Here is a 57,671-nt window from a genome sequence, read left to right as displayed (position 1 = left end):
GCCCTTGGCGCTCAGCCCGAGCGCTCCTGCCGCGGGCAGCGCGATGCCGGCCAGCACGACGCCGGACAGGACACTGATACCCAGGAACTTGGCGGCCTGCTGGGCGGTGCTGATGCCCCCGCCGCGGGTGCCGCCCGATCGCTTGTGACCCATGAGGTGCAGCTTACGTTGCGATTCCTAAGACGTGGGCATGCTTGTTCGCCTAGTCTGTAACAGACAGGCGCCAAAGATGCGCACGCGTCTGTCTTCCAACCTCACTCTTGTGGGTGATGAGAACTGCCCGAAATCCTGTCATATGCCAGCCATATGGCGTGGTTCTCGGGGAACCAGGCGGGCGATCTAGCCGTTTATGCACGGTTCGTCCGTTTTGCCGTCGACTCACTCCCCAGGGTGATCTACCGCTGACCCATAGTCCGTTCGGGCCATTCAAGATTGGGCCTGAAAGGGCTGTTGCGTCGTGCCCACCTTCCGTAACGTCCTCAACTGGCAACGGTGAATATGCCGCTTGCCGCCGTGGGGGAGCCTCGAATCGGGAGAGGACGGCGCCAGCATGAGCAGCTGGGTTACGGACTGGAGTACGCAGGCCGCGTGCCGCACGACGGATCCGGACGAGCTTTTCGTCCAGGGAGCGGCCCAGAACAGGGCCAAGGCGGTGTGCACGGGGTGCCCGGTACGCACGGAGTGCCTGGCCGACGCCTTGGACAACCGGGTGGAGTTCGGTGTCTGGGGCGGGATGACCGAGCGCGAGCGCAGGGCACTGCTGCGCCGGCGCCCCACGGTCACCTCGTGGCGCAGGCTGCTGGAGACCGCGCGTACGGAGTACGAGCAGAGCACCGGCGTGCACCTGGGCGACGACGACTACGACGGTGAGTACGACGACTACGCGGCCGTCGGCTGACCCTGCGCGAGGCGTTCGCCGATCTCGCGCAAGCCCTCCAGGTCGTGCACGTCGCCCGGCAGGGCGGCCACGTCGACCATGGGTACTTCGGGGTGCACGGAGACGAAGCGGTCGCGGGTGCGTCGTTCACGCGCGACCAGCTGCATCCGCTCGGCGTGCAGGCGCAGCAGTCCGGCGGCGAGACGGTCGGCGCTCCACGGATCCGCGTCCGGATCGGTGGGGTCGGAAGTGCTGTGGTCCGTGCTGAGGGTCCCTTCGGTGCCGTCGGCCGTACGGAGTCCAGCCTTCCCGCCGGGCTGATCCACAATGCCGCCGTTTTGAAGATTTTCTGCGGATTCGTCAAACTCCCTGGTCAGCCGGGGAGTTGACGAATGTCCCGGGTCGGAGGGATCCGCCTCGGCGGTCATGGCGCCGCTGTCGGCCGCATGGACGGCTGCTTCATCGGACTCGGCCGCTTCGTCGGCGCTGTCGCCGAGTGCCTCCGCCGCGGCCAGCGCCCGCTCGGCCGTGAGCTGCGCCGCACCGCTGCCGTGCACCCGGTTCAGCACCAGGCCGGCCAGCGGCATGTCCTCCGCGGCCAGCCGCTCCACGAAGTACGACGCCTCGCGCAGCGCGTCCCGCTCCGGCGCCGCGACTACCAGGAACGCGGTGCCGCTGGCCTGGAGCAGCTTGTAGGTCGCGTCCGCCCGGGAGCGGAAGCCGCCGAACATCGAGTCCATGGCCGCCACGAACGTCTGGACGTCCTTGAGCAGATGGGCGCCCATGACCTTGCTGAGCACGCCGGTCATCATCGACATCCCGACGTTCAGGAACTTCACCCCGGCCCTGCCGCCGACCTTCGCCGGGGCCATGAGCAGCCGGATGAAGCGGCCGTCCAGGAAGGACCCGAGCCGTTTGGGCGCGTCCAGGAAGTCCAGCGCGGACCGGCTCGGGGGCGTGTCGACCACGATCAGGTCCCAGGCCTCCAGTGCCCGCAGCTGGCCCAGCTTCTCCATCGCCATGTACTCCTGCGTGCCGGCGAAGCCCGCGGAGAGCGACTGGTAGAAGGGGTTGTCGATGATCGCGCGGGCCCGTTCCGGGTCGCTGTGCTGCACCACGACCTCGTCGAAGGTCCGCTTCATGTCGAGCATCATCGCGTGCAGTTCACCACCCGCGGACTCGTCGATGCCCGCGACCTTGCGAGGGGTGTTGTCCAGCTCCGTGAGCCCCATCGACTGGGCCAGCCGGCGCGCCGGGTCGATGGTCAGCACGACCGCCTTGCGGCCCCGCTCGGCCGCGCGCACGCCCAGGGCGGCGGCGGTGGTGGTCTTGCCGACCCCGCCGGAACCGCAGCACACGACGATCCGGGTCCTCGCATCGTCCAGCAGCGCGTCGATGTCCAATACCGGACTGTCCAGACTCATGCGACCCCCAGCCCCTGTTTCCGCAGATTTTCTGCCAATCTGTACAACCCGCCGAGATCGACGCCGTCGGCCAGCTGTCCCAGTTCGTAGCTGGGCAGGCCGAGCCCGGCCAGTTCCTCGCGCTGGGCGCGCTCCAGCGCGACCCGTTCGGCGTGCTCGTGCGCCTGCGCCAGCAGCGGGTCGACCAGCCGCTCCGCCAGCCCGCCGCGGCGGGCGCCCCCGAGACCGGCCTGGGACAGCGCCTTGGCGAGCGCGGTGCGCCGTCCGGTGCTCGCGGCGGCGACGGCGTCGGCGTCCATCACCACGGGGCGCACCATGTTGATGATCACGGCGCCGGTGGGCAGACCGGCCGCGTGCAGCTCCGCCACACCGTCCACGGTCTCCTGCACCGGCATCTCCTCCAGGAGGGTGACCAGGTGCACCGCGGTGTCGGGGGACTTCATGACCCGCATCACGGCCTGCGCCTGATTGTGTATCGGACCGAACCGGGCCAGCCCCGCGACCTCGTCGTTGACGTTCAGGAAGCGGGTGATCCGGCCGGTCGGCGGCGCGTCGAGGACGACCGCGTCGTACGTCCGCCAGCCCGCGCGGTCCTTGCGGCGCACGGCCTCGACCACCTTGCCGGTGAGCAGCACGTCCCGCACGCCCGGGGCGACGGTGGTCGCGAAGTCGATGGCGCCGAGCTTCTTCAGGGCCCGGCCGGCGCGGCCGAGCTTGTAGAACATGTCGAGGTAGTCCAGGAGCGCCTGTTCGGCGTCGATGGCCAGCGCGTGCACCTCGCCGCCGCCCGGGGCGACGGCGATCTTCCGCTCCTCGTACGGCAGTGCGTCCGTCTCGAAGAGCTGCGCGATGCCCTGGCGCCCCTCCACCTCGGCCAGCAGGGTGCGCCGTCCCTCGGCGGCCAGTGCCAGCGCCAGCGCGGCGGCGACGGTCGTCTTACCCGTCCCGCCCTTGCCCGTCACGATGTGGAGCCTCACGTCTTCGAGCCTAACCAGTGGAGGGCGGGGCTACTCGGGGGCTGGGCTGTGCGAGGCATTACAGTCCCCTCATGACCAAGTGGGAATACGCGACCGTGCCGCTGCTGGTGCACGCGACGAAGCAGATTCTGGACACCTGGGGCGAGGACGGCTGGGAGCTCGTCCAGGTCGTTCCCGGCCCCAACAACCCCGAGCAGTTGGTGGCGTACCTCAAGCGGGAGAAGGGCGCGTGAGCGCCGTCGAGCAGCGGCTCGTCGACCTCGGGCTGACGCTGCCCGAGGTGGCGGCGCCCCTGGCGGCGTACGTGCCCGCGGTGCTGTCCGGGTCGTACGTCTTCACGGCGGGCCAGCTCCCGCTGGTCGACGGCAAGCTGACGACCTGCGGCAAGGTCGGCGCCGAGGTCACCCCCGAGCAGGCCAGGGAACTCGCGCGCACCTGCGCGCTCAACGCCCTGGCGGCGGTCAAGTCCGTGGCCGGCGACCTCGACCGGGTGAAGCGGGTCGTCAAGGTCGTCGGTTTCGTCGCCTCCGCCCCCGACTTCACCGGGCAGCCCGGGGTCGTCAACGGTGCGAGCGAGCTGCTGGGCCAGGTGCTCGGCGACGCCGGCGTCCACGCGCGCAGCGCGGTCGGCGTGGCGGTGCTCCCGCTGGACGCCCCCGTCGAGGTGGAGATCCAGGTCGAGCTGGAGCCCGCGGGCTGACGGCTCGCGGCCACCTGCCGGCGGTCCAGGGGGAGCGACCCCCTGGACCCGGGGCGCCCCGGCGGGGGCGCCCTATCGAACATCCCCGCGTGAGCGCATAGCATCCGCCCCATGACCACCACGAACGGCCAGTGGTTCCCGCCGAGCTGGCCCGAGCGGATCCGGGCGCTCACCGAGGGCAGGCTGGAGCCCGTCGAACCCCGCCGGGCGGCCACCGTGCTGCTGCTGCGCGACACCGCGCGCGGCCCCGCGGTCCACATGCTGCGCAGGCGCGCCTCCATGGCGTTCGCCGCCGGCGCGTACGCGTACCCCGGGGGCGGTGTGGACCGGCGCGACGAACGCCCGGTCGCGTGGGCGGGACCGGCGCCGGAGCAGTGGGCGGGACGCCTGGGCGAGGGCCTGGGGCCGGCCGAGGCGCAGGCGATCGTGTGCGCCGCGGTGCGCGAGACGTTCGAGGAGTCGGGCGTGCTGCTGGCCGGCCCGGACGAGGGCTCGGTCGTCGACGACACCACCGGCGAGGAGTGGGAGGCGGACCGCCGCGCCCTGGTCTCCCGCGAGCTGTCCTTCGCGGACTTCCTGGCCCGCCGCTCCCTGGTGCTCCGCTCCGATCTGCTCGGCCCGTGGGCGCGCTGGATCACCCCGGAGTTCGAGGAGCGCCGCTACGACACCTGGTTCTTCCTCACCGCGCTGCCGCCCGGTCAGCGGACCCGCGACGTGTCGGGGGAGGCCGACCGCACGGCATGGCTGCGGCCCGAGGAGGCCGTCGCCGGCTACGACCGGGGCGAGATGGTCATGCTGCCGCCGACGATCGCGACCCTGCGCGGGCTGCTGCCGTACGACTCCGCCGAGGCGGCCCTCGCGGCGGCGGGGGAGGGCCGCCGGGACCTGGCACCGGTGCTGGCGCGGGCCGAACTCGTGGGCGGCGAGATCGTACTGAGCTGGCCCGGCCACGAGGAGTTCACCAAGCGCATGGGAGCGGGCGAATGACCTCGGCGCTGCCTCCGGGCAACCCCCGCGGCGCGGTCGGCGGCCGGGCCACCGAGCGGGCGCTGTGCGTGCTGGCCCCGAACCCCTCGCCGATGACCCTGGACGGCACCAACACCTGGATCGTCGCCGAGCCGGACTCCGACCTCGCCGTCGTCATCGACCCGGGCCCGCTCGACGAGGGGCACCTGAACGCGGTCGTCTCCACGGCCCACTCCCTCGGCAAGCGGATCGGCCTGACCCTGCTCACCCACGGCCACCCGGACCACGCCGAGGGCGCGGCCCGCTTCGCCGAGCTGACCGGCACGGCCGTGCGCGCCCTGGACCCGGCGCTGCGCCTGGGGGACGAGGGCCTGGGCGCGGGGGACGTCGTCACCACCGGCGGCCTGGAACTGCGCGTCGTGCCCACCCCCGGGCACACCGCGGACTCGCTGTCCTTCCACCTGCCGGCCGACCGGGCGGTGCTCACCGGCGACACCGTCCTCGGCCGCGGCACGACCGTCGTCGCCCACCCCGACGGCCGCCTCGGCGACTACCTCGACTCGCTGCGCCGGCTCCAGGCACTGGCCATGGACGGCGGTGTCACCACCGTCCTGCCCGGCCACGGGCCGGTGCTGGCCGACGCGCGCGGCGCGGTCGAGTTCTACCTCGCCCACCGCGCCCACCGCCTCGCCCAGGTCGAGACGGCCGTCGAAGGGGGGCGCACCACCCCGTCCGAGGTCGTCGCGCACGTGTACGCGGACGTGGACCGGGCGCTGTGGCCCGCGGCCGAGCTGTCGGTGCGCGCGCAGATGGACTACCTGCTGGAGCACGGGCTGATCTGACGCCGGTTGCCGCCGCTGCCCCCGCCGGCCCCGGTCAGCGCCAGTCGTACGCCTTGACCGGCGCGGTGGCCGCGGTGCTCGACGTGCTGACCCACAGCAGCCGCCTGCCGTGCACATGCAGCGTGTACGGCTCGTCCGACCCGGTGCGGCGGATGGAGCGGCGGGCCACCTCGCGCCCGGTCGCCGCGTCGAGCACGTAGGCCCGGGAGGAGAAACTCTCGTCGTAGTGGCGCACCATGACCACATGGCCCCGGTGGGGCGCGAGAGCGACGATGCCCCAGTGGTCCGAGGTCCACAGGTGGCGGCCCGTGGACAGGGAGAAGCCGGCGGGCCTGACGAGGGTCTCCTCCGGCGAGGGCTCGACGAACGCCAGCAGCGTGTCGCCGACGGCCGTGAACCGCCGGCGGCCGTCGGCGACGGTCCACGGGGCCGTCCTGATCGTGCCGTGGCCGCCGGTCATCGGGATCTCGACGGCGGTGCCGCCGCCCTCGTCCAGACGCAGGAGACGGTGCGGGCCTCGGCGGCCCTCGCCCTCGACGGCCAGCAGCAGCGGATCCGCGCCGAGCAGGCCGACGGCGCCGACCGGGCCGTCGACGGGGAGCGGCTTCTTCCACAGCACCGCGCCGTCGGCCAGTGCGACCGTCAGGACGGTCGTGATGCCCGAGTTCTCCGTCACCACGACGAGCCGCCCCCCTGCGGCCGCGATCCGCACCCCGTGGTCCTCCTCGTGCGGCACCGACCACATGTGCCGGCCCGTACGGGCGTCGCGGGCGACGACCTTCTCGCCCGTGGTGACCAGCGCGCACTCCCCCGACAGGGCGACGGTGCCGACGCGGAGCCCCGGGTCGTGGTGAGAGAGCCCGGAGAGGTTCAGCCGGGCCGACCACAGCCCCTTGCCGGAGGCGGTGTCCAGGGCGGTGACGCCGGCCTTCTCCGGACCTTCGGACGTGTCCGGCCAGTGGGCCAGGAGCACGACACCGCCGGTCGCCTCGTCGGCCACGGCGGACAGCACGTCGCGGCCGGGCACCTCCCAGGCCCAGCGCTGCTCGCCGGTCTCCGCGTCGAAGGCCCGCACCCGGTCGAAGGCGGCCCTGAGGACCAGTCCGCTGCCGCTGTCCAGCAGGCTTGCCAGCGCGCCGGCGTCGGCTCGGCCGTCGTGCGCCGCCTGCCACACCGGTTTCAGCGCGCGCAGTCGCTTCGCGGGCTTCCAGACGGTCTGCGGCGCCCTGTCCTCGTCCATGTGTCTCCCCACCCCGGCAGGCACAGCGGAACCCACCCCGGGGAAGCGTAAGGGGCGCCCACCATGGGTGGGCGCCCCTTACGGATGTACGGGTGTACGCGTCAGCGGGAGCGCTTGGCCAGCCGCTCGACGTCCAGCAGGATGACCGCGCGGGCCTCCAGGCGCAGCCAGCCGCGGCCCGCGAAGTCGGCGAGTGCCTTGTTCACGGTCTCCCGGGAGGCGCCGACCAGTTGGGCCAGCTCTTCCTGCGTCAGGTCGTGGACGACGTGGATGCCCTCCTCGGACTGCACGCCGAAGCGGCGCGACAGGTCCAGCAGCGCCTTGGCCACGCGGCCGGGCACGTCGGAGAAGACCAGGTCCGACATCACGTCGTTGGTGCGGCGCAGGCGGCGCGCGACGGCGCGCAGCAGGGCGGTGGAGACCTCGGGGCGGGCGTTGAGCCAGGGCTGCAGGTCGCCGTGGCCGAGGCCCAGCAGCTTGACCTCGGTCAGCGCCGTGGCGGTGGCGGTGCGCGGGCCGGGGTCGAAGAGCGACAGCTCGCCGATCAGCTCGCCGGGGCCCACGACGGCGAGCATGTTCTCGCGGCCGTCGGGGGAGGTGCGGTGCAGCTTCACCTTGCCCTCGGTGACGACGTACAGCCGGTCGCCGGGTTCACCCTCATGGAACAGCGAGTCGCCGCGCGCGAGCGTGACCTCCGCCATCGAGGCGCGCAGTTCAGCGGCCTGCTCATCGTCGAGCGCCGCGAAAAGCGGTGCGCGCCGCAGAACGTCGTCCACGTGCTCTCTCCTTGTCGACATCGCTGGGTCGGTCCCCATCATGCCCGACAGTAAAACAGTGCGATCAATCACAAGTCTGTCTTATGTGCTCGCGGGAGAGCGCCCCGGGGGTCCTTTCGGGGGCCGGATCGCGGCAGTCCGGGGCGATTGTCGGTGCCGAGGCTTAGGCTGGCCGGGTGTCTGATACGCCGAGCGTGCGCAGGAAACAGCAGGGTGGAGGGGCCGGGAGGGTGAAGCCGGGCGTCGATTCAGCTCTGAGTGAACAGGCGCCCGTGAAGCCCGCCGGCGGCCGCGCGCGGGGTGCCCGCAAGCCCGAGTCGCGCCTGGGGATGGTGCGCCGGGCCCGCCGCATCAACCGCGAGCTCGCCGAGCTGTATCCCTACGCCCACCCCGAGCTCGACTTCGAGAACCCGTTCCAGCTCCTGGTGGCCACGGTGCTCTCGGCGCAGACCACCGACCTGAGGGTCAACCAGACCACCCCGCGGCTCTTCGGGACGTACCCGACGCCGGAGGACCTGGCGGCGGCCGACCCGGAGGAACTGGAGCAGCTGATCCGGCCCACCGGGTTCTTCCGTGCCAAGGCACGCTCGCTGCTCGGCCTGTCCGCGGCCCTGCGGGACCGCTTCGGCGGCGAGGTCCCCGGCCGGCTGGAGGACCTGGTCACCCTGCCCGGTGTCGGCCGCAAGACGGCCAACGTCGTCCTGGGCAACGCCTTCGGCGTCCCCGGCCTCACCGTCGACACCCACTTCGGCCGGCTCGCCCGCCGCTTCGGCTGGACCGCCTCCGAGGACCCGGAGAAGGTCGAGCAGGACGTCATGGCGATCTTCCCGAAGAGCGAGTGGACGATGGTGTCCCACCGGCTGATCTTCCACGGCCGCCGGATGTGCCACGCCCGCCGCCCGGCCTGCGGGGCCTGCCCGATCGCCCCGCTGTGCCCGTCGTACGGGGAGGGCGAGACCGACCCGGAGAAGGCGAAGAAGCTGCTGAAGTACGAGATGGGCGGTGCCCCGGGCCAGCGGCTGAAGCCGCCCCCCGGTTTCCCGGGCAAGGCGGCGCCCCCGCTGGAGGTGGAGTGACCGGAGCACGGCACAGCGTGAACGGCAGGGACGGGGTCGAGGACACCAGCGGCGTCAGCGGCGTCAACGGCGTAGAGGTGCGGCGCGACGGCCTGCCCGAGTGGCTGCAGCCGGTGGCCCGCGCGGCCGACGCGGTGCGGCCGGAGCAACTGAGCCGCTTCCTGCCGCCGGCCACCGGTGGCCGGGCCTCCGCCGTCCTCGTGCTCTTCGGCGAGGGGGCCGCGGGGGGACGCCCCGAACTGCTCCTGATGGAACGCGCCGCCTCCCTGCGCTCGCACGCCGGGCAGCCGTCCTTCCCCGGCGGTGCGCTCGACCCCGAGGACGGCGACCCGGAGGGCGCGGGACCGCTGCGGGCCGCGCTGCGCGAGGCGTGGGAGGAGACCGGCCTCGACCCGTCCGGAGTGCAGCTGTTCGGCGTGCTGCCGCGCCTGTACATCCCGGTGAGCGGCTTCGTGGTGACACCGGTTCTGGGCTGGTGGCACACCCCCAGCCCGGTGGGCGCGGTCGACCTGGCGGAGACCGCGCGGGTGTTCGCGGTGCCGGTCGACGAGCTGACCGACCCCGGCAACCGCGTCACGGTCAGGCACCCCAGCGGGTACCGCGGTCCGGCGTTCCAGGTCGGGGGCGCCCTGGTGTGGGGCTTCACGGCGGGCCTGATCGACCGGATTCTCCACTTCGCGGGCTGGGAGCGGCCTTGGGATCGGGCAAAGACGGTCCCGCTGGGTTGAGTGGCCATGAGACGGTGTGCGGGTGAATGTGCTGGACATCGTGCTGTTGCTGGCCGCCGTGTGGTTCGCGATCGTGGGCTACCGCCAGGGATTCATCGTCGGCGTGATGTCGGTGATCGGCTTCCTCGGCGGTGGACTGGTCGCGATCTACGTGCTGCCCGCGATCTGGAACGAGGTCACCGACAATTCCGCCCCGGGCACGGTCGCGGTGGTCGCCGCGGTGGTCCTGGTCATCGTGTGCGCCTCGGTCGGCCAGGCGTTCACCACACACCTGGGCAACAAGGTCCGCACCCACGTCAGCTGGTCCCCGGCGCGCGCCGTCGACGCCGTCGGCGGGGCCCTGGTCAACGTCCTGGCCATGCTGCTGGTCGCCTGGCTCATCGGCTCCGCCCTGGCCACGACCACCACGCTGCCGACCCTGGGCCGCGAGGTCCGCTCGTCCAAGGTGCTGCTGGGAGTGGCGCGGATCGTGCCGCAGGAGGCCAACACCTGGTTCGCCGACTTCAGTTCCGCCCTCGCGCAGAACGGACTCCCCCAGGTCTTCTCGCCGTTCGGCACCGAACCGATCACCGACGTTCCCGCGCCGGATCCCGCCCTCGCCGGGAGCCGGGTCGTCGGCGAGGCCCGGCGCAGCATCGTGAAGGTCGTGGGCACGGCGCCCAGCTGCGGCAAGGTACTGGAGGGCACCGGCTTCGTCTTCGCGCCGCACCGGGTGATGACCAACGCCCATGTCGTCGGCGGCGTCGACAACCCCACCGTGCAGATCGGCGGCGAGGGCCGGGTGTACGACGGAAAGGTCGTGCTCTACGACTGGCAGCGCGACATCGCCGTCATCGACGTCCCCGGGCTGGCGGCGCCTCCGCTCACCTTCACCGGCGGCGACGCCAAGTCCCGCGACGGCGCGATCGTGGCCGGCTTCCCGGAGAACGGCGGCTTCGACGTCCGGGCCGCCCGGGTGCGCGGCCGTATCTCGGCGACCGGCCCGGACATCTACCACCGCGGCACGGTCCACCGCGATGTCTACTCGCTGTTCACCCTCGTCCGGCAGGGCAACTCCGGTGGACCGCTGCTGACTCCCGACGGGCGGGTGTACGGCGTCGTGTTCGCCAAGTCGCTGGACGACGCGGACACCGGCTACGCCCTGACGGCCGACGAGGTCCGTGCCGACGTCCAGGCCGGACGTACGGCGGACCGGCAGGTCGACACGCAGGCGTGTGCCCTGTGAGAGTCCGTGCGGGCGGGGTGCGTCCGCCGGCGGCGGGGGAGTTCGTCAGTCGCTGCGGGTGTGCCGCAGGCGGGCGCCGACCCACCGGGCCCGTCGCCTGAGGATGTGGGGGATGCCGAGCCCCGAGTGGCCCGGCCGGTGGTCCGGGGCCGTGGTCCCGGTGATGATGCGCGCTCCGTTGGCGCGGCGATCGCGTGACACGTCACGGTAGTCGTGCGTCCAGCCCATACCGAGCTGTCTGCCCGGGGTCCAAGGTCCGTAATCGCCCGTGGGTCCATCAATTGGCCTATGCGCCCGGCATTTGGCTGATGGTCATATGGGATTAACGGTCGTGGATCAACGGTGCCGGATCAACGGCGCAGGATCAACGCTGCGGGATCAACGATCGGGCTCGGGGTCCTTGAGCCAGTTGATGAGCTCCGCGGAGAACGCCGCCGGGTCCTCCTCGTGCGGGAAGTGCCCGAGGCCGTCGAACAGCCGCCAGCGGTAGGGCGCCTCGACGTACTCGCCGCTGCCGGCGGCGTGCCGCGCGCGCATCGCCGGGTCGAGCGAGCCGTGCAGATGCAGTGTGGGCACCCGTACCGGGCGCTTCATCCGGCGGTTGAACTGGAAGCCGTCCACCCGGGCCAGCGAGCGCACCATCCAGCGGTAGGGCTCGATCGAGCAGTGCGCCGTGGACGGGATGCTCATCGCGCGCCGGTAGACCTCGACGACCTCGTCGTCCGGCACCCGCGGCCCGGACCAGTCCCTCAGCAACTGCCCCACGAGCGCGGCGTCGTCCGCGACCAGCCGGCGCTCGGGGATCCACGGCCGCTGGAAGCCCCACACGTACGCCCCCGCCGCGCTGTGCCGCAGGTCCGACAGCATCGCCGTGCGCCAGCGCCGCGGATGGGGCATCGAGCTGACGGCCAGTCGGCGCACCAGCTTGGGCCGCATCGCCGCCGCCGTCCATGCCAGGTAACCGCCGAGGTCGTGGCCGACCAGCGCGGCGTCCGGCTCGCCGAGCGAGCGGATCACGCCGGTCACGTCGAGTGCCAGGTTCGCCGGGTCGTAGCCGCGCGGGGTGCGGTCGCTGCCGCCCACTCCGCGCAGGTCCATCGCGACCGCGCGGAAACCCGCGTCGGCCAGGGCGGTCAACTGGTCCCGCCAGGTCCACCAGAACTGCGGGAAGCCGTGCAGGAGCAGCACCAGCGGTCCGTCGCCGGCCTCGGCGATGTGGAAGCGCGCTCCGTTCGCCGCGACATCCCGGTGGGTCCAGGGCCCGTCGATCCGTACCACCGAGGAACTGTCAGCGACCGTCATGCCCTGAGCGTGTCATACCTTGACCGCCGGCGTGTCCTCCGTTTCCGAAGGCCGCGGGTGCGGCTTGACGTTCTGGAGCACGGCCGCGGTCTCCTTGGCGGAGGCGATGCTGCGTTCCGGCTTCTTGATCTTCTTGAACTTCTGCATCGCCAGCAGGCCCAGCAGCCCGGCCAGCACCAGGAAGGCGCCGCCGACGATCAGGAACGACCAGGCGAGGCCCAGGCCCAGGTTGTGGATGCCGTAGGCGGCCGCGAAGCTCAGCACGGGCAGCGCGAACAGCGCGAGGACGCCGGCGGCCCCGACGGCGCCGCCGCCGATGCCGGCGCGCTTGGCGTCCTGCCGGAGTTCGGCCTTGGCGAGGGCGATCTCCTCGTGGATCAGCTCCGAGAGATCCGCCGTGGCCGCGGCGAAGAGCTGGCCGAGACTGCGGCCGCCGTTCGCGGTCACCGTCACCGCCACGGGCTTGTCCACGTCCGCTGGGCTCATCGCGTCCTCCGTCGTTCGTCGCTTTGTCGTGAAGTCATAACGGGCAACTGGGTTACACGGCTACCCCCTGATCATGCCCGACTCATCCTCGTCCGTGCCGCCGGAGCGCGCCACTTCCGCGAGCCTGCGGTGCTCGGCCGCCTTCGCCTCGTGGATCGCCGCCATGCGCAGATGGAACTCCGGGTTGCCCCATTCGTAGATGTCGGGGATGCCGTCCAGGTCGGTGTCGCGCTCCTCGTCCTCGCACATGCGGCGGTACTTGTTGTCGCGCAGCTTCAGCAGGACGGCGGCGGACGCGGCCGCTGTGCACGAGCCCACCAGGACCGCCGCCTTGACCTCCGGCATCAGCACCTCGTTGCCCGCGAAGGCCAGCTCGCCGATGAGCAGCGAGACCGTGAAGCCGATCCCGGCGAGCGCGGCCACGGCCAGCACGTCGGCCCATGCGAGGTCGGGATTGAGCTCGGCTCTCGTGAAACGCGCCGCCAGCCAGGTGCCGCCGAAGACGCCCACGGTCTTGCCGACGACCAGGCCGAGCACCACTCCCAGCGTCTCCGGACGGGTGAAGACCTGCCCGAGCGCTCCCCCGGTGACCGGCACCCCGGCCGAGAAGAGCGCGAACAGCGGCACCGCGAGCCCGGCCGACACCGGCCGCACCAGGTGCTCGATCCGCTCTCCCGGCGACACCTTCTCGCCCTCGCGGTGGTGGCAGCGCAGCATCAGGCCCATCGCCACGCCCGCGACGGTGGCGTGCACCCCACTGGCGTGCATCAGCCCCCAGTTGACCAGGGCCAGCGGTACGTAGACGTACCAGCCGCGGACCTCCTTGCGCAGCAGCAGCCAGAACAGGACAAGGCCGGCGAAGGCCAGGCCCAGCGCCGCGAAGTCGATGCCGCTGGTGAAGAAGACCGCGATGATCAGGATCGCGAGGAGGTCGTCCACGACGGCGAGCGTGAGCAGGAAGGCGCGCAGCGCCGAGGGCAGCGAGGTGCCGAGCACCGCCAGCACGGCGAGCGCGAAGGCGATGTCCGTCGCCGTCGGCACCGCCCAGCCCTGCAGCGAGCCCCCGCCCGCCGTGTTGACCACGGCGTACACGGCCGCGGGCACCGCCATCCCGCAGACGGCGGCGATCACGGGCAGCGCCGCGGCGGAAGGGGTCCGCAGCTCACCCACGACCAGTTCGCGCTTGAGCTCGATGCCCGCGACGAAGAAGAAGACCGCCAGCAGCCCGTCCGCCGCCCAGTGGGATACCGACAGGTCCAGGTGCAGCGCGGCGGGGCCGAAGTGGTGGCCGACGGTTGCGGTGTACGAGGCGCTCACCGGGCTGTTCGCCCAGACCAGTGCCGCCACGGCGGCCAGGAGCAGCAGCATGCCGCCGACGGTCTCCGCGCGCAGCGCGTCGGCGACGTAGTTCCGCTCCAGGAGCGGCACACGCCCCAGGAAGACGGAGCGGCGGCGGGTGGACGCGTTCACGGGTGGACCTCCGGTCGGGTGCGGCAACGGCTGTTCACCTCGCCGACCAGACTTCCCGGCACGCCCTGTTCTCTGTCGCGGTTCCAACGCCCTCCACCGTAACGGGCGGGGCGGCCGGGTCGTTCGGGCCCTTTTCACCTTACGGACACAGCGGCGGGGGCGCAGGACGCGCCCGGACGGACGAAAGGCCCCCGAAGGGGCCCGTCGTCCGTGCCGCGGGGTGTGCTCAGTCCTCGCCGGGGGCGGAGGGGAGCTTGGCCTGGATGAGGTCCATGACCGTGGAGTCCGTCAGCGTCGTCACGTCCCCGAGCCGGCGGTTCTCGGCGACGTCCCGCAGCAGACGGCGCATGATCTTGCCGGAGCGGGTCTTCGGCAGCTCCGCCACCGTGAGGATCCGCTTCGGCTTGGCGATGGGGCCGAGCGTCCTGGCCACGTGGTCGCGCAGCTGGGCGATCAGCTCGTCGCCGTCGTCGCCCAGGGCGGCGCCGCGCAGGATCACGAACGCGACGATCGCCTGGCCGGTGGTGTCGTCGGCGGCGCCGACGACGGCGGCCTCGGCGACCTTCGGGTGCGAGACGAGCGCCGACTCGACCTCGGTGGTGGAGATGTTGTGGCCGGACACCAGCATCACGTCGTCGACCCGGCCCAGCAGCCAGATGTCGCCGTCGTCGTCCTTCTTGGCGCCGTCGCCGGCGAAGTAGCGGCCCTCGAAGCGGGACCAGTAGGTGTCCAGGTAGCGCTGGTCGTCACCCCAGATGGTGCGGAGCATCGACGGCCACGGCTCGGTCAGGACGAGGTAGCCGCCGGAGCCGTTGGGCACCTCGTTGGCCTCGTCGTCCACGACGGTGGCGGAGATGCCGGGCAGGGCGCGCTGCGCGGAGCCGGGCTTGGTCTCGGTCACGCCGGGGAGCGGGGAGATCATCATGGCGCCGGTCTCGGTCTGCCACCAGGTGTCCACGATCGGGCAGCGGCCGCCGCCGATGTGCTCGCGGTACCAGATCCACGCCTCGGGGTTGATCGGCTCGCCGACGCTGCCCAGCACCCGCAGCGACGACAGGTCGAACTTGGCGGGGATGTCGTCGCCCCACTTCATGAAGGTGCGGATCGCGGTGGGCGCCGTGTAGAGGATCGACACCCCGTACTTCTGGACGATCTCCCAGAAGCGGCCCTGGTGCGGCGTGTCGGGGGTGCCCTCGTACAGCACCTGGGTGGCGCCGTTGGCCAGCGGCCCGTACACGATGTACGAGTGGCCGGTCACCCAGCCGACGTCGGCCGTGCACCAGTAGACGTCGGTCTCCGGCTTGAGGTCGAACACCGCGTGGTGGGTGTAGGCGGCCTGGGTCAGGTAGCCGCCGGAGGTGTGCAGGATGCCCTTCGGCTTCCCGGTCGTGCCGGAGGTGTAGAGGATGAACAGTGGGTGCTCGGCCTCGAAGGCCTCCGGGGTGTGCTCGGTGCTCTGCGCTTCCAGGGCCTCGTGCCACCACACGTCGCGGCCCTCGTTCCAGGCCACCTCCTGGCTGGTGCGGCGCACGACCAGCACCTTGCTCACGCTCTCGGTGCGGTCGACGGCGTCGTCCACGGCGGGCTTGAGCGCCGAGGGCTTGCCGCGGCGGTAACCGCCGTCGGCGGTGATGACCAGCTTCGCGTCCGCGTCCTGGATACGGGCGGCCAGGGCGTCGGCCGAGAAGCCGCCGAAGACCACCGAGTGCGCGGCGCCGATGCGGGCGCACGCCAGCATCGCCACGACGGTCTCGGGGATCATCGGCATGTAGACCGCCACCCGGTCGCCGGACCGGACGCCGAGCTCGGTGAGGGCGTTGGCCGCCCGGCTGACCTCGTCCTTCAGTTCGGCGTAGGTGACGGCCCGGGTGTCGCCGGGCTCGCCCTCGAAGTGGAGGGCGACGCGGTCGCCGTTGCCGGCCTCCACGTGCCGGTCGACGCAGTTGTACGCCACGTTCAGCGTGCCGTCGGCGAACCACTTGGCGAACGGCGGGTTCGACCAGTCCAGCGTCTCGGTCGGCTCCTTCGCCCAGGCCAGCCGGCGGGCCTGCGCCGCCCAGAAGCCGAGCCGGTCCTCGCCCGCCTGCCGGTAGGCCTCCGCGGTGACATTGGCGCCGGCCGCCAGGCCGGCGGGCGGAGCGAACCGGCGCTCCTCCTTCAAAAGGTTGGCCAGGCTCTCGTTGCTCACGCCGTGCTCCTTCGCAGGGGTCCTCGTGTGTCCCAGGCCATAGCTCACCAGCACAGGGGCGGGATGACAAGGGTTCGCGGCGAATATTGGTTTAGACCTGTCATCGCGACGGCTCGACGGCCGGCACGGTCCGCGCGCACCCCGGCCCGCCGGCGGGCGGCCGGCGGGCCGGGGGACAGTGGGTGCGGCGGGGTCAGCGGACCGGGGCCGGTTCCTCCGGCCGTACGGCGGCGAACGTGCCGGTCCCGGCGTCGAGGACGTACGCCTGGGCCTCCGCGACGTGGAAGTACATCCCGTGCAGCTGCAGCGACCCCTCGGCCACCCTGCGGGCGACGCAGGCGTGCGCCATCAGGTGGTCGAGCTGCTGGACGACATTGACCAGAGAGAGCCGTTCGAGGTCGTCCGTCACCGGGCGGTCGGCGACCGCGACCTCGCCGCGCCCCAGCCGGCCGATCCGTTCCATCCGGGCCAGGCTCGGCCGTCCGTGCCGCAGCCAGCGCGCCAGCGGGGTCTGCGCGCCCGGATCCCGGCCCGCCCCGCCGAGCAGCGCCTGCATCGCGCCGCAGCCGGAGTGGCCGCACACGGTGATGCTGCCGACCTTCAGCACCTCCACCGCGTACTCGATGGCCGCGCCGACCGAGTCGCACGAGGCGTCGTCACCGGGCGGCGGCATGAGGTTGCCCACGTTGCGCACGGTGAACAGGTCGCCGGGGCCACTGGAGGTGATCATGCTGGTGACCAGGCGGGAGTCGGCACAGGTGAGGAAGAGCTGGGTGGGCCGCTGCCCCTCCCGGGCGAGCCGCGCCAGCTCCTCCCTGACCAGCGGGGCCGTGTTGCGCTGGAAGGCGCTGAGCCCGCCGACCAGCTGCCCGGCCCCTCCCGTCCCGGCGCCCGGCTTGGTGCAGTGGTGGTTGCGCCACGGGGTCCACGGGCGGCACGCGTGCGTCGTCGCCGGGACCGTGATCGGCGCGCCGGTGCGGCCGGTCAGCGTCGCCCAGCCGCCGCGTGCCCGGTGCGCCTCGCACCAGTGGTGCAGGCTCTCGTACGCGGCGTGGTCCATGAAGGAGCCGTCCAGCGTGACCACCGCGTTTGCCCCGTCCGGCACCTCCGCCAGCGCCCGGGTCAGCCGGGGCACCGCCAGGAACGTCAACTGACCCCGTACGTGGACCCGGTGGATACCGGACTCCTCCAGGACCGTGATCCGGGTGTGGGTCAGCCGCCGCAGCGACAGGAAGACCGCCACCACGATGCCGGTCGTGACGCCCGCGAGGACGCCGAAGGCGACGACCGCGACCAGCGTGGCCGCGTACGCCGGGAACTCCCGGTGCCGCTGCACATGCCTGATGTGCGCGAAGCTCACCATCTTCACGCCGACCACCATCACCAGCGCGGCGAGCGCGGCCAGCGGGATCAGCTCCAGCACCCCGGCCAGCAGACCGGCGCACACCAGGACCCACACGCCGTGCAGCACCGTGGCCCGGCGGGTGCGCGCGCCCGCGGCGACGTTCGCCGAGCCGCGGATCGCCCCGCCGGCGATCGGCAGCCCGCCGAGCAGTCCGGAGACGACGTTCGAGGCGCCCTGACCGAGCAGTTCGCGGTTCAGGTCGGCGCGGCCGCCGGTGCCGTCGCCCGGTTCGCCGCGGCCCGTGCGCAGCTTGTCGATCGCCACGGCGGACAGCAGCGACTCCATGCTGGCCACCAGCGTGACCGTCAGGACGGCGGCGGCGATGCCGGCGACGGGCCCGTGCGGGAGGCCCGGCAGTGCCACCGCGTGCAGCGCGGGGAGCTCCACCCGCGGCAGCGCGATCGGCACGCCGACCGCCGTCGCCGCCGCGATGGCGGCCAGCGGCGCCGGAAGGGCCGAACGCAGCGCCCGTCCCGGCCTGCCCGGCAGCCGTGGCCACAGGACGAGGACGGCCACGGTCACCGCCCCGACGAGCAGCGCCCCGAGGTGCGGCGCGGCCAACTGCCGTGGAAGCGCGGCCAGATTGGCCAGGGCCGAGCTGTCCGGTTGCCCGCCGAGGGCGACATGGAGCTGGGCGATGGCGATGGCGGCGCCGATGCCGGCCAGCATCCCGTGCACGATCGCGGGGCTGACGGCGAGTGCCGCGCGGGCCACGCGCACCGCCCCGAGAGCGAGTTGGCAGACGCCGGCGAGCACGGTGATGGCGCAGGTGGTGCGCCAGCCGTAGCGGTGGACGAGGTCGGCGGTGACCACGACCAGGCTGGTGGCGGCGCCACTGACCTGGAGCGGGGCGCCGCCGAGCAGGCCGGCGACGATGCCGCCCACCGCCGCCGCGACCAGTCCGGCCTGGAGCGGGGCGCCGGTGGCCAGGGCGATGCCCAGCGACAGCGGGACGGCGATCAGGAAGACGGCGACCGAGGCGGACAGATCGTGCCGCCACGCGGCGGGACCGCCGTCACGGCCCCCCGGCGGCTGGGGGTGCGGCCCGAAGGCTCGCGGTGGTTCCTTCCCGGAGCCCTGCGGGCGGCGGGGACGGCCGGGCGGCTGGGCTTTCGGCTGGTGTGTGGGGTGCATGTTCCCGTCTCCTCCGGGGCGGCGCGGCTGCGTGCGGCATGCGCGTACGCGGTCGTGGTCACGGCTGTGCGGCGGGTGCTGCGCACTGTGGTGCGCGGTGGTCCTGCTGCCGAACCCCGGGGTAACGGTGTCGACGGAATGTGACGGTCTCGTTACTACCAAGAGTCGGTAAATGGAGAGTAATCCACACAAAAGGGCTTTGGATGAAGATTCGCCCGCATGGGTGAGCGATTACCTCGTGAGGGTGAGCCGTTCGTCCAGGACGAAGGCCGGGTCGACCTGCGCGGCCAGGTCGGTGCCGGTGCGCTCGTTGCCCCAGCTCTCGGCGTTCTTCAGGTGGAAGTGCACCATCTGGCGGGTGTAGCGCTCCCAGTTCCGCGACGCGTACGCGGCGTCCGCGGCCTCGTGCATGACCCTCAACGCGCGGCGGTTGGGCTCCTCCAGCGCCGCGAAGTACGGCGGACGGCCCTTCTCCATGGCGCGCACCCAGTCGGAGTGGCCCACCGTCACCAGCAGGTCGTCGCCGGTCTCCGCCCGCAGGAACTCCAGGTCGTCCGGCCCCTGCACCTTGTTGCCGACGACCCGCAGCGCGACGCCGAAGTCGCGGGCGTACTCCTTGTACTGGCGGTAGACGGCGACGCCCTTGCGGGTCGGTTCGGCCACCAGGAAGGTCATGTCGAAGCGGGTGAACATCCCGGAGGCGAAGGAGTCGCTGCCGGCCGTCATGTCGACGACCACGTACTCGTCGCGGCCGTCCACCAGGTGGTTGAGGAACAGCTCCACCGCGCCGACCTTGGAGTGGTAGCAGGCCACGCCGAGGTCGGACTCGCTGAACGGGCCGGTGACCATCAGGCGCGCCTCGCCGCCTTCCAGGGACAGCGGGCGGGCGCAGGCGCCGTAGACCGGGTTGTCCTCGGTGACCCGCAGGAGACGCGAGCCGTGCCCCGGCGGCGTGGTCTTGATCATCGTCTGCGCGGAGGCGATCCGCGGATTGGCGCCGCGCAGGTACTCCTTGATCTCCGGCAGGTGCGCGCCCATCGCGGGGAAGGCGGCGGCCTCCTCCTCGTCGAGCCCGAGCGCCGGGCCGAGGTGCTGGTTGATGTCCGCGTCGACGGCGACCACGGGGACGCCGGCGGCGGAGAGGTGGCGGATGAAGAGGGAGGACAGGGTCGTCTTGCCACTGCCGCCCTTTCCGACGAAAGCGATCTTCATGTTCGATAAGCGTAGTGGCGGCCCTGCCGCGTTCCCGTGCGTTTCCCGTGTGTCACGCCGGGAGTTCACCCGTCGGTGGACGTGGCGGTTCCATGGAGGGGCCCCTCCGGGGACGCTCCGCGCATCCTTCGCATCCGCCGGGAGGCCTCCTGGCGATCTCCCGGCGGTCTCTCGGCGGTCTCTCGGCGGCCTCTGGGCGCCTCTCCCGGCGCGGGTGACGAACCCCACTCGCGCGCCGGTGCGCCGACCGGGGTGCGTAGGGTCGTACTCATGGGTACGACAGCTGATCCGCTCGCCGTTCTCGGCTCGCTCCCCGGAGTCGCCGATTCCGTGGCCCTCGTGCGCAAGGCCGTGGACCAGGCCTACGGGCACCGGGTGATGCGCCGCCGCTCCGACGAGGTGGCCTCCGAGGCCGCACTGCGCGGGGCCCGCGGCTCGGCCGCGCTCGCCGGTGCCGACTGGGCGCTGGAAGAGGTCCGCCGGCGCAGCGACTTCTCGATCGACGGCGAATCGCGCACCGTCGGCGCCGCGCTGCGGCTGACCGCCGAGTCCGGCCAACTGCTCGGCGTCTGGCGGCAGTCGCCGCTGCAGGCGCTGGCCCGGCTGCACCTCGTCGCGGCCGGAGGCGCCGTCCCGGACGAGACCGTCGGCAGGCCGCGGCTGGCCGGGGAACCGGTCGACGAGCCCCTGCTGCAGGCGGCGGAATTCCCGTTGCCCGATTCCTCCGAGGTCGTGGCCCGGCTCGACGGCCTCGCCGAACTGCTGCTCGCGGGCAGCGAGGCGCCCGCGCTCGTCGTCGCGGCCGTCGTGCACGGCGAGCTGCTCTGCCTGCGCCCCTTCGGCACCTGCAACGGGCCGCTGGCGCGCGCCGCACAGCGCGTCGTGCTGGTCGGCAGCGGTCTCGACCCCAAGTCGATCTGCCCCGCCGAGGTCGGCCACGCCGAGCTGGGCCGCGCCGAGTACCTCAAGGCGCTGCGCGGCTACCTCTCCGGCACCCCCGACGGCATGGCCGCGTGGATCGCGCACTGCGGCCAGGCGCTGGGGCTGGGTGTCCGGGAGAGCGTGGCCGTCTGCGAGGCGCTGCAGCGCGGCGCGGCCTGACCGGGACGCCGAGAACGAAGTTGCGGCGGCACCCTGAGGTGCCGCCGCTGGCATGATCGTCGAGTTACCAAGCGTGCACGATGTCTGCCCATCAGGTCGGGGTCTTTGCCCGTCACCTGGTGCGGCCGGCCCGGTCAGCGGGTCTGCGTCGCGTGGGTACCCGGTGGTCATGCTCGGTCCGTGGGGCCTGATACGACGGGGTTCCTCTCGGATGTCCGTGGTCACGCGGGCCTTACGACCTTTTTACTGCACCCGCGGAGGAACCGGAAGTCCTCACCGCACTTCTTTGCATACCGGGACGACCGGGGTGATCCATGCCAAATGGGCAGGTGGTGGGGGTGGGGCCGCGGGGCTCGGTGGTGCGCGGGCGCGGGCGGTGCCCGCATGTCGGCGTGGCTGCTCGGTGGCGTGCCGACGGGCGGGGGTCAGGCCGTACGGCGGCGCCGGGTGGCGTACCAGACCAGGCCGGCGGTCGCCGCGGCCGCGCCCACCGCGGCGAGCGCCAGGGCGGGGCCGGTCGGGATCGCCAGCGACGGCACCCTCTGGTGCAGGCGCACCGGGCGGCTGAAGGTGAGGACCGGCCACTCGCGCGACACCGCCTCGCGGCGCAGACCGCGGTCGGGGTTGACGGCGTAGGGGTGCCCCACCGTCTCCAGCATGGGGATGTCGGTGACGGAGTCGCTGTAGGCGAAGGACCGCTCCAGGTCGTAACCCTCGGACTCGGCCAGCCGGGCGATCGCCTCCGCCTTGGCCGGGCCGTAGACGTAGTGGTCGATCCGGCCGGTGTAGCGGCCGTCCTCCACCGTCATCCGGGTCGCGACCACGTGGTCGGCGCCCAGCATCTCGCCGATCGGTTCGACGACCTCGGCGCCCGAGGCGCTGACGATGACGACGTCGCGGCCGGCGAGGTGGTGCTCCTCGATGAGGGAGGCCGCCTCGTCGTAGATGATCGGGTCGATGAGGTCGTGGAGGGTTTCGGCCACGATCTCCCGGACCTGCTGCACATTCCAGCCACGGCAGAGGTCGGAGAGGTACTTTCGCATCCCCTCCATCTGGTCGTGGTCCGCGCCGCCGAGCAGATACACGAACTGGGCGTACGCGGTCCGCAGCACGGCGCGCCGGTTGATGAGGCCGCCTTGATAGAAGGGCCTGCTGAACGCCAAGGTGCTCGACTTGGCGATCACCGTCTTGTCGAGGTCGAAGAACGCGGCGGTACGCGGCGACAGGTGGTTTTCCACGAGGACGAGCATAGGGACCCACCATTCGGCGTAAGCTCGAGCGCGTGGGTTTGCCTGAGAAGGCCTTCGGGTACACCATGGAAGTCACGGATCGTTCGCGACCGTGCTAACCCGGTCTGGCTCCTCCCCCCCCGAGTCGGACCGTGGGGACGACCCCCGCTCTCCCCCCCGGCGGGGGTCGTCGCATGTCCGGGGACACTTTCAGCGCTGAGGCCCGGGTGGCCCCGCTCCGTTTTCCGCACTCCACCGCCGTCGGCGGGCGGATCCCTTCATGCTGCGTGATCGTCACTTTGCGTGACGCATTGTCATCGCTGCGAATCCGGTGCGCCGTCCAGGGGAAGTGGCCGAACTCACCCGCACGGGTGGCGGAGATATCCACAACCCCTGAGTTATCCACCGATTCCGATCAAGATCAACAACTTTCGCCAACTCGCGCGACTCTGGCCGTAAATGGTGCGCCGGAGATGTGCTCGGCGCTTATGCCCGGTGCCGTTGAGGCGGGCCGGAACGAGCGAGGAGTGCGGGTAGGTCATGGTCGATTCAATCAAAGCTGGGACAAAGGGAACGCGGGACGATAATCGGGCGAACGGAAGGCTGTCAGCAAGGCCACCCGGAGCGCCTCCGGGCCCGGCGCCCGGAACGCGACGGGGGGCGAGGGCGGGCGGCGCGCCTCCCGGTGAGCCGGGGCACGGCAGCCCTCGGCCGCCCACCGGGCCGGGCGACGGCACAGGGCCGCTGATCGTCACCGAGGACGGCGAGCTGCTGGACGACCTGCTGCGGCTGTGCGCGGCGGCAGGCGCCGAGCCCGAGGTGGTCTTCGGCGCGCCGCCGGGGCCGCGGAGCTGGGAGCGTGCTGCGCTGGTGCTGGTGGGTACCGCCGACACCCGGCGGCTGTCGGGCACGGTCCGGCGTCGCGGTGTGCTCCTGGTGGGACGCGATCTCGACGACCCCGATGTCTGGCGGCGCGCGGTGGACGTGGGCGCCGACCACGTCGCCTTCCTGCCCGACGCCGAGTCCTGGCTGACCGACCGGATCGCCGACGCGGCGGAGGGCGTCGGCGACCCGGCCCTCACGATCGGGGTCGTCGGCGGCAGCGGAGGCGCCGGAGCCAGCACGCTGGCGTGCGCGATGGCCGTCACGGCGGCGCGCACCGGGCGGCGCGCGGTGCTCGTCGACGCCGACCCGCTCGGCGGCGGTCTGGACGTGCTGCTCGGTGCGGAGAGGGTGGCCGGTCTGCGCTGGCCGGACCTCGCCGAGTCCCGGGGCCGGGTCAACAGCGGCGCTCTGGAGGAGGCACTGCCGCGGGCGCACGCCCTGAGTGTGCTGAGCTGGGACCGCGGGGACACGGTGGTCGTTCCGCCGCAGGCGATGCGGTCGGTCATGGGCGCCGCCCGGCGGCGTGGCGGAGTGGTCGTGGTGGATCTGCCGCGGCGCATGGACGAGGCCGTGACCGAGGCGCTGGCGCAGACGGACGTGGGCCTGCTGGTCGTGCCCGCGGAGCTGCGGGCCGTGGCGGCGGCGGGCCGGGTCGCCTCCCGGACGGGCATGGTGCTGCGGGACCTGAGGGTCGTCGTCCGCGGACCGTTCTCCTCCGGGCTGACCGACGAGGCCGTCGCCGACCTGGTGGGCCTGCCCCTGGCGGGTGAGCTGCCGGCCGAGCCCGGGCTGCCCGCGTCCCTGGACGGGGGCGAACCGCCCGGGGGCGGCGTGCGCGGACCGCTCGCCCGTTTCTGCACCGCGTTCCTCGCGGCCGCCCTGCCGAGCGGCGGGAGCGTGACCGCGTGAGCGCCGGGATGATGGCCCCCGGACTGCTGGACGCCGTGCGGCTGCGGCTCGCCGCCGCCGGGGACGAACCGACCCCGGCAGGCGTGGCCGCCGCCCTGCGGGCGCAGGGCCGGTTGCTCGGGGACACCGAAGTCCTCGACGTGGTGGCCGCGTTGCGCTCGGAGATGGTCGGGGCCGGTCCGCTGGAGTCACTGCTTGCCGAGCCCGATGTCACCGATGTGCTGGTCAACGGACCGGACGAGGTCTGGGTCGACCGCGGCGCGGGACTGGAGCGCACGGGCGTGCGTTTCGCGGACGCGCTCGCGGTGCGCCGGCTGGCGCAGCGCCTCGCCACCGCCGCGGGGCGCCGGCTGGACGACGCCCGCCCCTGGGTGGACGCCCGGCTGCCGGACGGCACCCGGCTGCACGCCGTACTGCCGCCGGTGGTGGTCGGTGCTCCCTGTCTGTCGCTGCGCGTCGTGCGCACCCGCGCCTTCGCCCTGGAGGAACTCGTGGCCGCGGGCAGCATGGACCGCGGCACGGCGGGACTGCTGCGGGCGGTGCTCGACGCCCGCCTGTCCTTCCTCGTCTCCGGGGGCACCGGTTCGGGCAAGACGACTCTGCTGAGCTGCCTGCTCGGCCTGGTCGACCCGGCTGAACGCGTCGTCCTCGCCGAGGACTCGGCCGAGCTGCGGCCACGGCATCCGCACGTCGTACGGCTGGAGACGAGGCCCGCCAACCAGGAGGGCGCCGGGCTGGTCACGCTGCGGGACCTGGTTCGGCAGGCCCTGCGGATGCGGCCGGACCGGCTGGTCGTGGGTGAGGTGCGCGGGCCCGAAGTGCTCGATCTGCTCAGCGCGTTGAACACCGGGCACGAAGGAGGCTGCGGCACAGTCCACGCCAACGCCGCCTGCGACGTCCCGGCGCGGCTGGAGGCGCTGGGCGCCGTGGCCGGACTGGACCGGGCCGCGCTGCACAGCCAGTTGGCCGCCGCCTTGTCGGTGGTCGTGCATCTGGTCCGGGACCGCTCGGGGCGGCGCAGGGTCGCCGAGGTCCATGTGCTGGAGCGCGGCGCGGACGGCATCGTCGGCACCGTTCCCGCCCTCCGGGACGGCGAACGAGGCCCCGGCTGGGCGCGGTTGGCGACGCTGTGCGAGCGGGGTGCGGCATGAACGCCGTGGTGTTCGGCGCCGTGCTGTGCGCGGGCGTGGCGGCGTGGGTGCTCTGCGCGCGGGACGAGGCGGTGCGCCGGGCGCGAACGCTCCTGGTGGGCCCCTGGGGGCCGCCGGGGCCGGGGTGCGGGGTTCCGGGGCTGCGGAGGCTGGACGTGCGCGTCCAGGCCCTTCTGGAGCCGTTCCGGGTCCGTTTCGGATGGCGGCTCGGGCGTGAACTGCTGTGCCTACCAGCGGGGTTGGTGCTCTCGGTGGCCGCCCACTCGGCGGTGCCCGCGGTGCTGGCGGCCGGCGCGGTGCCTCTCGTGGGGCGGTGGTTGCGCGGGCGGGAGTCGCGGGCGTTGGCGGAGGAGCGGGCGCTGGCCGCAGGGGCGTTGTGCTCGGCCGTCGCCGGCGATCTGCGGGCCGGGCTGGCGCCGCAGGGCGCGCTGGCCGGGGCGCTGCTGCGGGAGGGCTGGCCGGGCAGGCCCGCCCTCGCCGACGCCGCGTTGCCGTTGCTGGCCGCCGCGCGCTTCGGTGGTGATGTGCCGGCGGCACTGCGGACGGCCGCCCGTCTCGACGGCGCACAGGGGCTGGCCGGGGTGGCCGCGTGCTGGCAGGTCGCGGTGGACGGCGGCGCGGGCCTCGCGGACGGCTTGGACCGGATTGCCGCGGCCCTGCGCTCGGAGCGCGACCAACGGGAGGATCTGCGAACCCAGTTGGCCGCGCCCCGCTCCACGGTGCTGATGCTCGCGCTGCTGCCGTTGTTCGGGCTGGTGCTGGGCGCCGGGCTGGGCGCGGACCCGGTGGGAACGCTGCTGCGCACCCCGTTCGGGCTGGGCTGCCTCGCCGCGGGCGGATTGCTGGAGTGGGCCGGGCTGGCCTGGACCGCGCGGATCGTGCGGACGGCGGAGGCGTCATGAACGGCGAGCTCGTCCACAGGCTGGGGATCGTCGGGGCGCTCGTGGCCGCCGCCCTGTGCACGGCGGGGGCACTGGCCGCGTCCCGCCGCGAGAGAGCGGCCCGGCGCCGGGGCCGGCAGCTCCTGGGCGCCCCTGCCCGCCATGCCCGCACCCGGGCACGGCCGCGGCTGAGCGCCGTGCGTGCGTGGGGGCCGGTCGCCGGTGTCGCCTTGGGCTCCTTCGCACTGGTCGGCGGCCTGCCCGGCTGCCTTGCCGGGCTCGCCGCGGCGTACGGGATGCGGCGTTGGCAGCGCCGGCCGCGTGCCGGCGGCGACGCGGACCCGCGCCGTGCGGACCGGCAGCTTCCGCTGGCCGCCGATCTGCTCGCCGCCTGCGTGGCGGCCGGGGCCGGTCCACGCGAGGCCGCCGAGGCGGTCGGGCCGTCCCTGGGCGGACCCCTCGGCGAGGCCTTGACCCGGGCCGCCGCCGAACTCCGGCTGGGCGGCGACCCGGCCGAGTGCTGGGCCCGGCTGGACCGGCTCGGCTGCCGGGAACTGGCGCGCTGCATGGAGCGTGCCGCGACGACGGGCGTGCCTCCGGTCGAGGAGATCTCGCGGCTCGCCGCCGGCTGCCGCGCCGCGCACGCCCGCTCGGGGCTCGCCCGGGCACGGCGCGCCGGAGTGCTGATCACAGCCCCGCTGGGGCTGTGCTTCCTGCCGGCCTTCCTCCTCGTGGGGGTCGCGCCGGTGGTCATGGGACTGGCGGGGGCGATCCTCGCCGACGCAACGATCTGAGGGGGAGTCATGCGACTTCTGAGGAAGCTGGCAGGCCGGTGCAGGACCGGCGAGAGCGGGATGACGACAGCCGAGTACGCGGTCGGCACCCTGGCCGCGTGCGGCTTCGCCGCCGTGCTCTACAAGGTGGTCACCTCCGGCGCGGTGAGCTCCGCGCTCGGCGGCCTGATCAAGCGGGCCCTCGATGTGGCGTTCTAGGCGGCCCCGGGACGGCGGTTATGTCACCGCCGAGGCCGCCGTCGTCATCCCGTCGCTGGTGCTCCTGACGGCGATGCTGCTGTGGGGGCTCGCGGCCGCCGCCGCGCAGATCCGGTGCGTGGACGCCGCGCGGGCCGGGGCCCGCGCGGCGGCCCGCGACGAACCGGAGGGCGCCGTGCTGGCGGCCGTCCGCTCCGCGGCACCCGCCGGGGCCGGCGTCGCGGTCCGGCGAGTCGACGGCCTGGTCCGGGTGACCGTCGAGGCCCGTTCGCTCTCCCTGACCCTCCACGGCGAGGCGGTCGCCGCCGTGGAGGGTCAGGGAGAGCAGGAAGGCCAGGAGGGGCAGCAGGAGACCGCCCCGCGGCCGGGGGAGGCGTCGTGAGTCCCCGGGGCGACCGGGGCTCGGCCACGGTGTGGGCGGCGCTGCTGGGCGCCGTCCTGGTCCTCGCGGCCTGCGCGGTGCTCGCCGTCGGGGCCGCGATCACCACCCGGCACCGTGCCGGGGCCGCCGCGGACCTCGCCGCCCTCGCCGCGGCCGACCACGCCCTGCACGGCGGCGAGGCGGCCTGCGCGCTGGCCGGGAAGGTGGCCGCGGCGCAGCACGCCCGGCTGGTGCGCTGCGCGGTGACCGGCGAGATCGCCGACGTCACGGCGGCCGTGGGGCCCGCCGAGGTCCGTTCCCGGGCCGGGCCTCAGGACCCGGCGGGCGGCTCTTCGCCGGCGTCGCGGCCGTCGTCGGGGGCGGTGGCCAGGAGCACGTCCAGGACGCGCACCGCGGCCGCCTTGTCCAGGGGCTCGTTGCCGTTGCCGCATTTGGGTGACTGCACGCACGAGGGGCAGCCGAACTCGCACTCGCAGGACGCGATCGCCTCACGGGTCGCGGTCAGCCAGGTCCGGGCGGTGTGGAAGGCGCGTTCGGCGAAGCCCGCGCCGCCGGGGTGGCCGTCGTAGACGAAGACGGTGGGCAGCCCGGTGTCCGGGTGCAGCGGTACGGAGACACCCCCGATGTCCCAGCGGTCGCAGGTGGCGAAGAGCGGCAGCAGACCGATCGAGGCGTGCTCGGCGGCGTGCAGGGCGCCGGGCAGCTCCTCGGGGTGGACGGCGGCCGCGTCCAGCTGATCGTCGGTGAGGGTCCACCACACGGCGCGGGTGCGCAGCGTCCGGGGCGGCAGGTCGAGCTTGCTCTCGCCCATGACCTCGCCGGTGATCAGCCGGCGGCGGAGGAAGGAGACCACCTGATGGGTGACCTCGACGGAGCCGAAGTGGAGGCGGGCCTCGCCCCACTCCTCCACCAGGTCCTCGTCGAGCACGGAGATCGAGGTGGTGTCACGGGCCATCGTCGAATAGGGCGGGTCGGCCTGCTGCACCAGCGCGACCGACTCCTCCAGGTCCAGTTCGCGGACCAGGTAGGTGCGGCCCTGGTGCAGGTGCACCGCGCCCTGGTGGACGGTGGTGTGCGCAGCGCCCGCGTCGACCGTGCCCAGCAGGCGCCCGGTGCCGTCCTCGACGACCTGGACGGGCTTGCCGCCCTCGCCCCGGATGTCGGTGAGGTCCACGGCCCGCTCCCGGCGCGTCCAGTACCACCCGCCGGCCCGGCGCCGCAGCAGCCCGCGGCGCTCCAGCTGGGGCAGCAGCACGGCCGCCTCGGGGCCGAAGAGTTCCAGGTCGGCCTCGGTCAGCGGGAGCTCCGCGGCGGCGGCGCACAGGTGCGGGGCCAGGACGTAGGGGTTGTCCGGGTCGAGCACGGTCGATTCCACCGGACGGCGGAAGAGGGCGTCCGGGTGGTGGACCAGATACGTGTCCAGGGGGTCGTCACGGGCGATCAGCACCGCCAGGGCGCCCTGGCCGGCGCGCCCCGCCCGGCCCGCCTGCTGCCACAGGGACGCCCGCGTACCGGGGTACCCGGCCAGGAGCACGGCGTCGAGCCCGGAGACGTCCACACCCAGCTCCAGGGCCGAGGTGGACGCCAGTCCGAGCAGCCGTCCGGAGTGCAGCTCGCGTTCCAGGGCGCGCCGCTCGTGCGGCAGATAGCCGCCGCGGTAGGCCGCGACACGCCGGGGCAGGGCGCGGTCGATCTCGGCGAGCCGTTCCTGGGCGATCACGGCGATCAGCTCGGCGGCGCGCCGGGAGCGGACGAAGGCCACCGTGCGCGTGCCGTCCAGCACGAGGTCGGTCAGCAGGTCGGCGGCCTCGGCGGTCGCCGTGCGCCGCACCGGCGCGCCGTGCTCGCCGCTCAGTTCGGTGAGCGGCGGCTCCCACAGCGCGAAGGCCAGTTCGCCGCGCGGTGACGCGTCCTCGGTGACCTCGGCCACCGGGACGCCGGTCAGCCGGGTGGCGGTCGCACCGGGGTCGGCGGCGGTCGCCGATGCCAGGAGGAAGACCGGATCCGCCCCGTAGCGGGCGCAGACACGCCGGAGCCGGCGTATGACCTGGGCGACGTGCGAACCGAAGACGCCGCGGTAGGTGTGGCACTCGTCGATCACCACGTAGCGCAGCTGCTTGAGGAAGGAGGCCCAGCGGGAGTGGCCCGGGAGTATCCCCAGATGGAGCATGTCGGGGTTGGTCAGTACGTAGGTCGCGTACTGGCGGACCCACTCGCGTTCCTCGAAGGGCGTGTCGCCGTCGTAGACGGCCGCCCGGACGGCCTTGCCCAGCGGGGCCGCCAGATCGGCCACGGCGCGCCGCTGATCGGCCGCGAGGGCCTTGGTGGGGGCCAGGTAGAGCGCGGTGGCCCCGCGACCGTTCGGCGCCTCGGAGCCGTCCAGGAGGGCGCTGAGGACCGGCACGAGGTACGCCAGCGACTTCCCGGAGGCGGTCCCGGTGGACACCACGGCCGACCTGCCCGCGAGGGCGTGCGCGGCGACCTGGGCCTGGTGCTCCCAGGGCCGGGCGATGCCGGCCAGACGCACGGCGTCGATCACTTCCCCGCGGATCTGATCAGGCCAATCGGCATGGCGACCGACCCGCGGGGGCAAGTGCTCCGTATGGGTGATGCGCGCGGCTCTGCCCACCCCCGAGGCCAACCGCTCCAGGAGGGCGTGGGGGGAGGTCCGGCCGTGCGCCGACTGCGGAAGATGATCCTGAGCCATCGGCACTCAGTGTGTCACTGGCATGACGGACAATCGCCGTAAGGCGTCGTGCATGCCCGCTGGTAAGTGATTGAATGCCATCGCGGCTGCCGATCCATGGGGGGCGACCGCTCGATGCAAGGTGCTGGAGGATCCGTGGACCTGTCCCTGTCGACTCGAACCGTCGGCGACCGTACGGTCGTCGAGGTCGGCGGCGAGATTGATGTGTACACCGCACCCAAGCTGCGCGAGCAGCTGGTGGAACTCGTGAACGACGGTAGCTACCACCTGGTCGTGGACATGGAAGGCGTGGACTTCCTGGACTCGACCGGACTCGGTGTACTCGTCGGCGGGCTCAAGCGGGTTCGCGCGCATGAAGGCTCGCTGCGCCTGGTGTGCAACCAGGAGCGCATTCTCAAGATTTTCCGTATCACCGGTCTGACCAAGGTGTTTCCCATCCACACCTCGGTCGACGAGGCCGTCGCGGCCACCGATTGACGGCCGACGCCGGACCGCGGGGCACCGGGCGACGCCGACGCCCGGGCCCCAGTGTTGCTTGCCCACAGGCACGAGGGGGAGGCCATGCCCACCGTTGAACTGCTCTTCAGCGCACTGCCGGAGCACGTCCGCACCGCACGACTGGTGGCGGCTGCGGTGGCCCGCAGGGCAGGGGTGGACGAGGCCGTCCTCGACGAGGTCCGGCTCGCCGTCGGTGAGGCGTGCAGCCGGGCCGTCGGCCTGCACCGCAGCAGCGGTGAGGACCGGCCCGTGCACGTGCGGCTGACCGAGGAGGAGAAGAAGTTCACCATCGAGGTCGGTGACAACGGTCCCGATCCCTCGGCCACCGGTAAGGACGCCTCCGGCGCCTCCGTTCCCGCGGCCCGCACCGACGGGCCCGCCGAACACCCGGCGCCGCATCCGGACGCCGCCGATTCCTCCGAGACGTCGGAGGCCGACGACGAGAGCCAGATGGGTCTCGCCGTCATCAGCGGCCTCGTCGACGACGTCGAGGTCGTCTCCGGCGAGTACGGCGACGTCATTCGGATGAGCTGGCCGCTCAATCCCGTCGCGCTCTAGCGTCCCTGCCGCGGGCCGCCCCGACGCGGGCCCCGCGGCATTCCGGCACCGCCGTACATGTGTTCCGAACGGGCGTTCCGTGTCGCATCCGGAAACGCCGGCCCATGACTGCCCGAACGTCTCCGCCGCAGGTCAGTGCGGCGAGCTCGGCACGGCCCCGGTTCACTCTTCCTGTTGATCCACTTACACGCGGACTGTTCACCTTTTCCGGTGATATCTGCAGGTGGAGTGCTTTGCTATTCCCTGATGGCGGCGAAATTCGGTTCCTGCGCCCTGTTTTGATCTAGTTGCGCTCCCTACAATCCGTCCATCTTTGCTCAGCTCACAAGCCTGAGCGTCGCGGCTGCGAAGTCGCCCGAGCCGCGCGCCCACGTGCCAAACGTCAAGGAGGACGAATGGCGGGGCCACTTACCCCTCACCTGCAGGACATCGCTCAACCACTGGCCGCAACGCCCGTACTGACCGACGGCAACCGCAATCTGGTGCTCGTCATCGCGGTGGTCGCCCTGGCCGCACTGGGCCTCGCCGTGGTGCTGGTCCGTCAAGTGCTCAGTGCCGACGAGGGCACCGACAGCATGAAGAAGATCGCCGCAGCCGTGCAGGAGGGGGCCAACGCCTATCTCGCACGGCAGTTCCGCACCCTGGGCGTCTTCGCGGTCGCCGCGTTCTTCCTGCTGATGCTGCTGCCCGCGGACAACCTGTCGCAGCGCATCGGACGCAGTGTGTTCTTCCTGGTGGGCGCCGTGTTCTCGGCGATCACCGGCTACATCGGCATGTGGCTCGCGGTACGCAGCAACGTCCGTGTGGCGGCGGCCGCCCGCGCCGCCACCCCGGCGGAGGGTGAGCCCGCGGCTGATCTGACGACGGTCTCCCACCGCGCCATGAAGATCGCCTTCCGCACCGGTGGTGTCGTCGGCATGTTCACGGTGGGCCTCGGCCTGCTGGGCGCCTCCGCCGTCGTGCTGCTCTACAAGGCCGACGCCCCCAAGGTGCTGGAGGGCTTCGGCTTCGGCGCCGCGCTGCTCGCGATGTTCATGCGGGTCGGCGGCGGCATCTTCACCAAGGCCGCGGACGTCGGCGCCGACCTGGTCGGCAAGGTGGAGCAGGGCATCCCCGAGGACGACCCCCGCAACGCCGCGACCATCGCGGACAACGTCGGCGACAACGTCGGCGACTGCGCCGGCATGGCCGCCGACCTGTTCGAGTCGTACGCCGTCACCCTGGTGGCCGCGCTCATCCTCGGCAAGGTCGCCTTCGGTGACTCGGGCCTGGCCTTCCCGCTGCTGATCCCGGCGATCGGTGTGCTCACCGCCATGATCGGCATCTTCGCGGTGGCCCCCCGCCGCAAGGACCGCAGCGGCATGACCGCCATCAACCGCGGCTTCTTCGTGTCCGCCGTCATCTCGCTGGTGATGGTGGCCGTGGCGGCGTTCGCGTACCTGCCCTCGACGTACGCGGACCTGAAGAACGTGCCCGGCGACATCGCCTCGCACTCCGGTGACCCGCGCATCCTCGCGCTGGTCGCGGTCGCCATCGGCATCGTGCTGGCCGCGCTCATCCAGCAGCTGACGGGCTACTTCACCGAGACCAGCCGGCGGCCCGTGCGCGACATCGTCAAGACCTCGCTCACCGGCCCGGCCACCGTCGTCCTGTCCGGCATCTCGGTCGGTCTCGAGTCGGCGGTCTACTCCGCCGTGCTCATCGGCCTGTCGGTGTACGGCGCCTTCCTGCTGGGCGGCGCCTCGGTGTGGCTGGCGCTGTTCGCGGTGGCGCTGGCCGGTACCGGCCTGCTGACCACTGTCGGCGTCATCGTGGCGATGGACACCTTCGGTCCGGTCTCGGACAACGCCCAGGGCATCGCCGAGATGTCCGGTGACGTCCACGGCGCGGGCGCTCAGGTCCTCACCGACCTCGACGCGGTGGGCAACACCACCAAGGCCATCACCAAGGGAATCGCGATCGCGACCGCCGTCCTCGCGGCGACCGCGCTCTTCGGTTCCTTCAAGGAGGCCGTGGACACCGCCGTCCGGGACGCCAACATCTCCGCCGGCGACCTGCGGTGGCTGGACCTGGACATCTCCCAGCCGAACAACCTGGTCGGGCTGCTGCTCGGCGCGGCCGTCGTCTTCCTCTTCTCCGGACTGGCCATCAACGCCGTGTCCCGGTCGGCGGGTTCGGTGGTGTTCGAGGTGCGCCGACAGTTCCGGGAGCGGCCCGGGATTATGGACTACACCGAGCAGCCCGAGTACGGGCGCGTGGTCGACATCTGCACCAAGGACGCGCTGCGCGAGCTGGCCACGCCGGGTCTGCTCGCGGTGCTCGCCCCGGTCGCGGTCGGCTTCTGCTTCGGCGTGGGCTCGCTCGGCGCGTACCTGGCCGGTGCGATCGCGGCCGGCACCTTGATGGCGGTGTTCCTCGCCAACTCCGGTGGTGCCTGGGACAACGCCAAGAAGATGGTCGAGGACGGCCACTACGGCGGCAAGGGCAGCGAGGCCCATGCCGCGACCGTCATCGGCGACACCGTCGGCGACCCCTTCAAGGACACCGCGGGCCCGGCAATCAACCCGCTGCTCAAGGTCATGAACCTGGTGGCGCTGCTGATCGCCCCGGCCGTCGTCAAGTTCTCCTACGGCGACGACGCCAACCTCGGCGTGCGCATCGGCGTCGCCGCGGTGTCGCTGCTGGTCATCGTCGGCGCCGTCTACATGTCCAAGCGCCGCGGTATCGCGGTCGGGGACGACGACGGCGACGACAAAGGCGGAGATTCCGGGGCCGACAAGCGATCAGCCGACCCGTCGGCAACGGCGGTCGTCTGACGCCGGGTGAGCTGAATCCGGCACGAACCGTGCGGGCGCGGCGGGCGTCATCCACAAGGATGGCGCCCGCCGCCCGCGTTTGCGTCAGATCCCTCACCCTCTTTTTGGTTCATATGGGGTATTGATCTCCATATCGTGCGGAGCGGATATGGCCGCCGGGCACCGGCCGTGTAGGTTCCGGGGCCGTGAAGAAGAAACTCGCGACCGCACTGCCCGCTACGGCTCTGATCCTGGCGACGGGGACGCTGACGGGCTGCGGGGACAACGGCAACGAAGAGCTCGACAGCTGGGCGAAGACGGTCTGCACCCAGGCCGCCGCCCAGGTGAAGCAGATCAACGGCGCGAACACGAAGATCAGCAACACCCCGAGCAACGGCAAGCCGATCGAGGTCAGGCGGGCCGACTCCAGCGCGTTCCAGCAGATCTCGGACGCCTACCGGCAGCTCGCCCAGATCGTGGACAAGGCGGGGGACCCGCCGGTCGACAACGGCGCCCAGCTCAAGAAGGACGCGGTGAACGACCTCGACTCGCTGTCCACCTCGTACGCGAACCTGCGCCGGCAGATCGACAAGATCCCGGTGAACGACCAGGCGAAGTTCGCCGATGGCCTCAAGGGCGTCTCCGACAACCTCGCGAAGGTCAGCAAGAGCGGCGAGCAGGCCCTCGACACGCTCCGCAAGGGCGAGGTCGGCCAGGCCATGGCGAAGCAGCCCGGCTGCCAGGAGTCCGGCGCCGCCCCGGCGAAGTCCTGAGCGCGCGAGGGCGGGTGACGGACCCGCCGGGGGTGACAATGGCTCCGTGAGTACGCAGCCGACCCCGCCGCCCCTGCCCGCCCCCGACAGCGCCGACCGCCTCAGGGATGCCCTGCGCGCCGCCGCGTTCACGGCCGACGGCTGCCTGGACCTGCTCGGCGCGACCGCCTACGCGGCCCTGTCGCGGGCCGAGACCGTGCCCGCCCTGCGCGCCACGCGCGGCGGCAGCCCGCTGGAGAGCCTGGTGCGGCTCTTCCTGCTGCAGCAGCCGGTTCCGTACGGCCGGCTGCGCGACGTGCTCCCGGTCGACGCCGCCGTCGCCGGCGGCTGGCTGGTGCGGGACGGCGACGAGCTGCGCGCCACGGTGGACGTGCGTCCGTACGGGGGCGACGACGGCGAGGACTGGTGGATCGTCTCCGACCTCGGCTGCGCCGTGGGCGGATCGCGCGGTGTGCGCGGCATCGGGACGGCCCCCGGCGTGGACCGGGCGGACCTGGTGCTCGGGGTCGGTGGTGCCTCCACCACCCTGGCCGGGATCACCGTGCGCACGCCCGTGGCGAGCGCCCTGGACCTCGGCACCGGTTCCGGCATCCAGGCGCTGCACGCCTCCCGGCACGCCACCCGGGTCACCGCGACGGACCTCAACCCGCGCGCCCTGCACTTCACCCGGCTCACGCTCGCCCTGTCCGGGGCCCCCGAGCCCGACGTGCGGCAGGGCAGCCTCTTCGAGCCGGTCGGCGATCAGCGCTTCGACCTGATCGTGTCCAACCCGCCGTTCGTCATCTCGCCCGGCGGCCGCTTCACCTACCGCGACGGCGGCATGGCCGGCGACGACCTGTGCCGCACGCTCGTCCAGCAGGCCGGTGACCACCTCACCGAGGGCGGCCGGCTCCAACTGCTCGCCAACTGGGAGCACACCGAGGGCGAGGACTGGCGGGACCGGGTCGCCTCCTGGGTGCCGCGGGACTGCGACGCGTGGATCGTGCAGCGCGAGGTGCAGGACACCGCCCAGTACGCCGAGTTGTGGCTGCGCGACGGCGGCGACCACCTGGCCGGCTCGGAGGAGTACACGGCCCGCTACGACGCATGGCTGGACGCCTTCGAGCAGCGCAAGACCAAGGGGGTCGGCTTCGGCTGGATCACTGTGCGCAGGACCGGCTCCGACCGGCCCGTGGTGGTCGCGGAGGAGTGGCCGCATCCCGTGGAGCAGCCGCTCGGCCCGCACATCGACGCCTGGTTCGGCCGTCAGGACTTCCTGCGGGACCACGACGACGCGGCCCTGCTGGACGCCCGTTTCCGGCTCGCGGACGAGGTGGTGCAGGAGCAGGTGGGTATGCCCGGCGCCGAGGACCCCGAGCACGTCGTGCTCCGCTCGCAGCGCGGCATGCGCCGGGCGACCCGGGTCGACACCGTGGGCGCGGGCTTCGCGGGCGTATGCGACGGTACGCTCTCGGCCGGCCGGATCCTGGACGCCATCGCCCAGTTGCTCGGCGAGGACCCGGTGGTGCTGCGGGACCGCACGCCGGAGGCGATCCGGCTGCTGGTGGAGCAGGGCTTCATCGAGCCGGTGTGACAACGCGAACGGCCCGCGTCCGCTGCGGAGAGGCGGACGCGGGCCGGACGGCGGCGGGTGATCAGCCGCGCAGGACGCGGCCCTTGGCGTCCGTGCGGTCGTTGCTGGTGAAGAAGAGGATCGCGTCGATCAGGGCCCAGATGCCGCAGCCGCCGAGGGTGACGAGCTGGCCGATGGCCATGCCCGTGTGGCCGGTGTAGAAGCGGCCGATGCCCAGACCGCCCAGGAACAGCTGCAGCAGACCGGCGGTCACCTTGGACTTGTCGGACAGCGGCCGACCAGCCGGGTCGTAACCGAACGGGGCGTCAGGGGTGGGCGTTGCCATGGATCGTGCTCCTTGTGCCGTGGGGACGTACCGGCAGGAGCGCACACACCATCAGATCCGGCCCCCCGCCGTGGATGGCCCACATCTAAGCATCGAATACGTACATCTGTCCCACTGGTTAACAGACGTCACAAAGATGTGATCATGGCGTTGTCAAACCGCGTTCCGTGCGATTCCCCAGGCCAGGGCCGTGGCGAGCACCGCCACCTGGCCGTACTTGTGAAGTCTGGGGTGGTACGCCCGCCCCCGCAGACCCTCGAACACCCAGCGTCCGTAGAGATAGAGGCCGACGGGGCTCGCCAGGAGCAGCAGGCGGTTGTCGTGGAAGGCCGCCGTGAGGTCCCCGTGCATCAGGTCGTAGAGCATGCGCGTCGCCCCGCAGGCCGGACAGAGCAGTCCGGTCGCCCAGTTGAGGGGGCAGCGGGGCAGCCAGTGACCGTGTTCGTGCGGATCGGTTCCCCACAGGTAGGCGGCGCCGACCGCGCCGGCCACCAGGGACGCCAGTGGAGCCGCGGCCGGTCGCCCGGCCACGGCTCTGAGGCGGTGGAACGTGAGGGAGGTCATCGTCGTCCTCAGCTGCGCAGGAGGCGGCCCTGGGAGTCGGTGCGGTCGTTGCTCGTCAGGAAGAGGATGCCGTCGATCAACGACCAGATGCCGAACCCGCCGCAGGTGAGGAGCTGGGCTATGCCTATGCCGACGTCGCCCACGTAGAAGCGGCCGATGCCCAGACCGCCCAGCAGCAACTGCAGCACACCCGCGACGATCTTGGACTTGTCCGACAGCGGGCGGCCGTACGGGTCGTAGCCGTAGGGCGCGTTGGGGTCGCCGGTGTAGCCGCCCTGCGGGGGGTAGCCGTAGCCGCCCTGCGGGTAGGCCCCCTGCTGCGGGTAGCCGTAACCGGGCTGCTGGCCGTAGGACCCGCCGCCGGCCGGCGGCTGCTGCGGATAGCCGTAACCCTCCTGCTTGGGCGGGCCGTACGGGTTGTTCGGGTCGGACATCTTCGGGCTCCCCCTACGAGAAGACGGTCTGTGATTCCGCCATCTTGTCAGGCGCGTCAAGAAAGCCGGGGCGGGATGCGGGCGGCTGCGGGCGGCTGCGGGCCGCACGGGGAGTGCGCGGCAGCGGACCGGGAGCGAAAGGATCCGGCCAGTTCGCCCGCCGCGGTGTTCACCGGGGATTGGCCCTGCGGACCCCGTGCCGTGCGATTCTCCGGACGACGGTGGGCGTCCGGCCGCCGGGCGGACGCAGGGGGTGTGAGGAGTCATGGACATGGAAACCGTGCCGGGGACCTTCGCCGGAACGGTGTTCGCGCTCTTCGGCGGCGCCCTTCTGCTGTGGACGGTCACCCGTGCCGTGCGCAGCGAGCCGGTGACGCCGGGAGGCGGGACGCTGGGGACGGCCGTGGCCGGTTTTTTCGGGATCGTTTCGCTGCTCGTCGGGGTCTGGCTGTTCCTGACCCTCCGAGCTGGACAAAACGGGCATGACTGGCAGTCCGTGCGGCAGACAGGACGCTTGTCGGGTTACCGTTCGAGTGGCGTTGCGGACTTTTCCCGTTTGACACGGGACCGGGATGTACGGTCACACTCCGCAGCGAGACCACCTTCGACCCGGAGAGAAGAGCGAAGTTGTCCCCGACCCGCGACACCGCAGAGGGCGGCGGCCGCCGACTCGTCATCGTCGAGTCGCCTGCCAAGGCGAAGACGATCAAGGGCTACCTCGGCCCTGGCTATGTCGTCGAGGCCAGCGTCGGGCACATCCGCGACCTCCCGAACGGGGCCGCCGAAGTGCCGGCGGAGTACAAGGGCCAGCCGTGGGCGCGGCTCGGCGTCAACGTCGACAGCGAGTTCCAGCCGATCTACGTTGTCAACGCCGACAAGAAGGCCCAGGTCAAGAAGCTCAAGGACCTGCTGAAGGAGTCCGACGAACTCCTGCTCGCCACCGATGAGGACCGCGAGGGCGAGGCCATCGCGTGGCATCTGCAGGAAGTCCTCAAGCCAAAGGTCCCGGTCCGCCGGATGGTCTTCCACGAGATCACCAAGGACGCCATCCAGGAAGCCGTCCGCAACCCGCGCGAGCTGAACCAGACCCTCGTGGACGCCCAGGAGACCCGCCGCATCCTCGACCGCCTCTACGGCTACGAGGTCTCGCCGGTCCTGTGGAAGAAGGTCATGCCGCGCCTGTCGGCCGGCCGCGTCCAGTCCGTCGCCACCCGGCTCGTCGTGCAGCGCGAGCGCGAGCGCATCGCCTTCCGCTCCGCCGAGTACTGGGACCTGTCGGCCACCTTCGCGACCGGCCGGACCGGTGACGCCACCGACCCCGGCAGCTTCGGCGCCAAGCTCAGCGCCGTCGACGGCAAGCGCGTCGCCCAGGGCCGGGACTTCGGCTCGACCGGGCAGCTCAGGGAGGGCTCGGGCGTCCTCCACCTGGACGAGGCCGCCGCCCGCGCGCTCGCCGCCGCCCTGGAGGGCGCCGCCTTCTCGGTCCGTTCGGTCGAGTCCAAGCCCTACCGCCGCTCGCCGTACGCGCCCTTCCGCACCACGACCCTGCAGCAGGAGGCCAGCCGCAAGCTCGGCTTCGGCGCCAAGGCCACCATGCAGGTCGCCCAGAAGCTGTACGAGAACGGCTTCATCACCTACATGCGTACGGACTCCACCACGCTGTCGGAGACCGCGATCACCGCCGCCCGCGCCCAGGTCACCCAGCTCTACGGCGCCGACTACCTGCCGGACAAGCCCCGCGTCTACGCGGGCAAGGTCAAGAACGCCCAGGAGGCGCACGAGGCGATCCGCCCCTCGGGTGATCGTTTCCGCACCCCGGCCGAGACCGGCCTGACCGGCGACCAGTACCGCCTGTACGAGCTGATCTGGATGCGCACCGTCGCCTCCCAGATGAAGGACGCGGTCGGCCAGTCCGTGACCGTCAAGGTCGGCGGCCGTGCCGGCGACGGCCGCGACGCCGAGTTCTCCGCGTCCGGCAAGATCATCACCTTCCACGGCTTCATGAAGGCCTACGTCGAAGGCGCCGACGACCCGAACGCGGAGCTCGACAGCAGCGAGCGCCGGCTGCCCGCGGTCACCGAGGGTGACGCGCTCACCGCCCGGGACATCACCGCCGACGGCCATGCGACCAAGCCCCCGGCCCGCTACACCGAGGCTTCGCTGGTCAAGGAGCTGGAAGAGCGCGAGATCGGCCGTCCGTCGACCTACGCCTCGATCATCGGCACCATCCTCGACCGCGGCTATGTGTTCAAGAAGGGCACGGCCCTGGTGCCGTCCTTCCTCTCCTTCGCCGTCGTCGGCCTCCTGGAGAAGCACTTCGGCCGGCTCGTCGACTACGACTTCACCGCCCGGATGGAGGACGACCTCGACCGCATCGCCCGCGGTGAGGCCCAGGCCGTGCCGTGGCTGCGCCGCTTCTACTTCGGCGAGGGCGACACCCCCGAGGCGGTCGGCGGCGCCGCGGACGCCGGCAACGGCGACGGGGACCACCTCGGCGGCCTGAAGGAACTCGTCGAGGACCTCGGCGCCATCGACGCCCGCGAGGTCTCCTCCTTCCCCGTCGGCAACGGCATCGTGCTGCGCGTCGGCCGCTACGGCCCGTACGTGGAGAAGCCCAGCGAGGTCGAGGGCGAGACCGGGCAGCGCGCCGACGTCCCCGACGACATGCCGCCGGACGAGCTGACCGTCGAACTCGCCGAGGAACTGCTGGCCAAGCCCAGCGGCGACTTCGAGCTGGGTGCGGACCCGGAGACCGGCCGCCAGATCGTCGCCAAGGACGGCCGCTACGGCCCGTACGTCACCGAGATCCTTCCCGAGGGCACCCCGAAGACCGGCAAGAACGCGGTCAAGCCGCGCACCGCCTCCCTCTTCAAGTCGATGTCCCTCGACACGGTGACGCTGCAGGACGCGCTCAAGCTGATGTCGCTGCCGCGCGTCGTCGGCGCCGACCCCGAGGGCGTCGAGATCACCGCGCAGAACGGCCGCTACGGCCCGTACCTGAAGAAGGGCACCGACTCGCGCTCCCTGGAGACCGAGGACCAGCTCTTCACGATCACCCTCGACGAAGCCCTCGCGATCTACGCCCAGCCCAAGGCACGCGGCCGCGCCGCCGCCAAGCCCCCGCTGAAGGAACTGGGCACCGACCCGGTCAGCGAGCGTCCCGTCGTCGTCAAGGACGGCCGCTTCGGCCCGTACGTCACCGACGGCGAGACCAACGCCACGCTGCGCCGTGACGACGACGTCGAGACGATCACGCCCGAGCGCGGCTACGAACTGCTCGCCGAGAAGCGGGCCAAGGCCCCTGCCAAGAAGACGGCGAAGAAGGCCCCCGCGAAGAAGGCCACCGCGGCGAAGAAGACGACGACGGCGAAGAAGACCGCCGCCGCGAAGACCACGACGGCCGCGAAGAAGACCGTGGCCAAGAAGACCGCCGCCAAGAAGACGACGGCCGCGGCGAAGAAAACGGCGGAATAGCCCCACGGGAACCGGCGGCGGCGGAATCCGGCCCGCCGCCGGTTGTCACGGCCTCTCAACGGTCGTGACGGGCGCCCGTCACGACCGCGGCCGCTGCCGATAGGCTGGCGGGATGACGCGATCCGAGCTGCCAACGGACACGTTCGCCGACGACCTCGCGGCCGACTCGCGCGAACGCGCGGTCGGAGCGCTGCTGAAGATCCCACCGCTGCGCAAGCTGTGGGGCGCCCAGCTGACCGGTGCCGTCGCCGACCGTCTCGCCCTGCTGGTGCTGGTGGTGCTGACCGTGCAGGCCTGCGTCGCCGCCCAGACCTTCGGCGACGGGTACCGCGGAGCGGCCTTCGCCGTGGCCGCGGTCTTCGGCGCCCGGCTGCTGGCCACGCTGCTGTTCGGCGCGGTCCTGCTGGGCCCGCTGGGCGGACTCACCGGGCCGCAGGGGCCGCTCGACCGGCGCTGGACCATGATCGGATCCGACGTCCTGCGCGTCGCCCTCCTCATCGTGGCCCCGCTGTGGATCACCTGGGTGCCCGGCAAGGCCGGCGCGTGGCTGCTCGTCACCGTCTTCGTCGCCGGTGTGGCCGAACGCCTGTGGACGGTCGCCAAGGACGGCGCCGCTCCGGCCCTGCTGCCCGCCCCGGCGCCGGGTGCAGGAACGGTACGGCCGCTGCCCGACCACCTCGACGCGCTGCGCCGCCTCGACCTGCGGACCGGTTTCGTCGCCTTCCCGCTGGCCGCCGCGGGCCTCGTCGTCGTCACCCTGGTCGGCAATCTCCTCGCGGTCGGCGTCGACTGGTTCTCCCTGCACCAGGTCGCCCTCGCCTCGTACGTCGCCGCCGGGCTGTTCGCCGCGTCCCTCGCCGTCGTGTACTTCCTGGAGCTGCCCGGCGGCCGGACCGCCCCGCTCCACTCCCCGCTGCAGGGGCTGCGGCTCGCGGACCGCGGGCGCACCGGTGCCGTCCCGGTGCTCGTCCTCGGCACCGCCACCGTCGCAGGGGCCGTCGCGGCCGCCGTCGGCCTCGCCGTCCTGCACGCCTCCGACCTCGGCGGCGGGCCGGTCGGCTACGGCCTGCTGGTGCTCGCCCTCACCGCGGGTCCCGTGATCGGCATCCGCGTCGCGCCGCGCATCCTGCCCGGTCTGTCCCGGCGCCGCCTGCTGGCGATCGCCGTCGCCGTCACGGGCCTCGCGCTGCTGCTGGCCGGCATCGTCCCGGACCCGACGACCGTGCTGCTGCTGGCCCTGCTCGCCGGCCTCGCGGCCGGTGTCGTCGCCAACACCGGCCACACCCTGATCGACCAGGAGACCGAGGAGTCCCGCCGGGCCCGGGCCACCGACCACCTCCACGCCGTCACCCGGCTCCTCATGGCGGTCGGCGTCATCGGAGCGCCTCTGCTCGCCGCCGGCATCGGCCCGCACCGCGTCGAAGGCGGCCACTTCACGTTCGACCACGGCGGCGCCGCGTACACCCTCATGCTCGTCGGTGCGCTGCTGCTGCCCGTCGCCGCCCTCGTCCTCGGCAAGGCCGACGACCGGCAGGGCGTCCCGCTGCGCCGTGACCTCCGCGAGGCGCTGCGCGGCGGCGACCCGGCCCAGGCCCCCGCGCCCACCGGCTTCTTCATCGCCGTCGAGGGCGGCGACGGCGCGGGCAAGTCGACCCAGGTAGAGGCGCTCGCCGACTGGATCCGGGCCAAGGGCCACGAGGTCGTCGTCACCCGCGAGCCGGGCGCCACGGCCGTCGGCAAGCGCCTGCGGTCGATCCTGCTGGACGTCTCCAGCGCCGGCCTCTCGCACCGCGCCGAGGCCCTGCTCTACGCCGCCGACCGGGCCGAGCACGTCGACACCGTCGTGCGCCCCGCCCTGGAGCGCGGCGCCGTGGTCGTCTCCGACCGCTACATCGACTCCTCCGTCGCCTACCAGGGCGCCGGACGCGACCTCGCGCCGACCGAGATCGCCCGCATCTCGCGCTGGGCGACCGACGGCCTGGTCCCGCACCTCACCGTGCTGCTCGACGTCTCCCCGGAGGCCGCCCGCGAGCGCTTCACCGAGGCACCCGACCGGCTGGAGTCCGAGCCCGCGGAGTTCCACGAGCGGGTGCGCGCCGGATTCCTCACGCTCGCCGCCGCCGACCCGGCCCGCTACCTGGTGATCGACGCCGCACAGGAGCCCGACGCCGTCACCACGGTGATACGCCACCGGCTCGACCAGGTCCTGCCCCTGTCGGAGAAGGAGATCGAGGCCCGCGAGAAGGCACGCATCGCCGCCGAGGAGGAGGCCCGTCGCCTCGCCGAGGAGGAGGCCGCCCGCAAGGCCGAAGAGGAGCGGCTCGAGCGCGAACGCCAGGCCCAGCTGGAGAAGCTCCGCCAGGAAGAGGAGGAGCGCCGCCGCCTCGACGAGGAGACCGCCCGCCGCGAGGCCGAGGAGGCCGCCGCGGAAGCGGCGCGCCGCCGCGCGGAGGAGGCCCGGCGCCTCGCCGAGGAGGAGCGGGTGCGCCGCGAGGCCGAGGAGCGCGCCCTCCACGAGGAGCAGGAACGCCGTCGCCGCCAGGCCGACGAGGAGGCCCGGCTCCGCGCCGAGGCGGAGGAACGACGCCTCGAGCGCCAGCGCAAGGCCGAGGAGGCGCTGCTCCGGGCCGAGGAGGCGCGGCTCGCGGCCGAGGCGGAGGCCGAGGACGCGACGGTCACGGTCGAGACGCCCAAGCCGGCGGCGCCGGCCGCGGACGACGAGACCGCGGTGCTGCCCGCGGTGCCGGCTGCGCCGGCGGCCGAGGAGGAGACGGCGGTGCTGCGGCCCGTCCCCGCCGACCCGGACGTCGCGGAGACCGCGGTCCTGCGGCCCGTCCGCGCGGACGACGAAACGGCGGTCATCCCGCCCGTTCGCCCGGACGAGCGTTTTCCCTCCGATTTCTTCCGCAAGGAGGAACCCGAGTCGGGGAACGAGCGGACGCGTGAGCTGCCCTCCGTCCCCGAGGCGGAGGCGAAGCCGAGGCGGCCGAGGCCGTCGTGGGCGGAGGAGACGCCGCTGGACGATCTGCCCACGTTGGCGGACGAGCTGCTGGGTCCGCGGGACCCCGAGGACCCCCGTCCCTGAGGGACCCCGGACCGGGGAGGCTTTTCCCGCGCCCGCCCTCCCCCAGCCTTCGGCCGGGGGTGCCCCCAGCCCGGCGCGGTAAGTGCGGTCCTGCGCTGCGTGGGTGTGGGGGTCGGTGCCGCGCCGGGGTGCGCCCCCCGCTGCCGCTGGGAGGTGCCCCCACCTCGGCGCTCGCCGGTTACCCCAACATCGTCCGGCATCGGCCCGCGCAGTCGCCGCTCGTCGCTCCCGCAGCTACCGCTGGGGGAGGACCCCGCCACACCCCCTCCCGGGCCGGTGGGGGTGCTGTAGGCGGTGACGGCTGGCCCCGCGGACCGCGCTGCGCCAACGGGTGGCCCCGGGCACGGTGCCGCTTCCACCCCCCACCGGGGATCAGGCGCATGACGAAACGGAGGGGGCGGGGGAGGTGGGGGCACCCCCGGCCGGAGGCTGGGGGAGGGTGGGTGTTCTGGATTGTGGAGCATATTTGGGTGCATGACCCGGGGTGATCAACGGCAGGTACCGGAGGCACCGAAATGTGCTGTCCAGAATGGCCGGCCCCGGAGGCCCCGCACCCGGCCCACCCCGCACGCGCGTCGGGGCGCCCTGACTTCACAGGGCTGGGGGCACCCCCGGCCGAAGGTTGGGGGAGGGCGGGAGGGCGGGGAAAAAACCTCACCCGGGAACGGCGGAGCCAAACGTCAGGAGAATGGCCTCGTGCGGTACCTGATACTCGGCCCCACAGACGCGCGCAGCGCAACCGGCGCCCCCGTGCCCTTGGGCACCGGCAAGCGCCTGCGCGCCCTCCTTGCCGCCCTGGCGCTGCACGCGCCGCACCCCGTCTCGCCGGAGGCGCTGATCGCGGAGGTGTGGGGCGGAGAGGGCGACGACCCTCCCCAGGACGCCGCAGGCGCCCTGCAGGCGCTGGTGTCGCGGCTGCGCCGCGCCCTCGGGGACGGCAGGGAGGCCGTCGCGTCGGGTCCGGGCGGTTACCGCCTGGTGATCGCGTCCCCGGACGACGTGGACCTCAACGTGTTCGAGCGCCTGGCCCGCGAGGGGGCCGCCGCTCTGGACGCCGGTGACGCCGAACGCGCCGCGGACATCCTCGGCCGGGCGCTCGCGCTGTGGCGCGGCCCCGCGCTGGCGGACCTGCCGGACCGGAGCGCGGCCGCCGCCCGGCTGGGGGCGCTGCGGCTGACCGCGACGTACCACCGCATCGAGGCGTACCTGGCACTGGGCCGGGCGGTGGAGGTGCTGCCGCAGGTGCGGGGCCTGGTGGCCGAGCACCCGCTGCACGAGCCGTTCCGGGCGCAGTGGATCCGCGCGCTGCGCGCGACGGGCCGTTCGGCGGACGCGCTGGGGGCGTACGAGGAGTCCCGGCGCACGCTCGCCGACCGGCTGGGCACCGATCCGGGCCCCGAACTGCGCGCGCTGCACGCTGAGTTGCTGTCCGCAGCCGGACCCGCAGCCGGACCCGCAGCCGGACCCGGACCCGGACCCGGACCCGGACCGGGACCCGTACCGGACCCGGCGCGGGCGCCCCGTACGGGGAACCTGCGGGCCCGGCTGACCAGTTTCGTGGGCCGGGAGACGGAACTGGTCGCGCTCCGCAGGAGCCTGGCGGACGGCCGGCGGCGCCTGGTGACCCTGACGGGGCCGGGCGGCTCGGGCAAGACCCGGCTGTCGCAGGAGGCCGCCCAGTCGGCCGAGGCGGCCGACGCCTACCCGGACGGGGTGTGGCTGGCCGAGCTCGCGGCCCTGGACCATCCCGCGGCCGTGCCGGACGCGGTGCTCAGCGCGGTCGGGCGCCGCGACACCGCGGTACTGGCGGCGGCCCGGGAGGTGCGCGGCGTCGCCGACGCCGATCCCACGGCGCGGTTGCTGGAGTTCTGCGCGCAGCGCCGCCTTCTGCTGATTCTGGACAACTGCGAGCACGTCGTCGACGCCGCCGCCGCGCTCACCGACCGGTTGCTGGCCGCCTGCCCGGGGGTGACGGTGCTGGCCACCAGCCGGGAGCCGCTGGGCCTGCCGGGCGAGACGGTGCGCCCGGTGGAACCGCTGCCGCTGCCGACCGCGCGCCGGTTGTTCGTGGAGCGCGCGGCGGCGGTGCGTCCCGGGTTCGACGCCTCCCGCGACCACACCGGGGCGGTGGACGAGATCTGCCGCCGCCTGGACGGCCTGCCGCTGGCGATCGAATTGGCCGCGGCACGCCTGCGGGTGCTGTCGCCGCGCCAGATCGCCGACCGGCTCGACGACCGCTTCCGGCTGCTGACCGGCGGCAGCCGTACCGCGCTGCCGCGCCAGCAGACGCTGCGGGCCGTCGTCGACTGGAGCTGGGACCTGCTGAGCGGGGCCGAGCGCACCGCGCTGCGCCGGCTGAGCGTCTTCGCGGGCGGCTGCACTTTGCCGGCGGCCGAGGCGGTGTGCGGCGAGGACGCGCTGGAGCTGATCGGGCAACTGGCCGACAAGTCGCTGATCGTGGTGGAGCACAGCGCGGAGGAGGTGCGCTACCGGCTCCTGGAGACCATCCACGAGTACGCCGTGGAGCGCGCCGCCGCGGACCCCGAGGACCGGGCGGCGGCCGCCGCCCGGCACACCGCGTACTGGCTGGAGTTCGCCGGTGCCGCGGATGCCGGCATGCGCGGTCCTGACCAGCTGGTGTGGGCCGCGCGCATGGAGGCGGATCTCGACAACGTCCGCGCCGCCCTGGACCGCACGATCGGGGCGGCGGAGTACGACGACGCGATCGCGCTCGTCCTGCACATGGGCTGGTTCTGGTGGCTGCGCAACTATCGCGACGAGGCGACGGCGTGGATCGAGCGGCTGGTCGAGGCCACCGATCTCCCCGAGGACCGTGAGGCTCCCGGCTTCTGGCCGCGCATGAACCTGCGGCTGCTGCACCTCTTCGTCGTGAGCGACACCGTGGCGCGCGAGGTGATCCAGGGCCCGGCGATGCTGGAGCTCGCGTCCCGCGTCATCGCCGCCTACGAGGAGCCGAGCCCGCACTCCGCACGCTTCCCCGGCATGCTCTGGCCGTTCTCCGACTACATCCTGGGCCGCCACGGCAGGATCCGGGAGCACGCGGATGCGATGGTGGAGAGCTGCCGCCGGTACGGGGGCGACTGGGAGCTGGCGGCCGCGCTGATGTTCCGTACCCACATCACCATCGACCTGCCGGGCGGACTGGCCCGGGCCGACGACGACTGGCCGGAGCTGCTGGAGCTCAGCGAGCGGATCGGCGACCGGTGGATGCGCGCCCAGGTGTGCGAGGCCGGCGCCGAGATGGCCCTCGCCTACGGCGACTACGAGGCGGCGCAGGCGGATCTGGAGGAGGCGCTGCGGTACGGCTCGGAACTGGGCGCGCACGTGGAGGGCATCTTCGTCCGTTCCCGGATGGGTGAGCTGGCGTACCGCTCCGGGGACGACGAGCGGGCCGAGAAGCTGCTGATCCAAGCGGCCGAGGAGGCCGAGCAGTACGGGGTGTGGGACGCCCGCGCCTACATCCGGGTGCTGCTGGCGCAGATCCTGCTGCGGCGCGACGACGTGCCGCGTGCCCGGGAGTTGAGCGAGCTGGCACGGGGCGAGGGCAGCATGGGCACGCCGCCGCCGGACTTCGAGCTGCTCTGCGAGAGCCTCGCGGCCCGGATCCTGGCCGCCGAGGGCGATCCGGCCGGTGCCCTGGCCGGGCTGGCGAACGCGGTCCGCGCGGGCGTCGGCGGCTACTGCGCGGAGATCCGGCTCGCGGCCGTGGTCGAGTACGGCGCCGAAGTGCTGCTGGCCCTCGGCGACCCGGCCCGTGCCGCCCTGTTGCACGGCGCGGCGGACGGACTGCGGTCCGGGCTGCCGCGCCCGGTCCCCGAGGAGGAGGGCGTCCGGGCCGTCGAGGGGGCGGCTCGCGCCGCGTTGGGCGACACCGCGTACGAGGCGGCCCGCGCGCGGGGGAACCAACTGGGCGGGACGGGGGCGTACGACGTGATGGCGGAGGCGATCGCGGCCTGGCCGACGGGATTGCGGCGGTCCCGCGGCGCGTTGCATCTTTGAGCTTTCAACCGATGATGGAGTGCGCATGAAGGTCGAGATCTACAGCGACATCGCCTGCCCGTGGTGCTACGTGGGCAAGCGCCGTTTCGAGCGTGCGCTGGCCGCGTTCCCGCAGGCCGGCCAGGTCGAGGTGGTCTACCGGCCGTTCCAGCTCTCCCCGGAGAAGTCCGAGACGCCCGAACCGCACCGCGCCTACCTGAGCAAGCGCTTCGGACCGCAGGCGACCGCCATGGACGCCCGGCTGGAGGAGCTCGGCCGCGCCGAGGGCCTGGCCTTCGACTTCGACCGCGCCATCGAGAACAACACCCTCCTCGGCCACCGGCTGCTCTGGCACGCCCTCACCGACTACGGCCCGGCTGTGCAGGCCGCGCTCAAGGACCGTCTGCTCGTTGCGCACTTCGCCGAGGGCGCCGATGTCGGCGACCGCGAGACGCTGGCGTCGCTGGCCGCCGAGGCCGGGCTCGACCGCGACCGGGCGGCCGCGTTCCTCGCCGGCGACGAGGGACACGAGGAGGTGCTCGCCGAGATCGACGAGGCCCGCGCGATCGGTGTGAACGCCGTCCCCACCTTCGTCTTCGAGGGCAAGTGGGCCGTCCAGGGCGGTCAGGAGACGTCCACCTTCCTGCGCGTGCTGGAGCAGGTGGCGCAGGAGACGGGCACCGCCCCCGTCGCGGGCGACGCCGCCGCCTGCACCGATGACGCCTGCGAGGTACCGGCCCCGTAGCTCCTAGTCGCAGCTGAGGCGGGCGCCCGCCCAGTCGGCGACGTTCGCCAGGTGCAGCCGGCGGCTCGGCTCGACGACCAGGCGGACGGTCTTGGAGCCCGCGATCGGCACATGGACGGGCACGCCCGGGTCACCGCCGTGGATCACATCGGAGCGCCACAGGCGTGTGCCGTCGCCGTAGACGGAGAAGCGCGCGGCGCCGAGGCCGAGGGAGAGGTCGTCGATGCCGGCGACCGCGTCGAACGCGCTGCAGGAGCGGTTGAGCACGATCGTCACGGAGGACGGCGCGGCGACGGTGACGCCGCCCGCGTACCGGGTGCCGTCGATGGCGAGGCTCCAGCGCTGCCACATCCAGTCGCCGATGCGGATCACCGGACGGTCCGACGTGCCCGGGCCGCCGTAGCCCAACTGGTTGAGCGCGAAGACCCGGTGCTCCGGCGGCGGGGTCGGCTCGACGGTGGGGCTGGGCGTCGGCGGGGGCGGGGGCGTGGGCGTCGGCGCGGGTGTCACGGTCGGCGGCTGGGTCGGGGTGGGCTTGGGTGCCGCCGCGGGGGTGATGCTCGGCTCTGCCACCGGCTTCGGGGTGGGGAGCGGGGCCTGCCTGTGCGGCGGCCGCGAGACCGGCGGGGCGGGTGCCGGCGATGCCTTCGAGGGTGCCGGCGTCGGTGCCTGCCGGGGCACCGCCGGGGCGGCCGACGGCTTCCTGTGTGCCTGCGGCCGCGGCGGTGTGTCGTTGCCGGACAGGGCGAGCGCGACGGCCACCCCGGCGGCGGCGACGACCACGCCCGTCACGACGGCGATCTTCAGCGGCGCGCCGACGCCCTCGGCCGCCGCGGCGCCACCGGCTCCCGCGCCGGCGCCGCCCGCCGAACCTCCGGCCGCGGCACCCGCACCCGCACCCGCGGCCGCCGCCGCTCCCGCGGCGGCGGCACCGGCGGCCTTGACGGCGTACGAGGCGGTGAACCACCCGATGACCGCCACCGGCAGCAGGCCCTTGAGCGCCGCGTTCACGTCCGCCAACTCGGCCGCCGCGAGGCGGCACTTGGCGCACTCCTCCAAGTGCTTGCGCAGTTCCCGGTCGGCCCGCATCCGCAGACCGCCGCGGGCGTGCGCGCCCAGCCGGTCGGCGTACTGGGCGCAGCCGCCCTCGGCGGTGAGGGACGCGGAGACGTGCGCCTGCAGATAGGCCTGGCGCAGTCCTTCGCGCGCCCGGTGGGCCAGCACCGCCGTCGCGTTCGCGGTCAGTCCGAGCAGGGGCGCGACCTGGCTGGGCGACTCCTCCTCGACGGCGGTGTGCCACAGCACCGCCTGCCAGCGTTCCGGCAGCGTGCGGAACGCCTGCATGGCCAACGACCGCTCGGCCACCTGCATGGCGCGTACGTCCGCGCCGAGGTCCGTGGTCTCGCCCGCCGTACCGGAACCGGCCGCCGACACCGCGAACACCGCGAAGTCGTCGACCAGTTGCTCACGCTTGGCGCTGCCCGTCCAGGAGGCGGCGACCCGGCGCACCGTGGTCAGCAGATAGGCGCGCACCGCCGCGTCGGGACCGCTGCCCCCGCGGATCGCCTGCAGCGTGCGGGCGAAGACCTCGCCGGTCAGGTCCTCGGCGGTGTGCGTGTCGCGGCAGCAACCGCGCGCGTAGCGGCGCACGGCGGCGGCGTGGCGGCGGTACAGCTCCTCGTACGCGCTGTCGTCCCCGCCGCGCACCCGCGCGACGAGGTCGGCGTCGGACACGGGCGCGTCCGCGGTGGCCGGCTCCGCCGTCTTCGCGGAGGGCATCTCCACGGTCGGCCGGTCGTCCGACGGCCGACTGCCCGGGACGGGGGCCTCACGACGTTCGGCCAGCGGCTCCCGCTGGCCCGGCACGCGACCGGAGGACTGCTCCTCGCCGGAGTCCGATCCCGCCTCGGGGGCGGGCTCCGGCTCCCCGTTTCCTTCATCCACGGGCGTAAGCGTGGCACAAGCGTCGCTTCCGATGACCTGCCAAACATCGGAACCACTCGTCCGGGGAGTTTTCACTCCCCGGACCGAGCACCATCACCCGGACGGGGCAGCGTCACGCCCCCGGACGGGACCGCAGGCCGTCGAGCAGGATGTCCAGCAGCCGTGCGGAGGCGGCCGCCTGGTGCGCCGGGTCGGGCAGCGAGGGCGCCGCCGTGGCTATCACCAGCAGCACGTCGGCCACGGACACGTCGGCCCGCAGCTCACCTGCCGTACGCGCCCTCTCCACCAGTTGCCCGACGACCTCCAGCAGCGCCGTGATCCCGGCACCGGACGCGGCGTCCTCCGCCGCGCCGCGCTGCTGCGGCACCCGTGCCTCCTCGGCCCCCGCCGGCTGCACCTGCAGCACCTGCGGCGGCAGCAGCCGTCCCGCGCCCGAGGCGACGGACGTGCGCAGGAAGCGCGACAGGGCCGACCAGGCCTCGTCCTCCTGGCCGAGCGCGGCGCGCGCCTGCTCGGTCAGCCGCGCCGTCTCCTCCTCGGCGATCCGCCGCACCAGCACGTCCTTGCTCGGGAACCGCCGGTAGACCGTGCCGACGCCCACCCGGGCCCGGCGCGCGACGTCCTCCATGGGCGCGCCGTAGCCGAGCTCGCCGAAGACCTCGCGCGCGGCCCGCAGCACGTGCTCCAGGTTCCGCTGCGCGTCGACCCGCAGCGGGGACGTGCGGCTGCCGGCTCCCGCGCCCCCACCTGCACCGATGTGGCCGCCGGGATCGATTGCGCCACCGGCCACCGACGCCATCGATGCCGCGGGCGCCCAATGAGGGTCCTGAATATGCATATGTGTATCCCCCGGAAAATCGCGTCTCCCCCCGGAGACTCCCCACCCCATGATCGCCGGGCCGCTGCGACAGCTCGCCACAGGGACACCCCGACGGGATACGAACATAGTTGAGGGCAGGTCAAGAATGAAGGGGCAACCTACCCACGATCGGAGTACCCGCGCCGCCGTGTCCGCGCCCACGCACTTCAGGGCGGTGGGGAACCCGCCCGTGACCTGCCGGACAACAGGATTCGGCCATTCATTGCCGTACGCCCTGTGGACAAACCCCGAGCGGGCATTGCCTCATGGAACGATGGCAGCACTCAAGGAGCCGTCCGGCGCGGGCCGCGAGTCCGCGGTCCCGCGCGTCCTGGTGGTCGGCGGCGGATACGTCGGCATGTACACCGCCCTGCGACTGCAGCGGAAGCTGGCGCGCGACGAGGCGGAGATCGTCGTCGTCGAACCGCAGCCGTACATGACCTACCAGCCCTTCCTCCCCGAGGCGGCGGCGGGCTCCATCTCCCCGCGGCACGTCGTGGTCCCGCTGCGGCGCGTCCTGGACCGCTGCACGCTGGTCATCGGCGAGGCCCGGCGCATCGACCACGCCCGGCGGATCGCCGCGGTGGCCACCCTCGCCACCGAGGAGGAAGGTTCCGGCGAGCTCCTGCTGCCGTACGACCACCTGGTCATCGCCCCCGGCTCGGTCTCCCGGACGCTGCCCATCCCCGGCCTCGCCGAGCACGGCATCGGCTTCAAGACCGTCGAGGAGGCCATCGGCCTGCGCAACCACGTCCTGGAGCAGCTCGACATCGCCTCCTCCACCCGGGACGTGGAGGTCCGCGACGCCGCGCTCACGTTCGTCGTCGTCGGCGGCGGCTACGCGGGCGTGGAGGCGCTGGCCGAACTGGAGGACATGGCCCGCCACGCCGTGCGCTACTACCACAACGTCGAGGCCGACGACCTGAAATGGATCCTGGTCGAGGCCACCGGCCGCATCCTTCCCGAGGTCGGCGAGGAGATGGGCACGTACGCCGTCCGCGAGCTGCGCGGCCGCAACATCGACGTCCGGCTGAACACCCGGCTGGAGTCCTGCGAGAAGCGCGTGGTCGCCCTCGACGACGGCTCGCGGCTGCCCGCCCGCACGATCGTGTGGACCGCCGGCGTCAAGCCGCACCCGGTCCTGTCCCGCACCGGCCTGCCGCTGGGCGACCGCGGCCGCGTCCGCTGCGCCGCCACCCTGCGGGTCGACGGCACCGACAACGTCTGGGCGGCGGGCGACGCCGCCGCCGTGCCGGACCTGGCCTCCGGCGACCCGGACGCGCTGTGCGCCCCCAACGCCCAGCACGCCCTGCGCCAGGCCCGCGTGCTGGCCGACAACATCGTCGCGAGCCTGCGCGGAGGGCCCCTGAGCGACTACCGTCACGCCTACGCGGGGTCGGTCGCCTCCCTCGGGCTCCACAAGGGCGTCGCACAGGTCTACGGTCGCAGACTCACGGGCTACCCTGCCTGGTTCATGCACCGCGCGTACCACCTCAGCCGGATGCCCACCTTCAACCGCAAGGCGCGCATCCTGGCCGAATGGACCCTGTCCGGGCTCTTCAAACGGGAGATCATCTCGCTCGGCTCCCTGGAGAACCCGCGCGCGGAGTTCGAGCTCGCCGCGGGCGCCGGCCGCAAACCCGACGCGCCCTGACCGACCAGTGCGGATGCGGTCGCCGATTCCCCCGGAGCGGCGGGTCGGCCACACTGGACCCTGTGACCATGCGTGCGTCAGCACCTGCAAAGAGTGACAAATACGAGGAATCGGACGTTTGAACCTCACGCGCTGGAGCGCCCGGCTCCCCGGAACACAACGTCGCAATGCCCAGGCGGCGGCCGCGAGCACCGAACCCCCCTCCGGCGGGGCGGTCCCCGCGGCACGCGGCCAGGCGGGGGAACACGCCGACGCGCCGGCGCACACCCTCGACGCGCTCCCCGTGCGGGAGGTGCTGTCCCGGCTCCCCGCGCTCATCGCGGTCACGCACGGCTCAGCCCATCGCCTGGGCTACGTCAACGAGGCCTACGCGGAGGTCTTCGGCCCCCGCACCCCCGGCGAGCCCGCCCGCGAGGCACTGCCCGAGCTCGCCGAGCTCGGCCTGCTCCCCCTCATGGACCAGGTGTTCCGCAGCGGCAAACCCCGCACCGTGAAGGCCCGCAAGGTCGCCACCGCCACGCGGCAGGGCTACTTCACGATCACGTGCAGCCCCGTTCCGGTGAAGGACGGCGGCGACACCGGCGGCGTCCTGGTCTTCGCCACCGACGTCACCGACCAGGTGCAGGCCGCCGAGCGACTGCGCGAGAGCGAACGGCGTCTGCACGCGACCGCGGTCACCCTCCAGCGCAGCCTGCTCCCCCAGGAGCTCGAACAGCCCGACGACCTGCGCGTCGCCGCGACCTACCAGCCCGGCGGCACCGACGCCGCCGTCGGCGGCGACTGGTACGACGTCATCACCCTCGGCGCCGGCCGCACCGCCCTGGTCATCGGCGACGTCATGGGCCGCGGTGTGCGCGCGGCCGCCGTCATGGGCCAGCTGCGCACCGCGGTCCGCGCCTACGCCCGCCTCGACCTGCCCCCGCACGAGGTGATCCAGCTCCTGGACGGACTCGCCGCCGAGATCGACGCGATGCAGATCGCCACCTGCGTCTACGCGGTCCACGACCCGAGCGAGAGCCGGCTGTCGTACGCGTCCGCCGGCCACCTGCCGATCGTCGTCCGCGACGCCGACGGCACCGTGCACCGGGCCGACGAGCCCACCGGTCCCCCGCTCGGCACCGGCGGCTGGGTCCACACCTCGGGCACCGTGCCGCTGGGCCCCGGCGCCACCGCCGTCCTGTACACCGACGGCCTGATCGAACGCCGGGGCGAGGACATCGACGAGGGCGTCTCCGCCCTGATGAACACCCTCGCCGGCGCCACCGGCAGCCCGCAGGTGATCTGCGACCGCCTGCTGCGCGCGCTCGGCGTGACCTCCGAGCACGCCGACGACGTGGCTGTCCTGGTCCTGCAGTACCCGCAGCGCGAGGGCACCGACTCCGAGCTCTTCCGCAACGCGTCGCTGGAACTGCTCGGCGGCGTCGAGGCGGCCCCCCGCGCCCGTGCCTTCGCGCAGGGCGTCCTGACCTCGTGGCGCTTCCCCGTCGAGCTCGTCGACCTCGGGGTGCTCGCCGCGAGCGAACTGGTCGCCAACTCCCTGCAGCACGGGGTGCCGCCCATGCGGCTGCGGCTGCGCCGCACCGACCGCCGGCTGATCATCGAGGTCACCGACGGCGACGACCACCTGCCGCGCCGCCGCCGCGCCGAACCGGTCGACGAGGCGGGCCGCGGCATCTCGATCATCGCCACCATCGCCTCCGGCTGGGGCTCCCGGCGCACGCCGGGCGGCGGCAAGGCGGTGTGGTGCGAGTTCGCGCTCCCCACCTGAGGGCGGACTACGCGGCCAGCACCGGCTCCGTCAGCGGCGCGTCCTGGTGGACCGTCAGCCGGCGTCCCAGGCGCAGCGACAGCACGGTGACCCCCAGCGAGCAGGCGACCAGCATCACGATGTACTGCGGGTACGTCCCGGCACCCGCCATGAGGCCGCCCACCGCGGGCCCCACGGCCATCGCGAGCTGCTTCACCAACGCGAAGGCGGAGTTGTACTGGCCGACCATCCGCTCCGGTGCCATGTCCGCCACCAGCGGCGCGACGGTCGGCGACAGCATCGCCTCGCCGAGCCCGAACAGCGCGTACGTGGAGATGAGCATCGCCGTCGCGATCGCGTGCGCGTCGCCCACGAGCCCGGACAGCCCCGCGACGACCCAGGCCACGGCCCACAGCACACCCACCGCCGCGATGACCCGGCTGCGGCGCCGCCGCTCCACCGGCCGCAGGATGAGGAACTGCGCGACCACGATGGCCGCCGTGTTCGCCGCCAGCGCGATGCCCAGTGTCGACGGCGACACCTTGGTCACCTCGACCGCGTAGGCCGACAGGCCCGACTCGAACTGCCCGTAGCAGGCGAAGAACAGCACCCCGCCCAGTACGCACAACTGGATCATCGCCCGGTCCCGGAGCAACGCCCGCCAACCGCTCGCCGCGCGCTCCGTCGGCGCCGCCTCCATCCGGGACGTCCTCGGCAGCCGTACGGAGGCCACCACCGCGGCCAGCACGACGAACATCGTGGCCTCGACGGAGAACAGCAGCGTGAACGAGCCCGGCCGCGCGGTGTCGACCAGCAGTCCGCCCAGCAGTCCGCCGATGCCGAGCCCCAGGTTGCTCAGGAAGAACTGGGTCGCGAAGGCCCGCGACCGTGTCGTCGGGGTGGAGCACCACACGATGAGCGTCGCCAGCGCGGGCTGCATCACGGCGATGCCGGCGCCCATCACCACCGAAGCGGCGATCACCAGCGGCGCGCTCGTCGCCAGGCCGAAGCCCAGCGCGCCCACCGCGGACGCCATCGCCCCGGCCAGCAGTACGGGCAGCGGGCCGTTCCGGTCGATCGTCCGCCCGGTGAAGGGCAGCACGGCGAGGGCGGCGACGGCGAACGCCGACAGCACGACACCCGCGGTCCCCGCTCCCAGGCCGCGTACCTGCGACACGTAGACGAACAGGAACGGCACGGTGAAGCCGTTGCCGAACGCGCTCAGCGCGTTGCCCAGCTGGATCCGGCGCAGCGCGGCGCCCATCGCGGTGGTCACACTCACCCCTTAGGTCAGAAGTCCTCAAGTGCTAAGACTTCAACAGTAAAGTTCGAAGTTGAACAGTACACAACGGAAGTCTTTAGGGCCAATGAGTTCCATGGCACACTCGTGCCATGACGAGCGCAGGCGACGGCCAGTCCAACTCCCCTCAGGAGCTGGACCTCGATGAGCAGATCGCGATCTACCAACGCGAGTTCCCCGAGGTGGACCCCCAGGTCGAGAAGATCGTCACGGCACTCGGCCGGCTGAACCGGCGCCTCCACGTGGGCTACAGCCGCCACCTGTCCGCGGTCGGCATCACCGCCGCCGAATGGGAGGTCCTCAAGGCCCTCGTCGTGGTGGGCCGGCCCTACCGGCTCGGCCCGGGCGACCTCGCCAAGCGACTCGGCCTCACCCCTGCCGCGATGACCCACCGCATCGACCGGATGGTCTCCGAGGGCCTGGTCACCCGTGAACGCGACGAGTCCAACCGGGTCCGCGTCATCGTGGAGCTCACCGACGTGGGCCGCGGCAAGTGGCTCGAGACCATGCGGATGGCCGCCGCCTTCGAGGGCGACCTCCTCCAGGACCTCGACCCGGACGAACGCTCCGTCCTGGGCGACCTGCTGACCCGCCTTCTGCGCCGCGTCGAGGCCGACCAGCCCGACGCCGGCGGCAGGCTCAAGGACCTTGACTGACCCGGTTTGACACTCGCATCCGCGATCCGTAGTGTTCTCCGGGTTGCCCGCTGGTGAACAGTTCGCCTGCACCGGTTCCCGGGCGGCCATCCCGAAGCAAGTTTCCGAACGAACGACGAGTAGTCGTTTCGTTTTCGTGCGCGCTTTCGGAATGAGGATCGGCGGAATTGCTCGATTGGCATCGGGCGCCATTGATCCGCTAACGTTCAACCCGTCGGAACGGCCCAACAGCCGGGAGGACAAGCCCCGCTGACGGGGGATCAGGCCGGAAACGGTCTGATACAGTCGGAAAAGCCGAAAAGCGAAAGCCGGACGGCACACCCGCTCCAGAGGGTGGCAGAGAAGGAAATCGGATCTGCTAAGCTGGAGACAACGAAGGGAAAGCCCGGAGGGGCCGGTGAAACGGTCTCGAAGGAAGCTTCC

The 57,671-nt window shown here is 73.0% G+C and carries 46 protein-coding genes and 1 pseudogene (1 of these 47 running past the window's edge); 28 read left to right on the top strand and 19 right to left on the bottom strand.

Translation table 11 applies throughout. From position 1 onward, the window contains the following. Nucleotides 1–153 carry the beginning of a transglycosylase domain-containing protein gene (locus tag PV364_RS37600; RefSeq protein ID WP_319665425.1) on the bottom strand. It extends 2,187 nt beyond the left edge of the window, so only the first 153 of its 2,340 coding nucleotides appear in the window; it begins with the start codon at nt 151–153; its stop codon lies off the left edge, out of view. Between the two features lie 397 nt (nt 154–550). Between PV364_RS37600 and PV364_RS37595 the strand changes: the two genes are divergently transcribed. After that, complete coding sequence (locus tag PV364_RS37595) at nt 551–898, top strand: WhiB family transcriptional regulator (protein ID WP_319665424.1); 348 nt, start codon at nt 551–553, stop codon at nt 896–898. On the opposite strand, the gene PV364_RS37590 is transcribed toward PV364_RS37595, so the two are convergent. Both PV364_RS37590 and PV364_RS37585 read right to left on the bottom strand, forming a co-directional pair. Beyond that, nucleotides 880–2,301 carry an ArsA family ATPase gene (locus PV364_RS37590; RefSeq protein WP_319665423.1) on the bottom strand — a complete coding sequence of 474 codons (1,422 nt, stop codon included), beginning with the start codon at nt 2,299–2,301 and terminating at the stop codon, nt 880–882. The genes PV364_RS37595 and PV364_RS37590 overlap by 19 nt on opposite strands. Further along, the gene (locus tag PV364_RS37585) at nt 2,298–3,278 is read right to left on the bottom strand and encodes an ArsA-related P-loop ATPase (RefSeq protein ID WP_319665422.1); all 981 of its coding nucleotides are present in this window, start codon (nt 3,276–3,278) and stop codon (nt 2,298–2,300) included. The genes PV364_RS37590 and PV364_RS37585 overlap by 4 nt, the downstream gene beginning before the upstream one ends. 71 nt (nt 3,279–3,349) lie before the next feature. On the opposite strand from PV364_RS37585, the gene PV364_RS37580 reads away from it, so the two are divergent. The 4 genes from PV364_RS37580 (at nt 3,350) to PV364_RS37565 (ending at nt 5,786) form a co-directional block, all read left to right on the top strand. Further along, nucleotides 3,350–3,511 carry a DUF4177 domain-containing protein gene (locus PV364_RS37580; protein ID WP_106965770.1) on the top strand — a complete coding sequence of 54 codons (162 nt, stop codon included), beginning with the start codon at nt 3,350–3,352 and terminating at the stop codon, nt 3,509–3,511. Beyond that, the gene (locus PV364_RS37575; RefSeq protein ID WP_319665421.1) at nt 3,508–3,978 is read left to right on the top strand and encodes a RidA family protein; all 471 of its coding nucleotides are present in this window, start codon (nt 3,508–3,510) and stop codon (nt 3,976–3,978) included. The genes PV364_RS37580 and PV364_RS37575 overlap by 4 nt, the downstream gene beginning before the upstream one ends. A gap of 111 nt (nt 3,979–4,089) precedes the next feature. Continuing rightward, complete coding sequence (locus PV364_RS37570) at nt 4,090–4,965, top strand: NUDIX hydrolase (RefSeq protein ID WP_319665420.1); 876 nt, start codon at nt 4,090–4,092, stop codon at nt 4,963–4,965. Then, nucleotides 4,962–5,786, top strand: coding sequence for an MBL fold metallo-hydrolase (locus PV364_RS37565; protein WP_319665419.1), 825 nt, complete (start codon nt 4,962–4,964; stop codon nt 5,784–5,786). Before PV364_RS37570 ends, PV364_RS37565 begins: the two co-directional genes overlap by 4 nt. Before the next feature lie 34 nt (nt 5,787–5,820). Here PV364_RS37565 and PV364_RS37560 read toward each other — a convergent pair whose 3' ends face one another. Further along, nucleotides 5,821–7,026 (bottom strand): PQQ-binding-like beta-propeller repeat protein, encoded by a 1,206-nt coding sequence (locus tag PV364_RS37560; protein ID WP_319665418.1) that lies wholly within the window; start codon nt 7,024–7,026, stop codon nt 5,821–5,823. 101 nt (nt 7,027–7,127) lie between these two features. Continuing rightward, the gene (locus PV364_RS37555) at nt 7,128–7,802 is read right to left on the bottom strand and encodes a Crp/Fnr family transcriptional regulator (RefSeq protein WP_319665417.1); all 675 of its coding nucleotides are present in this window, start codon (nt 7,800–7,802) and stop codon (nt 7,128–7,130) included. Between the two features lie 254 nt (nt 7,803–8,056). On the opposite strand from PV364_RS37555, the gene nth reads away from it, so the two are divergent. The 3 genes from nth (at nt 8,057) to PV364_RS37540 (ending at nt 10,831) form a co-directional block, all read left to right on the top strand. Then, on the top strand, nt 8,057–8,878 hold the full coding sequence (gene nth, locus PV364_RS37550) for an endonuclease III (RefSeq protein WP_415924665.1): 822 nt from the start codon (nt 8,057–8,059) through the stop codon (nt 8,876–8,878). Nucleotides 8,879–8,955: 77 nt separating this feature from the next. Beyond that, complete coding sequence (locus PV364_RS37545; protein WP_319665433.1) at nt 8,956–9,606, top strand: CoA pyrophosphatase; 651 nt, start codon at nt 8,956–8,958, stop codon at nt 9,604–9,606. 22 nt (nt 9,607–9,628) lie between these two features. Beyond that, a complete protein-coding gene (locus PV364_RS37540; RefSeq protein WP_319665416.1) occupies nt 9,629–10,831 on the top strand; it encodes a MarP family serine protease in 1,203 nt (400 codons plus the stop codon). A 378-nt stretch (nt 10,832–11,209) separates the two neighbouring features. Here the strand turns inward: PV364_RS37540 and PV364_RS37530 are convergent, their stop codons facing one another. The 6 genes from PV364_RS37530 to PV364_RS37505 form a co-directional block, all read right to left on the bottom strand. Further along, a complete protein-coding gene (locus tag PV364_RS37530; RefSeq protein WP_319665414.1) occupies nt 11,210–12,133 on the bottom strand; it encodes an alpha/beta hydrolase in 924 nt (307 codons plus the stop codon). A gap of 12 nt (nt 12,134–12,145) precedes the next feature. Next, a complete protein-coding gene (locus PV364_RS37525) occupies nt 12,146–12,619 on the bottom strand; it encodes a phage holin family protein (protein WP_319665413.1) in 474 nt (157 codons plus the stop codon). A 60-nt stretch (nt 12,620–12,679) separates the two neighbouring features. Then, on the bottom strand, nt 12,680–14,089 hold the full coding sequence (nhaA, locus tag PV364_RS37520) for a Na+/H+ antiporter NhaA (RefSeq protein WP_319665412.1): 1,410 nt from the start codon (nt 14,087–14,089) through the stop codon (nt 12,680–12,682). Between the two features lie 226 nt (nt 14,090–14,315). Next, nucleotides 14,316–16,277 carry an acetate--CoA ligase gene (acs, locus tag PV364_RS37515; RefSeq protein WP_319665411.1) on the bottom strand — a complete coding sequence of 654 codons (1,962 nt, stop codon included), beginning with the start codon at nt 16,275–16,277 and terminating at the stop codon, nt 14,316–14,318. 193 nt (nt 16,278–16,470) lie between these two features. Continuing rightward, nucleotides 16,471–18,816: a SulP family inorganic anion transporter gene (locus PV364_RS37510; protein WP_319665410.1), complete on the bottom strand. Its 2,346-nt coding sequence runs from the start codon at nt 18,814–18,816 to the stop codon at nt 16,471–16,473. 231 nt (nt 18,817–19,047) lie between these two features. Continuing rightward, nucleotides 19,048–20,028, bottom strand: coding sequence for an ATP-binding protein (locus tag PV364_RS37505; protein WP_319665409.1), 981 nt, complete (start codon nt 20,026–20,028; stop codon nt 19,048–19,050). A gap of 270 nt (nt 20,029–20,298) precedes the next feature. Here PV364_RS37505 and PV364_RS37500 point away from each other — a divergent pair, with 270 nt between their 5' ends. Further along, the gene (locus tag PV364_RS37500; RefSeq protein ID WP_319665408.1) at nt 20,299–21,129 is read left to right on the top strand and encodes an oxidoreductase; all 831 of its coding nucleotides are present in this window, start codon (nt 20,299–20,301) and stop codon (nt 21,127–21,129) included. A 425-nt stretch (nt 21,130–21,554) separates the two neighbouring features. On the opposite strand, the gene PV364_RS37495 is transcribed toward PV364_RS37500, so the two are convergent. Then, on the bottom strand, nt 21,555–22,379 hold the full coding sequence (locus tag PV364_RS37495) for an HAD-IB family hydrolase (protein ID WP_319665407.1): 825 nt from the start codon (nt 22,377–22,379) through the stop codon (nt 21,555–21,557). A gap of 723 nt (nt 22,380–23,102) precedes the next feature. On the opposite strand from PV364_RS37495, the gene ssd reads away from it, so the two are divergent. From ssd to PV364_RS37460, 7 genes and pseudogenes are all read left to right on the top strand, one after another. Further along, on the top strand, nt 23,103–24,152 hold the full coding sequence (ssd, locus tag PV364_RS37490; RefSeq protein ID WP_319665432.1) for a septum site-determining protein Ssd: 1,050 nt from the start codon (nt 23,103–23,105) through the stop codon (nt 24,150–24,152). An 11-nt stretch (nt 24,153–24,163) separates the two neighbouring features. Beyond that, a complete protein-coding gene (locus PV364_RS37485; protein WP_319665431.1) occupies nt 24,164–25,303 on the top strand; it encodes a TadA family conjugal transfer-associated ATPase in 1,140 nt (379 codons plus the stop codon). Beyond that, complete coding sequence (locus tag PV364_RS37480; protein ID WP_319665406.1) at nt 25,300–26,205, top strand: type II secretion system F family protein; 906 nt, start codon at nt 25,300–25,302, stop codon at nt 26,203–26,205. Before PV364_RS37485 ends, PV364_RS37480 begins: the two co-directional genes overlap by 4 nt. After that, a complete protein-coding gene (locus PV364_RS37475) occupies nt 26,202–26,978 on the top strand; it encodes a type II secretion system F family protein (protein ID WP_319665405.1) in 777 nt (258 codons plus the stop codon). The genes PV364_RS37480 and PV364_RS37475 overlap by 4 nt, the downstream gene beginning before the upstream one ends. A 9-nt stretch (nt 26,979–26,987) precedes the next feature. Beyond that, the gene (locus PV364_RS37470; protein ID WP_319665404.1) at nt 26,988–27,176 is read left to right on the top strand and encodes a DUF4244 domain-containing protein; all 189 of its coding nucleotides are present in this window, start codon (nt 26,988–26,990) and stop codon (nt 27,174–27,176) included. After that, on the top strand, nt 27,163–27,558 hold the full coding sequence (locus PV364_RS37465; RefSeq protein ID WP_319665403.1) for a TadE family type IV pilus minor pilin: 396 nt from the start codon (nt 27,163–27,165) through the stop codon (nt 27,556–27,558). The genes PV364_RS37470 and PV364_RS37465 overlap by 14 nt, the downstream gene beginning before the upstream one ends. Further along, a pseudogene (locus PV364_RS37460) lies at nt 27,555–27,803 on the top strand (Rv3654c family TadE-like protein); the annotation flags it as partial. The gene PV364_RS37465 and the pseudogene PV364_RS37460, both read left to right, overlap by 4 nt. A gap of 65 nt (nt 27,804–27,868) precedes the next feature. On the opposite strand, the gene PV364_RS37455 reads toward PV364_RS37460, so the two are convergent. Continuing rightward, nucleotides 27,869–30,265 carry a DEAD/DEAH box helicase gene (locus PV364_RS37455; RefSeq protein WP_319665402.1) on the bottom strand — a complete coding sequence of 799 codons (2,397 nt, stop codon included), beginning with the start codon at nt 30,263–30,265 and terminating at the stop codon, nt 27,869–27,871. A 135-nt stretch (nt 30,266–30,400) separates the two neighbouring features. Between PV364_RS37455 and bldG the strand changes: the two genes are divergently transcribed. The 5 genes from bldG to PV364_RS37430 all read left to right on the top strand — a co-directional run bounded on the left by bldG (nt 30,401) and on the right by PV364_RS37430 (nt 36,462). Continuing rightward, the gene (bldG, locus tag PV364_RS37450; protein WP_018562186.1) at nt 30,401–30,742 is read left to right on the top strand and encodes an anti-sigma factor antagonist BldG; all 342 of its coding nucleotides are present in this window, start codon (nt 30,401–30,403) and stop codon (nt 30,740–30,742) included. An 84-nt stretch (nt 30,743–30,826) separates the two neighbouring features. Beyond that, nucleotides 30,827–31,321 carry an ATP-binding protein gene (locus PV364_RS37445; protein WP_319665401.1) on the top strand — a complete coding sequence of 165 codons (495 nt, stop codon included), beginning with the start codon at nt 30,827–30,829 and terminating at the stop codon, nt 31,319–31,321. A 395-nt stretch (nt 31,322–31,716) separates the two neighbouring features. Continuing rightward, on the top strand, nt 31,717–34,137 hold the full coding sequence (locus PV364_RS37440; RefSeq protein ID WP_319665400.1) for a sodium-translocating pyrophosphatase: 2,421 nt from the start codon (nt 31,717–31,719) through the stop codon (nt 34,135–34,137). A 185-nt stretch (nt 34,138–34,322) separates the two neighbouring features. Beyond that, the gene (locus PV364_RS37435) at nt 34,323–34,889 is read left to right on the top strand and encodes a small secreted protein (RefSeq protein WP_319665399.1); all 567 of its coding nucleotides are present in this window, start codon (nt 34,323–34,325) and stop codon (nt 34,887–34,889) included. Between the two features lie 46 nt (nt 34,890–34,935). After that, nucleotides 34,936–36,462, top strand: coding sequence for a class I SAM-dependent methyltransferase (locus PV364_RS37430; protein ID WP_319665398.1), 1,527 nt, complete (start codon nt 34,936–34,938; stop codon nt 36,460–36,462). Nucleotides 36,463–36,523: 61 nt separating this feature from the next. On the opposite strand, the gene PV364_RS37425 is transcribed toward PV364_RS37430, so the two are convergent. The 3 genes from PV364_RS37425 to PV364_RS37415 form a co-directional block, all read right to left on the bottom strand. Continuing rightward, entirely contained in the window at nt 36,524–36,787 is a 264-nt protein-coding gene (locus tag PV364_RS37425; protein WP_319665397.1) for a TM2 domain-containing protein, read from the bottom strand. A gap of 153 nt (nt 36,788–36,940) precedes the next feature. Next, nucleotides 36,941–37,351, bottom strand: a complete 411-nt coding sequence (locus PV364_RS37420; protein ID WP_319665396.1) for a DUF2752 domain-containing protein — start codon at nt 37,349–37,351, stop codon at nt 36,941–36,943. 8 nt (nt 37,352–37,359) lie between these two features. After that, a complete protein-coding gene (locus PV364_RS37415; protein ID WP_319665395.1) occupies nt 37,360–37,785 on the bottom strand; it encodes a TM2 domain-containing protein in 426 nt (141 codons plus the stop codon). 627 nt (nt 37,786–38,412) lie between these two features. Between PV364_RS37415 and topA the strand changes: the two genes are divergently transcribed. From topA to PV364_RS37395, 4 genes are all read left to right on the top strand, one after another. Further along, a complete protein-coding gene (gene topA / locus PV364_RS37410; RefSeq protein ID WP_319665394.1) occupies nt 38,413–41,259 on the top strand; it encodes a type I DNA topoisomerase in 2,847 nt (948 codons plus the stop codon). A gap of 112 nt (nt 41,260–41,371) precedes the next feature. Beyond that, nucleotides 41,372–44,344: a dTMP kinase gene (tmk, locus tag PV364_RS37405; protein ID WP_319665393.1), complete on the top strand. Its 2,973-nt coding sequence runs from the start codon at nt 41,372–41,374 to the stop codon at nt 44,342–44,344. A gap of 696 nt (nt 44,345–45,040) precedes the next feature. Next, entirely contained in the window at nt 45,041–48,364 is a 3,324-nt protein-coding gene (locus PV364_RS37400) for an AfsR/SARP family transcriptional regulator (protein ID WP_319665392.1), read from the top strand. Nucleotides 48,365–48,389: 25 nt separating this feature from the next. Further along, nucleotides 48,390–49,088 (top strand): DsbA family oxidoreductase, encoded by a 699-nt coding sequence (locus PV364_RS37395; protein WP_319665391.1) that lies wholly within the window; start codon nt 48,390–48,392, stop codon nt 49,086–49,088. Between the two features lie 3 nt (nt 49,089–49,091). On the opposite strand, the gene PV364_RS37390 is transcribed toward PV364_RS37395, so the two are convergent. Both PV364_RS37390 and PV364_RS37385 read right to left on the bottom strand, forming a co-directional pair. Beyond that, on the bottom strand, nt 49,092–50,867 hold the full coding sequence (locus PV364_RS37390) for a sigma-70 family RNA polymerase sigma factor (RefSeq protein ID WP_319665430.1): 1,776 nt from the start codon (nt 50,865–50,867) through the stop codon (nt 49,092–49,094). Between the two features lie 277 nt (nt 50,868–51,144). Then, nucleotides 51,145–51,870, bottom strand: a complete 726-nt coding sequence (locus PV364_RS37385) for a helix-turn-helix domain-containing protein (RefSeq protein WP_319665390.1) — start codon at nt 51,868–51,870, stop codon at nt 51,145–51,147. Nucleotides 51,871–52,165: 295 nt separating this feature from the next. On the opposite strand from PV364_RS37385, the gene PV364_RS37380 reads away from it, so the two are divergent. Both PV364_RS37380 and PV364_RS37375 read left to right on the top strand, forming a co-directional pair. Continuing rightward, entirely contained in the window at nt 52,166–53,545 is a 1,380-nt protein-coding gene (locus tag PV364_RS37380) for an NAD(P)/FAD-dependent oxidoreductase (RefSeq protein WP_319665389.1), read from the top strand. A gap of 118 nt (nt 53,546–53,663) precedes the next feature. After that, complete coding sequence (locus PV364_RS37375; RefSeq protein ID WP_319665388.1) at nt 53,664–55,313, top strand: SpoIIE family protein phosphatase; 1,650 nt, start codon at nt 53,664–53,666, stop codon at nt 55,311–55,313. A 7-nt stretch (nt 55,314–55,320) separates the two neighbouring features. Here the strand turns inward: PV364_RS37375 and PV364_RS37370 are convergent, their stop codons facing one another. Continuing rightward, the gene (locus PV364_RS37370) at nt 55,321–56,568 is read right to left on the bottom strand and encodes an MFS transporter (protein WP_319665387.1); all 1,248 of its coding nucleotides are present in this window, start codon (nt 56,566–56,568) and stop codon (nt 55,321–55,323) included. A gap of 116 nt (nt 56,569–56,684) precedes the next feature. On the opposite strand from PV364_RS37370, the gene PV364_RS37365 reads away from it, so the two are divergent. After that, nucleotides 56,685–57,248 carry a MarR family transcriptional regulator gene (locus PV364_RS37365; protein ID WP_319665386.1) on the top strand — a complete coding sequence of 188 codons (564 nt, stop codon included), beginning with the start codon at nt 56,685–56,687 and terminating at the stop codon, nt 57,246–57,248. The last annotated feature ends 423 nt before the right edge of the window (nt 57,249–57,671 follow it).

Source organism: Streptomyces sp. MI02-7b (assembly GCF_033793585.1).
Classification (GTDB): Bacteria; Actinomycetota; Actinomycetes; order Streptomycetales; family Streptomycetaceae; genus Actinacidiphila.
Note: the sequence above shows the minus strand (reverse complement) of the source record. Positions and strands in the feature narration are given on the sequence as shown.

Bases quoted from the DNA above. Each gene is read 5' to 3' on its own strand.
- PV364_RS37525 (WP_319665413.1), bottom strand. From the start codon at position 12,619: ATGAGCCCAGCGGACGTGGACAAGCCCGTGGCGGTGACGGTGACCGCG.
- PV364_RS37365 (WP_319665386.1), top strand. From the start codon at position 56,685: ATGACGAGCGCAGGCGACGGCCAGTCCAACTCCCCTCAGGAGCTGGAC.
- PV364_RS37440 (WP_319665400.1), top strand. From the start codon at position 31,717: ATGGCGGGGCCACTTACCCCTCACCTGCAGGACATCGCTCAACCACTG.
- PV364_RS37470 (WP_319665404.1), top strand. From the start codon at position 26,988: ATGCGACTTCTGAGGAAGCTGGCAGGCCGGTGCAGGACCGGCGAGAGC.
- PV364_RS37385 (WP_319665390.1), bottom strand. From the start codon at position 51,870: ATGCATATTCAGGACCCTCATTGGGCGCCCGCGGCATCGATGGCGTCG.
- PV364_RS37455 (WP_319665402.1), bottom strand. From the start codon at position 30,265: ATGGCTCAGGATCATCTTCCGCAGTCGGCGCACGGCCGGACCTCCCCC.
- PV364_RS37565 (WP_319665419.1), top strand. From the start codon at position 4,962: ATGACCTCGGCGCTGCCTCCGGGCAACCCCCGCGGCGCGGTCGGCGGC.
- PV364_RS37425 (WP_319665397.1), bottom strand. From the start codon at position 36,787: ATGGCAACGCCCACCCCTGACGCCCCGTTCGGTTACGACCCGGCTGGT.
- PV364_RS37590 (WP_319665423.1), bottom strand. From the start codon at position 2,301: ATGAGTCTGGACAGTCCGGTATTGGACATCGACGCGCTGCTGGACGAT.
- PV364_RS37390 (WP_319665430.1), bottom strand. From the start codon at position 50,867: ATGCCCTCCGCGAAGACGGCGGAGCCGGCCACCGCGGACGCGCCCGTG.
- PV364_RS37495 (WP_319665407.1), bottom strand. From the start codon at position 22,379: ATGCTCGTCCTCGTGGAAAACCACCTGTCGCCGCGTACCGCCGCGTTC.
- PV364_RS37570 (WP_319665420.1), top strand. From the start codon at position 4,090: ATGACCACCACGAACGGCCAGTGGTTCCCGCCGAGCTGGCCCGAGCGG.
- PV364_RS37485 (WP_319665431.1), top strand. From the start codon at position 24,164: ATGGCCCCCGGACTGCTGGACGCCGTGCGGCTGCGGCTCGCCGCCGCC.
- PV364_RS37530 (WP_319665414.1), bottom strand. From the start codon at position 12,133: ATGACGGTCGCTGACAGTTCCTCGGTGGTACGGATCGACGGGCCCTGG.
- PV364_RS37480 (WP_319665406.1), top strand. From the start codon at position 25,300: ATGAACGCCGTGGTGTTCGGCGCCGTGCTGTGCGCGGGCGTGGCGGCG.
- PV364_RS37580 (WP_106965770.1), top strand. From the start codon at position 3,350: ATGACCAAGTGGGAATACGCGACCGTGCCGCTGCTGGTGCACGCGACG.
- PV364_RS37560 (WP_319665418.1), bottom strand. From the start codon at position 7,026: ATGGACGAGGACAGGGCGCCGCAGACCGTCTGGAAGCCCGCGAAGCGA.
- PV364_RS37505 (WP_319665409.1), bottom strand. From the start codon at position 20,028: ATGAAGATCGCTTTCGTCGGAAAGGGCGGCAGTGGCAAGACGACCCTG.
- PV364_RS37500 (WP_319665408.1), top strand. From the start codon at position 20,299: ATGGGTACGACAGCTGATCCGCTCGCCGTTCTCGGCTCGCTCCCCGGA.
- PV364_RS37510 (WP_319665410.1), bottom strand. From the start codon at position 18,816: ATGCACCCCACACACCAGCCGAAAGCCCAGCCGCCCGGCCGTCCCCGC.
- PV364_RS37420 (WP_319665396.1), bottom strand. From the start codon at position 37,351: ATGACCTCCCTCACGTTCCACCGCCTCAGAGCCGTGGCCGGGCGACCG.
- PV364_RS37415 (WP_319665395.1), bottom strand. From the start codon at position 37,785: ATGTCCGACCCGAACAACCCGTACGGCCCGCCCAAGCAGGAGGGTTAC.
- PV364_RS37595 (WP_319665424.1), top strand. From the start codon at position 551: ATGAGCAGCTGGGTTACGGACTGGAGTACGCAGGCCGCGTGCCGCACG.
- PV364_RS37380 (WP_319665389.1), top strand. From the start codon at position 52,166: ATGGCAGCACTCAAGGAGCCGTCCGGCGCGGGCCGCGAGTCCGCGGTC.
- tmk (WP_319665393.1), top strand. From the start codon at position 41,372: ATGACGCGATCCGAGCTGCCAACGGACACGTTCGCCGACGACCTCGCG.
- PV364_RS37465 (WP_319665403.1), top strand. From the start codon at position 27,163: ATGTGGCGTTCTAGGCGGCCCCGGGACGGCGGTTATGTCACCGCCGAG.
- PV364_RS37395 (WP_319665391.1), top strand. From the start codon at position 48,390: ATGAAGGTCGAGATCTACAGCGACATCGCCTGCCCGTGGTGCTACGTG.
- PV364_RS37475 (WP_319665405.1), top strand. From the start codon at position 26,202: ATGAACGGCGAGCTCGTCCACAGGCTGGGGATCGTCGGGGCGCTCGTG.
- PV364_RS37445 (WP_319665401.1), top strand. From the start codon at position 30,827: ATGCCCACCGTTGAACTGCTCTTCAGCGCACTGCCGGAGCACGTCCGC.